At 39.6% G+C, this 57,671-nt stretch carries 53 protein-coding genes and 1 riboswitch (2 of these 54 running past the window's edge); of the genes, 41 read left to right on the top strand and 12 right to left on the bottom strand.

The features are described 5' to 3' along the window. The 13 genes from VEIS1202513_RS08090 to cysK all read left to right on the top strand — a co-directional run. Positions 1–193, top strand: partial view of an iron-containing alcohol dehydrogenase family protein gene (locus VEIS1202513_RS08090; RefSeq protein ID WP_213467254.1) — the 3' portion only. The gene continues 881 nt to the left of window position 1, outside the view; only the last 193 of its 1,074 coding nucleotides appear in the window; its start codon lies off the left edge, out of view; its stop codon occupies positions 191–193. Between the two features lie 44 nt (positions 194–237). Next, positions 238–474, top strand: a complete 237-nt coding sequence (locus tag VEIS1202513_RS08085) for a DUF1653 domain-containing protein (RefSeq protein WP_156719228.1) — start codon at positions 238–240, stop codon at positions 472–474. 8 nt (positions 475–482) lie between these two features. Further along, positions 483–1,259, top strand: coding sequence for an HAD family hydrolase (locus VEIS1202513_RS08080; protein ID WP_060924407.1), 777 nt, complete (start codon positions 483–485; stop codon positions 1,257–1,259). A gap of 126 nt (positions 1,260–1,385) precedes the next feature. After that, positions 1,386–2,291: a DUF3829 domain-containing protein gene (locus tag VEIS1202513_RS08075; RefSeq protein WP_213467253.1), complete on the top strand. Its 906-nt coding sequence runs from the start codon at positions 1,386–1,388 to the stop codon at positions 2,289–2,291. A gap of 175 nt (positions 2,292–2,466) precedes the next feature. After that, positions 2,467–3,108, top strand: a complete 642-nt coding sequence (locus VEIS1202513_RS08070) for a peptidylprolyl isomerase (protein WP_005385330.1) — start codon at positions 2,467–2,469, stop codon at positions 3,106–3,108. Beyond that, positions 3,098–3,379 (top strand): GIY-YIG nuclease family protein, encoded by a 282-nt coding sequence (locus tag VEIS1202513_RS08065; RefSeq protein ID WP_244856239.1) that lies wholly within the window; start codon positions 3,098–3,100, stop codon positions 3,377–3,379. Before VEIS1202513_RS08070 ends, VEIS1202513_RS08065 begins: the two co-directional genes overlap by 11 nt. Positions 3,380–3,431: 52 nt before the next feature. Beyond that, on the top strand, positions 3,432–3,890 hold the full coding sequence (locus tag VEIS1202513_RS08060; RefSeq protein WP_213467251.1) for a YwiB family protein: 459 nt from the start codon (positions 3,432–3,434) through the stop codon (positions 3,888–3,890). Beyond that, entirely contained in the window at positions 3,856–5,589 is a 1,734-nt protein-coding gene (gene argS / locus VEIS1202513_RS08055; RefSeq protein WP_213467250.1) for an arginine--tRNA ligase, read from the top strand. The genes VEIS1202513_RS08060 and argS overlap by 35 nt, the downstream gene beginning before the upstream one ends. 15 nt (positions 5,590–5,604) lie before the next feature. Continuing rightward, positions 5,605–7,221, top strand: coding sequence for a CTP synthase (gene pyrG / locus VEIS1202513_RS08050; RefSeq protein ID WP_213467249.1), 1,617 nt, complete (start codon positions 5,605–5,607; stop codon positions 7,219–7,221). A 2-nt stretch (positions 7,222–7,223) separates the two neighbouring features. Then, entirely contained in the window at positions 7,224–7,439 is a 216-nt protein-coding gene (locus tag VEIS1202513_RS08045) for a hypothetical protein (protein WP_213467248.1), read from the top strand. 186 nt (positions 7,440–7,625) lie between these two features. After that, complete coding sequence (gene ahpC / locus VEIS1202513_RS08040; RefSeq protein WP_105089763.1) at positions 7,626–8,189, top strand: alkyl hydroperoxide reductase subunit C; 564 nt, start codon at positions 7,626–7,628, stop codon at positions 8,187–8,189. A 487-nt stretch (positions 8,190–8,676) separates the two neighbouring features. After that, a complete protein-coding gene (locus VEIS1202513_RS08035) occupies positions 8,677–9,126 on the top strand; it encodes an RrF2 family transcriptional regulator (protein ID WP_213467247.1) in 450 nt (149 codons plus the stop codon). A 15-nt stretch (positions 9,127–9,141) separates the two neighbouring features. Further along, on the top strand, positions 9,142–10,077 hold the full coding sequence (cysK, locus tag VEIS1202513_RS08030; RefSeq protein WP_213467246.1) for a cysteine synthase A: 936 nt from the start codon (positions 9,142–9,144) through the stop codon (positions 10,075–10,077). Positions 10,078–10,255: 178 nt separating this feature from the next. On the opposite strand, the gene VEIS1202513_RS08025 is transcribed toward cysK, so the two are convergent. Continuing rightward, positions 10,256–13,753 (bottom strand): subtype B tannase, encoded by a 3,498-nt coding sequence (locus VEIS1202513_RS08025; RefSeq protein ID WP_213467245.1) that lies wholly within the window; start codon positions 13,751–13,753, stop codon positions 10,256–10,258. 290 nt (positions 13,754–14,043) lie between these two features. On the opposite strand from VEIS1202513_RS08025, the gene VEIS1202513_RS08020 reads away from it, so the two are divergent. Both VEIS1202513_RS08020 and VEIS1202513_RS08015 read left to right on the top strand, forming a co-directional pair. Continuing rightward, positions 14,044–14,625: a hypothetical protein gene (locus VEIS1202513_RS08020; protein WP_213467244.1), complete on the top strand. Its 582-nt coding sequence runs from the start codon at positions 14,044–14,046 to the stop codon at positions 14,623–14,625. 8 nt (positions 14,626–14,633) lie between these two features. After that, entirely contained in the window at positions 14,634–15,212 is a 579-nt protein-coding gene (locus VEIS1202513_RS08015) for a hypothetical protein (RefSeq protein WP_213467243.1), read from the top strand. A 94-nt stretch (positions 15,213–15,306) separates the two neighbouring features. Here the strand turns inward: VEIS1202513_RS08015 and VEIS1202513_RS08010 are convergent, their stop codons facing one another. The 4 genes from VEIS1202513_RS08010 to dapF form a co-directional block, all read right to left on the bottom strand. Beyond that, entirely contained in the window at positions 15,307–17,289 is a 1,983-nt protein-coding gene (locus VEIS1202513_RS08010) for a PTS fructose transporter subunit IIABC (RefSeq protein WP_213467242.1), read from the bottom strand. A gap of 33 nt (positions 17,290–17,322) precedes the next feature. Beyond that, a complete protein-coding gene (gene pfkB / locus VEIS1202513_RS08005; protein ID WP_213467241.1) occupies positions 17,323–18,237 on the bottom strand; it encodes a 1-phosphofructokinase in 915 nt (304 codons plus the stop codon). Positions 18,238–18,329: 92 nt separating this feature from the next. Then, positions 18,330–19,727 carry a Na+/H+ antiporter NhaC family protein gene (locus VEIS1202513_RS08000; RefSeq protein WP_213467240.1) on the bottom strand — a complete coding sequence of 466 codons (1,398 nt, stop codon included), beginning with the start codon at positions 19,725–19,727 and terminating at the stop codon, positions 18,330–18,332. 1 nt (position 19,728) lies between these two features. Beyond that, entirely contained in the window at positions 19,729–20,562 is an 834-nt protein-coding gene (gene dapF / locus VEIS1202513_RS07995; RefSeq protein WP_213467239.1) for a diaminopimelate epimerase, read from the bottom strand. Positions 20,563–20,874: 312 nt separating this feature from the next. On the opposite strand from dapF, the gene ptsP reads away from it, so the two are divergent. Next, positions 20,875–22,602, top strand: coding sequence for a phosphoenolpyruvate--protein phosphotransferase (gene ptsP, locus VEIS1202513_RS07990; protein ID WP_213467238.1), 1,728 nt, complete (start codon positions 20,875–20,877; stop codon positions 22,600–22,602). A gap of 149 nt (positions 22,603–22,751) precedes the next feature. Next, entirely contained in the window at positions 22,752–23,012 is a 261-nt protein-coding gene (locus tag VEIS1202513_RS07985; RefSeq protein ID WP_009352491.1) for an HPr family phosphocarrier protein, read from the top strand. 207 nt (positions 23,013–23,219) lie between these two features. Here the strand turns inward: VEIS1202513_RS07985 and VEIS1202513_RS07980 are convergent, their stop codons facing one another. After that, entirely contained in the window at positions 23,220–23,498 is a 279-nt protein-coding gene (locus VEIS1202513_RS07980; RefSeq protein WP_004695033.1) for a metal-sensing transcriptional repressor, read from the bottom strand. A gap of 330 nt (positions 23,499–23,828) precedes the next feature. Between VEIS1202513_RS07980 and VEIS1202513_RS07975 the strand changes: the two genes are divergently transcribed. From VEIS1202513_RS07975 to VEIS1202513_RS07925, 11 genes are all read left to right on the top strand, one after another. Continuing rightward, entirely contained in the window at positions 23,829–24,635 is an 807-nt protein-coding gene (locus VEIS1202513_RS07975) for a transglycosylase domain-containing protein (protein WP_156719561.1), read from the top strand. Between the two features lie 126 nt (positions 24,636–24,761). After that, a complete protein-coding gene (locus VEIS1202513_RS07970) occupies positions 24,762–25,463 on the top strand; it encodes a hypothetical protein (protein WP_213467237.1) in 702 nt (233 codons plus the stop codon). Between the two features lie 268 nt (positions 25,464–25,731). Continuing rightward, on the top strand, positions 25,732–26,943 hold the full coding sequence (locus VEIS1202513_RS07965) for an argininosuccinate synthase (RefSeq protein WP_005381291.1): 1,212 nt from the start codon (positions 25,732–25,734) through the stop codon (positions 26,941–26,943). Then, complete coding sequence (gene argH, locus VEIS1202513_RS07960; RefSeq protein WP_213467236.1) at positions 26,943–28,370, top strand: argininosuccinate lyase; 1,428 nt, start codon at positions 26,943–26,945, stop codon at positions 28,368–28,370. Before VEIS1202513_RS07965 ends, argH begins: the two co-directional genes overlap by 1 nt. Positions 28,371–28,986: 616 nt before the next feature. Next, positions 28,987–30,318 carry a putrescine-ornithine antiporter gene (gene potE / locus VEIS1202513_RS07955; protein ID WP_178885542.1) on the top strand — a complete coding sequence of 444 codons (1,332 nt, stop codon included), beginning with the start codon at positions 28,987–28,989 and terminating at the stop codon, positions 30,316–30,318. Positions 30,319–30,710: 392 nt separating this feature from the next. Continuing rightward, positions 30,711–30,895: riboswitch (cobalamin riboswitch) on the top strand. A gap of 147 nt (positions 30,896–31,042) precedes the next feature. Then, entirely contained in the window at positions 31,043–31,981 is a 939-nt protein-coding gene (nikB, locus tag VEIS1202513_RS07950) for a nickel ABC transporter permease (protein WP_024064676.1), read from the top strand. Beyond that, positions 31,981–32,802, top strand: a complete 822-nt coding sequence (gene nikC, locus VEIS1202513_RS07945) for a nickel transporter permease (RefSeq protein ID WP_005385374.1) — start codon at positions 31,981–31,983, stop codon at positions 32,800–32,802. Before nikB ends, nikC begins: the two co-directional genes overlap by 1 nt. 149 nt (positions 32,803–32,951) lie before the next feature. After that, complete coding sequence (locus tag VEIS1202513_RS07940) at positions 32,952–34,520, top strand: ABC transporter substrate-binding protein (protein ID WP_213467235.1); 1,569 nt, start codon at positions 32,952–32,954, stop codon at positions 34,518–34,520. Between the two features lie 12 nt (positions 34,521–34,532). After that, positions 34,533–35,330: an ABC transporter ATP-binding protein gene (locus VEIS1202513_RS07935; RefSeq protein ID WP_077707644.1), complete on the top strand. Its 798-nt coding sequence runs from the start codon at positions 34,533–34,535 to the stop codon at positions 35,328–35,330. Further along, positions 35,323–36,135 (top strand): ABC transporter ATP-binding protein, encoded by an 813-nt coding sequence (locus VEIS1202513_RS07930; protein WP_213467234.1) that lies wholly within the window; start codon positions 35,323–35,325, stop codon positions 36,133–36,135. The genes VEIS1202513_RS07935 and VEIS1202513_RS07930 overlap by 8 nt, the downstream gene beginning before the upstream one ends. A 248-nt stretch (positions 36,136–36,383) precedes the next feature. Then, positions 36,384–37,937, top strand: a complete 1,554-nt coding sequence (locus VEIS1202513_RS07925) for an ABC transporter substrate-binding protein (RefSeq protein ID WP_213467233.1) — start codon at positions 36,384–36,386, stop codon at positions 37,935–37,937. Between the two features lie 106 nt (positions 37,938–38,043). Here the strand turns inward: VEIS1202513_RS07925 and VEIS1202513_RS07920 are convergent, their stop codons facing one another. Continuing rightward, positions 38,044–38,979: a DUF3829 domain-containing protein gene (locus VEIS1202513_RS07920; RefSeq protein WP_119208969.1), complete on the bottom strand. Its 936-nt coding sequence runs from the start codon at positions 38,977–38,979 to the stop codon at positions 38,044–38,046. Positions 38,980–39,256: 277 nt separating this feature from the next. Here VEIS1202513_RS07920 and VEIS1202513_RS07915 point away from each other — a divergent pair, with 277 nt between their 5' ends. The 7 genes from VEIS1202513_RS07915 (at position 39,257) to VEIS1202513_RS07885 (ending at position 45,986) form a co-directional block, all read left to right on the top strand. Then, positions 39,257–40,639 carry a Sau3AI family type II restriction endonuclease gene (locus VEIS1202513_RS07915; RefSeq protein WP_213467232.1) on the top strand — a complete coding sequence of 461 codons (1,383 nt, stop codon included), beginning with the start codon at positions 39,257–39,259 and terminating at the stop codon, positions 40,637–40,639. Positions 40,640–40,723: 84 nt separating this feature from the next. Continuing rightward, the gene (gene dcm / locus VEIS1202513_RS07910; protein WP_213467231.1) at positions 40,724–42,016 is read left to right on the top strand and encodes a DNA (cytosine-5-)-methyltransferase; all 1,293 of its coding nucleotides are present in this window, start codon (positions 40,724–40,726) and stop codon (positions 42,014–42,016) included. 179 nt (positions 42,017–42,195) lie between these two features. Further along, positions 42,196–43,014, top strand: coding sequence for a sulfurtransferase (locus tag VEIS1202513_RS07905; protein ID WP_213467230.1), 819 nt, complete (start codon positions 42,196–42,198; stop codon positions 43,012–43,014). Between the two features lie 91 nt (positions 43,015–43,105). Further along, complete coding sequence (locus VEIS1202513_RS07900; protein ID WP_244856236.1) at positions 43,106–43,252, top strand: hypothetical protein; 147 nt, start codon at positions 43,106–43,108, stop codon at positions 43,250–43,252. A 149-nt stretch (positions 43,253–43,401) separates the two neighbouring features. After that, positions 43,402–44,157 (top strand): exodeoxyribonuclease III, encoded by a 756-nt coding sequence (locus VEIS1202513_RS07895; RefSeq protein ID WP_054748264.1) that lies wholly within the window; start codon positions 43,402–43,404, stop codon positions 44,155–44,157. Between the two features lie 68 nt (positions 44,158–44,225). Continuing rightward, positions 44,226–44,915, top strand: a complete 690-nt coding sequence (gene queC, locus VEIS1202513_RS07890) for a 7-cyano-7-deazaguanine synthase QueC (protein ID WP_213467228.1) — start codon at positions 44,226–44,228, stop codon at positions 44,913–44,915. Positions 44,916–45,494: 579 nt separating this feature from the next. Continuing rightward, the gene (locus VEIS1202513_RS07885; protein ID WP_213467227.1) at positions 45,495–45,986 is read left to right on the top strand and encodes a QueT transporter family protein; all 492 of its coding nucleotides are present in this window, start codon (positions 45,495–45,497) and stop codon (positions 45,984–45,986) included. A 160-nt stretch (positions 45,987–46,146) separates the two neighbouring features. Here VEIS1202513_RS07885 and tnpA read toward each other — a convergent pair whose 3' ends face one another. The 5 genes from tnpA to ispE all read right to left on the bottom strand — a co-directional run bounded on the left by tnpA (position 46,147) and on the right by ispE (position 51,547). Continuing rightward, a complete protein-coding gene (gene tnpA / locus VEIS1202513_RS07880) occupies positions 46,147–46,611 on the bottom strand; it encodes an IS200/IS605 family transposase (protein WP_038125930.1) in 465 nt (154 codons plus the stop codon). A 211-nt stretch (positions 46,612–46,822) separates the two neighbouring features. Next, entirely contained in the window at positions 46,823–48,079 is a 1,257-nt protein-coding gene (locus VEIS1202513_RS07875) for a Glu/Leu/Phe/Val family dehydrogenase (RefSeq protein WP_005385406.1), read from the bottom strand. Positions 48,080–48,355: 276 nt separating this feature from the next. After that, the gene (locus VEIS1202513_RS07870; RefSeq protein WP_213467226.1) at positions 48,356–49,816 is read right to left on the bottom strand and encodes an alanine/glycine:cation symporter family protein; all 1,461 of its coding nucleotides are present in this window, start codon (positions 49,814–49,816) and stop codon (positions 48,356–48,358) included. A gap of 145 nt (positions 49,817–49,961) precedes the next feature. Then, positions 49,962–50,654, bottom strand: a complete 693-nt coding sequence (locus VEIS1202513_RS07865; RefSeq protein ID WP_024065887.1) for a GntR family transcriptional regulator — start codon at positions 50,652–50,654, stop codon at positions 49,962–49,964. Beyond that, entirely contained in the window at positions 50,651–51,547 is an 897-nt protein-coding gene (gene ispE, locus VEIS1202513_RS07860; RefSeq protein WP_213467225.1) for a 4-(cytidine 5'-diphospho)-2-C-methyl-D-erythritol kinase, read from the bottom strand. The genes VEIS1202513_RS07865 and ispE overlap by 4 nt, the downstream gene beginning before the upstream one ends. A gap of 205 nt (positions 51,548–51,752) precedes the next feature. Here ispE and VEIS1202513_RS07855 point away from each other — a divergent pair, with 205 nt between their 5' ends. The 6 genes from VEIS1202513_RS07855 to wecB form a co-directional block, all read left to right on the top strand. Further along, positions 51,753–52,682, top strand: coding sequence for a YitT family protein (locus VEIS1202513_RS07855; RefSeq protein WP_213467224.1), 930 nt, complete (start codon positions 51,753–51,755; stop codon positions 52,680–52,682). A gap of 83 nt (positions 52,683–52,765) precedes the next feature. Continuing rightward, entirely contained in the window at positions 52,766–54,403 is a 1,638-nt protein-coding gene (locus tag VEIS1202513_RS07850; protein ID WP_213467223.1) for a phosphoglucomutase, read from the top strand. A gap of 134 nt (positions 54,404–54,537) precedes the next feature. Further along, complete coding sequence (locus VEIS1202513_RS07845; protein WP_024065891.1) at positions 54,538–54,813, top strand: ACT domain-containing protein; 276 nt, start codon at positions 54,538–54,540, stop codon at positions 54,811–54,813. An 8-nt stretch (positions 54,814–54,821) separates the two neighbouring features. Next, positions 54,822–56,180, top strand: coding sequence for a PFL family protein (locus VEIS1202513_RS07840; RefSeq protein WP_024065892.1), 1,359 nt, complete (start codon positions 54,822–54,824; stop codon positions 56,178–56,180). Between the two features lie 33 nt (positions 56,181–56,213). Beyond that, positions 56,214–57,365 carry a glycosyltransferase family 4 protein gene (locus VEIS1202513_RS07835; protein ID WP_119208977.1) on the top strand — a complete coding sequence of 384 codons (1,152 nt, stop codon included), beginning with the start codon at positions 56,214–56,216 and terminating at the stop codon, positions 57,363–57,365. A 57-nt stretch (positions 57,366–57,422) separates the two neighbouring features. Further along, positions 57,423–57,671 carry the beginning of a non-hydrolyzing UDP-N-acetylglucosamine 2-epimerase gene (gene wecB / locus VEIS1202513_RS07830; protein ID WP_213467222.1) on the top strand. It continues 894 nt past the right edge of the window, so only the first 249 of its 1,143 coding nucleotides appear in the window; the start codon lies at positions 57,423–57,425; its stop codon lies off the right edge, out of view.

The following is a 57,671-nucleotide window of genomic DNA, read 5'->3' as shown; positions in this document are numbered from 1 at the left end:
ATTACAACGGTGGTTGCCAATATACCGCGAATTAGGTTGGCCTACTAAACTTTCACAGTTAGGTCTTACTGCATCGCATATTCCTCAAATTGTTGAAAAGGCTACATCTGTTCATGATATTGATGTATCTCCGTACAAAATTACAGCAGATATGTTGACTAAGGCTATTCAATACATGGAATCTCTTGATTAATATAATTTGTAACCGTTTGTGTATGTTATGTGATGAGGTTATAAATGCGAAAAATTGTAAAGGGTGGCTTATATCGTCATTTTAAAGGCATGTACTATTATGTGTTAGATGTTGCAACTCATTCGGAAACGAGTGAACAGTTCGTAGTGTATCAAAAATTATATGATCAACGTGACTTATATGTACGACCACTAGATATGTTTTTGAGTGATGTGGATTGTGAAAAATATCCTGATGTAGAGCAGAAAGAGCGATTTAAGTTGATGAGCGGACGTGATTAGGAGGGCCTGTGGAACAGAAATTTTTCTTTTTCGATATAGACAATACCTTAGCTGTGTGGCCGGAAGGTAAAATTCCCGACAGTGCTCAATATAGCTTAGATGAACTGAAGCGCCGTGGCCATCGGGTAGCGCTTGCTACAGGTCGTATCCAAGTAGATGCTAAGCGTTTTGCTGAGCAAGCAGGTCTTACAGATTTTGTAGCAGACGGCGGACATAGTGTTACTGTTAATAATGAACTAGTGTCCATGATTGGCATGGATCGTGACGCATGCATTAACTATTTGGAATATTTAGAGTCCCACAATATTCCTTGGGCTGTAACAGATCGGAATAAATTAGGCCGAATTACGCCGTATAAGGAAATATTAGATTGGCATCCGAATTGGGATGTTTTTAAAACGACAGTAGATCCTAATTTTGACTTTCATAATGTAGAAGAGTTTTATAAGATTTATGTGTTCTTTAAAGAAGGGGAAGAAGAGGAAAAAGAAATTGAGCATATGACGCATAAGCTCATTCGTTATGGCGATGGCTGTGTTTTATATGAACCAATGGAAAAAGCTTTGGGTATTCGCAATATGCTTGATTATTTTGGTATGAAACCTAATCAAGCCGTAGTATTTGGTGATGGATATAATGATTTATCTATGTTTAGGCCGGAATGGCTTAATATTGCCATGGGGAATGCACGTGCTGAATTGAAAGAAAAAGCCGATTATATCACTACCGACTGTGATAAGGATGGTATTTATAATGCGTGTAAGCATTTCAAGTGGATTGATTAGTTTGAGTTAATTCCTGTAAGTTATGTGAATTATAATGTCTGGTAACCGTAGCTACAGATTTGTGGTAGATTAATTAGTATAATGCGCTTAGATTCATACTTGTGTATTTATAGGAGAAGAGAAGTCATGAATAACAAACGCAAATTTTTTACCACTTTACTATGTGTAGCAACTCTGACGACAGGTCTATTGATTTCTGGTTGTAGTGTTAATAAGGTAAGTAATCTTGGCTCTGCTGTATCCTCTGTAGTCGGTGATAATGATGAGAAGGCGGCTGCAAAGCTTAATACTCTCATCGATGCAACTAACCAGTTCAATAGCAATAATGCGGCATTTGCTCAATTCCAAGCAGACGGTTTGGCTCAATTAAAAGGTGGCTTCCAAGAAGGTGCTATTACTAACCAACCTCACTATGACAGATTGCAAGACGCTTTGGAAAAATCTAAAAAAGAAGGTTCTACATTCAAAGATCTTGATGCAGAACGCGACAATCTATTGAACGTTCTTAATGAATTAGTGCCAGTGTATAAAGAGTTGACTTCTTATAATGACTCTAAAGCCTATATGAACGATGGCGGTGCTAAAGGTAAAGACTTAGCTGCTAAATATGTAGCTTCTGTAGAAAAATTTGATACAGCGTATGCTAAATTTAGTGATGTTCTTACAAAAACTAACAATGAACAAACTCAAAAACAAGTTGAAAAATTGAAAAAAGAAGGCAAGAAAGGTTATGCGGCAGCAATGGAATCTACGCTTCGCTTGAGTAACCTTGTAGAAAACCTTGAAAAAGCTCCTCAAAAAGCTGATAAAGCAGCTGTAGAAAAAGAGCTTTCAGAAATCGAAGCATTGCTCAAGAGTGTGAATAATGATCGTGGCCAAGTTCTGGCTGATCGTTATAATTCCGTAGTCGGTTCCGTACGTCAAGTACTAGCTGATCCAAGCGATAATAACCTTGATGGCATGATTCAATCCTTCAATGGTTATATTGATACTTATAACAGTACAAATCCAGAACAATTCGACGCTAAATAATTACTGAGATATAACTGAAAGTATAAGGTTATATAAATTGGTAAATTTAATAATTATTTAAACCAAATTTTCTCTAAAACATGATATACTAAAAAAGAGCCGCTCACGGGTTGAGCGGCTTTTCTATGTGAATTTTACATACATGTTAGTATAAACAATATATTTTGGGGGAACTATGAACTGGAAACGCTTGGCTTTATGCGCAATGTTGGGGATTACAATGCTTGGTACAGCAGCTTGTGGTACAAAAAGTGGGGAACAACCACAAGGTAATACTGTAAAAGCAGAAACTGTAACTATGCCTAATTTCTCTAATGCGCCAATTGCTGATGAGTATGCTATTTTTGATACAAATTATGGTCAATTCAAAGTTCGTTTGCTAGGCTCTAAAGCGCCTATTACTGTAAAAAACTTTGATTACTTAGTAAAAAAAGGTTTCTATAATGGAGTTACATTCCACCGCGTTATTGAAGGTTTTATGATTCAAGGTGGGGATCCAGATGGTACAGGTGCTGGTGGTCCTGGTTATACAATTCCTGATGAGTTTTCCAATGATTTACACTTCAATAAAATGGGCGTTCTCGCTATGGCGAATCGTGGCCCTAATACAGGAGGCTCTCAATTCTTCATTACCTTGGGACCTACAGATTGGTTAGATAATAAACACACTATTTTTGGTACTGTTGTACAAGGTATGGACGTAGTTGAAAAAATCGGCAAAGTAAAAACAGGCCGTAATGATAAACCAGTAGAACCAGTAATCATCAATACCATTACATTGGAACCGATTACTGATGATGCAAAAAATGGCAAATAAGGCTACTAAGTCTAAAGAGCGACACTATGTATACTTAGTGCATTGTGCAGATGATTCTTTGTACTGTGGATGGACCACCGATCTTGAACGCCGTATGGAGGCTCATAATGGGCTTATTCCAGGCGGTGCTAAGTATACGAGAGGGCGACGTCCTGTTACATTGGTGTATTCTGAAAGCTTTCACAATAAACAAGATGCACAACGTAGAGAATATGCCATAAAACAGATGACAAAGACTAAGAAATTGCAACTCATTGAGGGTGCAAAATAGTCCTTGATTATGGTATAATATGATGATTAATTACTGCCATGGAGGTTACGAAATGAAGCGGGTTCTAGTGTCCGTAAAAAGTGTACAACGAGATATGGACGGCAAGGATACCGTAGTGGAGCTGATTTCCCCTGGTACGTCACATAAAAAAGGTAATACACAATATGTGCGTTACGAAGAATCGAGTGTGACGGGCATGGATGGGGTTAAGACGACCATTAAAATCCATGATGATTCAATTGTGCTGCTTCGTACAGGGGCGGTCAATATGCGTCATCAATACGTCCGTGGTGAAGAGCGCGAATCTGTGTATGAAACGCCGTATGGCGATTTACACATGGCCGTAAACACTCATGAATTAACAGTAGACTTTCACGAAGGCGTAGGTCATGTTCATTTAGGATATGATATTTCTGTCGAAGGTGAATGGCAATTTTATAATCAGTTAGATATAGACGTGCGGGAGGATACAGAGCATGGACATGAAGGAAATCCTGAAATCGGGGATTGAACAGGCATTACAAGATACGATTAACAGTGGTGGCTTACCAGCTGGTGAATATCCAGAAATCGTTCTCGAAGTGCCACCTCAAAAAGAGTTCGGTGATTTTTCTACAAACATTGCGATGCAATCCGCTCGTGTAGCTCGTCAAAATCCTCGTGCTATTGCTGAGGCTTTGATTAGCCATATGAATTTTGATTGGCTTGAACGCGCTGAGGTTGCTGGTGCAGGTTTCATCAACTTTTTCTTGAAATCTGACATGGTGTACGACACGTTGAAAGCCATTTTGAATGCTGGCGATCAATATGGTGTACAACCATTGCGTGCGCGCGATACGATTCAAGTTGAATATGTAAGTGCGAACCCAACAGGTCCTTTACATGTAGGTCATGGCCGTGGTGCTGCATACGGTAGTGCTCTTGTAAACTTGTTGCGTGCAGCAGGTTACAACGTACAATCTGAGTACTATATCAATGATGCGGGTAACCAAATCGATAACATGGCTATTTCCATTGAGTACCGTTTCCAAGAGTTGCAAGGTGCAACATTAGTGTTCCCACCTAAGCGCAACGAAGACGGTTCCATGCCTGAATTCGATATTCCAGAAGGGGCTCTCGTGTTCCCTGAAAATGGCTACCGTGGTCCAGATATTATTGAGACTGCTAAAGCTATTGCTGAACGTGAAGGCTTTGATAAATTAAATGCTATGAACGAAGCTGATCGTGTAGCATTGTTTAAAGAAGAGGGCTTAAAAGAAAAATTAGCTCGCTTAGAGGAAACATTAAGCAATTTCCGTGTTACTTTTGATAATTGGTTCTCTGAACGTACTGTTCATGAAACTGATGAAATTCATCACTCCGTAGAGGCTTTAAAGGCTCTTGGTAAAGTGTATGAAAAAGACGGTGCATTGTGGTTGAAATCTACTGACTATGGCGACGATAAAGACCGCGTAGTTATTCGTGATAATGGAGTTCCTACATATTTAGCGGCAGATATTGCATACCACCGCAATAAATATGATCGTGGCTTCAAAGAAATGATTGATATTTGGGGCGCTGACCATCATGGATATGTATGCCGTGTAAAAGCTGCTATGGCTGCTTTTGGGTATGACCCAGATAAACTAACAGTATTATTGTTACAAATGGTAGCATTGTTCCGCGATGGACAACTCGTTAAATTATCTAAACGTAGCGGCGATAGCGTTACATTAGATGAATTGATTGAAGAGGTTGGCGTAGATGCATCTCGTTACTTCTTCTTGATGCGTTCTCTAGATAGCCAACTTGATTTTGATATTAACTTGGCTAAATCTCGTAGCAATGATAACCCAGTGTATTATATCCAATATGCTCATGCTCGTATTCACAGCATTTACAACCAAGTGCGTGAAGCAGGCATCGCATTTGGTGATTATAGTGAAACTGATTTCACAACGCTTACAAGCGAAATGGAATTAGAATTGATTAAAAAATTAGCTGAATATCCAGAAGAGGTCGTTCAATCTGCCGAACATCGTGCACCACATCGTATTGCTCGTTACTTATTCGATTTGGCAAGCATGTTCCATTCCTTCTATCGTCAAGGTCGTATCATTGGCGTAGATCCAGCGTTGCAACAAGCTCGTCTAGGATTAATCACAGCGATTGCCCTCGTACTTCGTCAAGGCTTGGGTATTTTAGGTATTTCCGCTCCGGAAAAAATGTAATAGGTGGGAGGCATCATGGCAACTAAGTATATTTTCGTAACTGGCGGCGTTGTTTCTTCTCTTGGTAAAGGGATTACAGCAGCATCCTTGGGTCGCTTGCTCAAAAACCGCGGTTTCAATGTAACGATTCAAAAATTTGACCCATACATTAATATCGACCCTGGTACGATGAGCCCTTACCAACATGGTGAAGTATTCGTAACAGATGACGGCGCTGAAACTGACCTTGATTTGGGCCACTATGAACGCTTCATCGATATTAACCTTAGCAAACGTTCCAACATTACAGCTGGTAAAGTGTACTGGTCTGTAATCAATAAAGAACGTAAAGGTGATTACTTGGGCAGCACTGTACAAGTAATTCCACACATTACAAATGAAATTAAACAAAACGTATACCGCGTAGGTAAAGAAGATAATGCTGATGTAGTTATCACAGAAATCGGCGGTACTGTAGGTGATATTGAAAGCTTGCCATTTATGGAAGCTATCCGCCAAGTGAAAAAAGAAGTAGGCCGTAACGACGTACTTTATATTCACGTAACATTGGTGCCTTATATTAATGCTGCAGGCGAATTGAAAACTAAACCTACACAACATAGTGTAAAAGAATTACGCAGTATCGGTATTCAACCAGATATCTTGGTATGCCGTAGTGAAAAACACATTTCCGACGAAATGAAAGAAAAACTTGCTTTGTTCTGCGACGTAGAACCAGAAGCAGTTATTGAAAACCAAACTTGCAGCTCCATCTATGAAGTGCCATTGATGATGCAAGACCAAGGTCTTGATGACATTGTTATCAAAAAATTAGGTCTTGAAGAACGCCCTTGCGATATGACTGAATGGAAAGAAATGGTTCATAAAATCTTGAACCCAAGTAAAGACATTACAGTTGCCATCGTTGGTAAATATGTAGCATTGCACGATGCGTATTTATCCGTAGTGGAAGCATTAGATCATGCAGGTATCGCTACAGGTACTAAAGTTAACCTTCGCTGGATTGACTCTGAAGAACTTGATGATACATCTGTAGACCCTAAAGAAGTATATGAAGGTATTGATGGTATCGTTGTACCTGGTGGTTTCGGTTCTCGTGGTGTAGAAGGTAAAATCCGTACAATCCAATACGCTCGTGAAAACAATGTTCCATTCCTCGGTTTATGCCTTGGCATGCAATCTGCTGTAATGGAATTTGCTCGTAACGTATGCGGTATGGAAGGTGCTACATCTAGCGAATTCGACGAAAACGCTAAATATAAAGTAATCGACTTGATGAGTGATCAAGTTGATGTAGATAAAAAAGGTGGTACAATGCGTCTTGGTATCTATCCTTGCAAAGTAGAAGCAGGCACAAAAACTCATGAAGCCTATGGTGAAGATTTGATTTATGAACGTCATCGTCATCGCTATGAATTTAACAATGAATACCGTCAACAATTGACTGATGCGGGTCTAGTTATTTCCGGTACATCTCCAGATGGTCGCTTAGTTGAAAGTATTGAAGTAAAGAACCATCCGTTCTTCATCGGTACACAAGCGCATCCAGAGCTTAAATCCCGTCCGAATAATGCACATCCATTATTCCGCGGCTTCGTAGATGCGATTTTAGAACTAAAAAATAGAGAATAGAAATGGGATCCATTTTATCTATTATAGGTATCTTTATATTAGCTGCACTCAAACTAGAGCAGTTTGTATATGGTAAATCGGGAAAAGAACAATCTATAACTGGTCATATAGCACGGAGAGGGCTTGCTAATATAGCGGGTTTAATCGCCTTTGATCATGCTACTGTGAACAGTAAGTCTGTTGTAGTACGTAAAAAGAAGAAAGATGCTCAGAAATGAGCATCTTTCTTCTTTTTTATTTACATCGAAATATATTGGAAAAATATATCGATAAATTTAAAAATAACACTTGCAATCTTGAATGATATTTGTTATTATATAGACAAAGATAGATATAGATTTGGTGATAAGTACACCGATAATAATATAACTGTTACATTTGAACTCAAGTAAGGAGGACATAACATGTCTATTATTGGTAAAAAACTTCCTGAATTTACTCTAGATGCTTTCAAAAAACCTGAATTAGTAAAAGTTAGTACTGCAGATGTATTGGGCAAATGGTCCATCTTCGTATTCTATCCAGCAGACTTTACATTTGTTTGCCCTACAGAGTTAGAAGACGTACAAAACTCCTATGCAGAGTTGAAAGAACTAGGTTGCGAAGTTTACTCCGTATCTTGTGACTCTGAATTCGTTCACAAAGCATGGTCCGATGCTTCTCCAAGCATTAATAAAATCGAGTACTACATGTTAGCTGATAAAAAACATGAATTAGCTGACTTCTTCGATGTATTCCAAGAAGAATCCGCTATGGCTTACCGTGGTACATTCGTAGTAGATCCTGAAGGTTTCGTTCGTACAGCTGAAATCCATGACATGGGTATCGGCCGTTCTGCTGAAGAATTGGTTCGTAAAGTACAAGCGGCTCAATTCGTAGCAAAACATGGTGACCAAGTGTGCCCTGCACGTTGGAAACCAGGTAAAGACACATTGAAACCAGGTCTTGATCTTGTAGGTAAAATCTAATTTAGAAATTAACCTAAAACGCTAGAATAATCTAGACAACTCCTCAAATGACAACTCGGGCGCGTATCGTTTTCCTGACGATACGGTAAGTCCCAATACCAGATGAACCCTCTCCAATTCATCATGGTAAACCTCATATAACAAACTACAAACTATACGCAAAAGGACTGGCCTTCGGGCTGGTCCTTTTGTGTTATATGTCTATTTTATATACTTAATAGTATGTACTAATTGAAATCTCTTTAGTGGTAATAGAATAGAAAAAGACTAGCTAGAAATAAAATAAAATATCGTATAAAGCTTGTATTTTAAAGGTTTTTTAATATCCCTTTATGAAAGTAGGAAATAAGTTCTTGCATTTTTGAATTTAGTGGTCTATAATGAAATTAATTCCTAGTGATACACAAGGTTTTATAAATGAAGTAGGATAAGTGCTTTATAACATGGGGTGTGTTAGCACTAACTTTTACAAAGAGAGGCAAGATATATGAGGATTTCCACAAAAGGTCGCTATGCATTGATGGTTCTCATCGATTTAGCAGAGCAAGGTCAAGATAAACCGGTTTCCTTGCGATCCGTTGCAGAACGACAAGGTATATCTGAGAAATACCTTGAAGGCATTGTGGCTCGTTTGGGTGCCGCTAACCTAGTGGATAGTATTCGTGGTAAATACGGAGGCTATCGCTTATCTAAAAGCCCTAAAGAGTACACGATTATTGAAATTTTGCTTGCTACGGAAGAATCCATGGCTATCATCTCTACTCTTGATGAAGGGGTGAGTACTGATACAGTAATCAACGAACGTACTGTTGGTTTCTGGGCAGGATTACAAAACTATATTCATGATTATTTAGAAAACGTAACTCTTCAAGATATAATTGATGGAACTTACGCTAAGCTTGATACAAAATATGATAATTGGGATGGTTCTATTTAATAAGGAGTGACTATTATGTCTAATATTGCAAAATCTTTCGTTGAATTAATTGGTAAAACACCTTTATTGGCAGCTACACGTTTTGGTAAAAAATACGGTGCAGACGCTAATATCTTGGCTAAATTGGAATATTTCAATCCAGGTGGCTCTGTAAAAGACCGTATCGCTGCTGCTATCATTCAAGCGGCTGTTGAATCTGGTGAATTACAACCAGGTGGTACAATCGTAGAAGCAACATCTGGTAACACTGGTATCGGTTTGTCCGCTGTTGGTGCTGCTCTTGGTTATAAAGTAGTTATCGTAATGCCAGAAACAATGTCCATCGAACGTCGTAAATTGATGCTCGGTTATGGTGCTCAACTTGTATTGACTGATGGTTCTCTTGGTATGAAAGGTGCCATTGCAAAAGCTAAAGAAATCGTAACAGCTACAGCTGGTGCCATCGAGGCGGGTCAATTCGTAAATCAAGCAAACCCAGCAATTCACTATAAAACAACTGGTCCTGAAATCTGGCAAGATACAGATGGTACAGTAGATATCTACGTAGCTGGTGTTGGTACAGGCGGTACTTTGACTGGTGCAGGTCGTTATTTAAAAGAACAAAACCCTGACGTAAAAATTGTGGCTGTTGAACCAACTGATTCCCCAGTATTGTCCAATGGCAAACCTGGTCCTCACAAAATCCAAGGCTTAGGCGCTGGCTTCATTCCTGATACTTTAGATACTTCCATTTATGATGAAGTAATCCAAGTAACTAATGATGATGCATTTGCTACATCTCAAGCATTTGGACATACAGAAGGTATCTTAGTTGGTATTTCCTCTGGTGCTGCTCTTTGGGCTGCTCAAGAATTGGCTAAACGTCCTGAAAATAAAGGCAAAAACATCGTAGTAATTCTTCCTGATACAGGTGAACGCTACTTGTCTACAGCTTTATTCCCTGAAGTGTAATAGAATATGATTGGTGAAAGCTGTGAATATGCTTTCCTGATATAGCAAAGCCCCTCGTTTTGAGGGGCTTTTTCGTGCTTAGCATAGTGGAAGTTTATATTAGGGATATTTAATTTAACATAAAGAAAAGGAGCTACTAGGTAGCTCCTTTTTTGTTATGGTATGTATTTAGTTGTTATTATCTACCGTTTTTAACGATATTGTCCATCCAGTTGAATAATTCATCTAAATCGTAGTCGCCAGAATGGTCTACACCAAATGGTGTTGCCATATCTACGTTGTACCCAAGGTTTTGAGCACGTGTACCTACGATCAATGGGATAGCTACGGATGTATTGCTATCAGCTGTACCATAGCGGATACGATAGTAGCGTGCATTTGTCGCTGCTGGAGAACCGAGATAGTTCATTGGGTTCATCATAGTAACGATTTTAGCATTTTCTACGTATACATCTTGGTTAGGTGTTGTATCGTGTAATGCAGCAGTAATGGTAAAGTGATTATTATCTGTAGCACTTGTACCGAATAGGCTATTCTCGCCAGAGTCATTAGAACGGGAGTCGAATGCACCTGGTGCTTTAGAACGGCTCACAAATTGGTTGTAAGCTTCCCAGTTAATGTCTTTGATCGCGCCTGTTTTATTATCTCGTACAAAGTATGTATGTTTAGATAAATCAGTACCTTTAGCTTGTGCTTTATTAGCTGCATCGATGATGAATGCTTTCACATAATTTTTGAAAGTACCATTGCCATTCTTATCTAGTTTCAATACACGCCCCATAGAGTCATGCAATTGTAAATTGTTTACGTATTCTGGGAAGTGTTCACTTAGTAAGTTAGAGTATGCTACATCATCAGCATTCAAGTTTACACGTTGCGTTGTACGTTGCGGAGGAGCTGTATTGCCACCTACGTTGGCCTGAGGCAATTCACCTTGGCCCATCGTTACTTTATTGAAAGATGTAATACCTTTATAGCTCCATTCATAGGCCATATCAGCCGCATCAAGGTTTGTAATAGGTGCATAGGCAGAAACTGCATATACATTGGTTGCCGCTGTAGCAGCACCTAATGCTTGTAAATATGGTTGGAAGTCAGAGTTGTTACCAGTGGCACCTTGCAATAAGGATACAGCACCACCAGCACTTGTACCATTAGTGATGATACGATTTGCATTACCTGGCATTGTGGAGTCATTAGCATGTAAGTATGCTGTAGCAGCTTGTAAGTCAACAATAACTGCAGGAGCTTTACCGATGAAGTTGCCATCAGATGCTTTATTTGTACGACCGCGTGTAGCTGGGGAAGCTACTACATAACCACGGGATAATGCGTAAAGAACACTATTAGGTTTGCCATTTTCTACTTTTGGAGTCATAGCTTGGCTTGGCATATAACCACCTACCGCATTTGGCATGAAGATAGGGGCTGTTTGCGTATTGTAGCCATTTACAGTGCCATTGTTGAAGTATTCTTCTGGTACATAAATGTTCATGTACTGTTGATCGATATCGATTGGATTAGCCACGTAAGGGATATATTCGAAGGCGCGATATTTGATTTCTTTATTATCTACAGTAGTAGACATAGATTCGTAATTTTTCACGTCGAAAGCAAGGCTAATCTTCGCAGATGTATCGGCCTGCAATGGTGGTTCCATTGGTTGAGAAAGAATATTTTTATCTTCCGTTACACCAGCACCTTTTGTGGAAGCTTCATTACGAGCATCTACATAAGATTGAGGTAATTTATTTTCTTGAGCTTTAGCTTGTGCCTCAGCTTCGGCTTTAGCTTTAGCTTTTGCCTCTGCTTCAGCTTGAGCCTTAGCGGCAGCTTCAGCTTGTGCCTTAGCGGCAGCTTCAGCTTCGGCCTTAGCTTTTGCCCCTGCTTCAGCTTGAGCTTTAGCGGCGGCTTCCGCTTCAGCTTTAGCTTTTGCCTCTGCTTCAGTTTGAGCCTTAGCAGCAGCTTCAGCTTGTGCTTTAGCAGCAGCCTCTGCTTCTTCTTTTGCTAATTGCTCGGCAGCTAAACGTTCTTGCTCTTCTTTGATGGCAACTTGTCTTGCCATTTCTGCTTGTTGTGCAGCAATGCGATCTTGTTCTGCTTTGATTGCTGCTTCACGTTCAGCCTTTGCTTTTTCCGCAGCGATACGTTCTTGTTCCGCTTTCAGAGCAGCTTGGCGTTGAGATTCAGCTTGCTCTGCTGCGATACGCTCTTGTTCAGCTTTAATAGCCGCTTGACGTTCTGCTTCAGCTTTAGCAGCAGCTTCTGCACGTTGGCGAGCAGCTTGCTCAGCAGCAATACGTTGTTGTTCAGCTTGCAAAGCCGCTTGACGTTGAGCTTCAGCTTGTTGAGCTGCAATACGCTCTTGTTCAGCTTTTAAGGCTGCTTGGCGTTGAGCTTCAGCTTGCTCGGCAGCGATACGTTGTTGCTCTGCTTGTTGAGCTGCAATACGCTCTTGTTCAGCTTTTAAGGCCGCTTGGCGTTGAGCTTCAGCTTGCTCTGCAGCGATACGTTGTTGCTCTGCTTGTTGAGCTGCAATACGCTCTTGCTCAGCTCTTAGAGCTGCTTGGCGTTGCGCCTCAGCTTGCTCTGCTGCAATACGTTGTTGCTCAGCTTGCAAAGCCGCTTGACGTTGAGCTTCAGCTTGCTCTGCTGCAATACGCGCTTGTTCAGCTTGCAAAGCTGCTTGACGTTGAGCCTCAGCTTGTTGTTGTGCAATGCGACGTTGTTCTTCTTGGATACGAAGACGTTCTTGCTCTGCAGCTTGACGTTGTGCTTCAGCGATACGAGCTTGTTCAGCTTGCTGTGCAGCGATACGCTCTTGCTCGGCTCTTAGAGCTGCTTGACGTTGAGCTTCAGCTTGCTCGGTAGCTAAACGTTGTTGTTCAGCTTGCAAAGCAGCTTGGCGTTGAGCCTCAGCTTGTTGCTGTGCAATCCGTTGCTGTTCCGCTTGCATAGCCATTTGACGTTGTTGTTCTGCTAGAATTGCAGCTTGACGCTGAGCTTCAGCTTGTTTTTGAGCAACCATTTGCTGATCAACCTGGTTTGTACCTGCTTGTTGTGCGGCTTCTTCTGCTGCTAATTGAGCTAATCTTTCACGTTCTGCACGTTGAATATCTCGAATAGTTAATTTTTGTTTTGCTACAACGGCTTTAGTTTGAGTTGTATTAGCAATAACTAAAGGTGTTGTAGATTCTTGTTGAACCATTACAGGAGTACGTTGTACCTGTGTCGTTTGTACTTGCTGTTTGCCATCAACTTGTTTTTGTACTGTAACAGGTTCAGTTTTACGTTGTACGTTCATCAAGCTATGCATGGCCAATGTTGGTTCCATGACAGCATTAGTTTGTTTGTTAACAACATATTGTGGTTGTGAAACGGCCCGTTGTTGATCTGATAAAGCTTTTGCAATATCGTTTACAGGTACTGGACGGACACGCGGTATTAATGGTGTTACCTTTGGAACTGATTGTGTAGTTACAGGGGTAGGCTGAGTTGCCATAGGTCGTACGACTGGAGTAGCAATATTATTATTGCCTTGAGCCGTTGATTCAGTGGTAGTGTTCGAACCTACTAAATCATTCATGTTGAGGGTAGGGGCTGCGTGGGCAACACCACCCAACGCTGCAGCTGCAAAAAATGCAGCGGTAACCTTACGTTTCCTAGATGATTTCATGAATTACTCTCCGAACTAGATTTCAAATAATAATTTATAATTTTAAAATTTATTTATAATTATATAGTTTAACATAAATCGATATATTTGTACAATTTATGAAAATATAGATGAATACTGGATGAATATAAAGAAGATGAGATTTGGAAAATATAAATAAATTTAAAGTGTATAGTATGTTACTTATTGTCTTTAATGATTTGAAGTAGTTTTTATTATATGTACATTTTTCCACAAAATATGATATGCTTTTTGTAATTTAACTGGTTTTCTATTATAAAGGAGAGAGTATGTTTAGAAAATTCTTGATAGCCTGTACTGTACTAGCTACTTTCACTATACAGACACAAGCTATATCGATTAATGAGTTAAATAGTTCGCCTCAGTTTAAAAATGTATATGAGAAAACATATTCTTATGGTGATGGTTCAAGTAATAGGGATGTATTCTTTTTAAATACCTATTCTGTGGAGTCTCTAGAATATGCAGCACCACATTATAAATTGAAAGGTACTGTTTATTCTGTAAACGAACGTGCTCGTGATTGGGCTATTACGGAATATGAATTGACTGCTACCTATGATACGAATTATTCCTTGGCTAGCTTAATACAAGCCCAGAAGAGTGTAAAACCGTCGCCAGCTATGTATGCTGTTATTAAGGCTGCACAAGATGATTCTGGTATACAAATTGAGTTACAAGCGGTCAAACGATACACTTGGGATGGCACTGTGGTTAATAGCCCAGCTAGATTGCTACATCAATCACGACCGCTTGACCGTAGTCGTTCAGATCAAGATCTTTTTGCTATAGCAGATGCTATGTTTGTCGTTGCATATCAGCAGCATTTTGATGATATTGTCGTGAAATGAGGTGCCTTATGAAACGTTTCTTATTTATTATGGGCATCTTATGCGTATGGTGTGTGTCTTTTACTTCTGTGAAAGCCGTTTCTAATGTTGAATTACGAGATACAAGTCGTTTTGAACATATTATATCTAAAGGTGATACTGGTGGTGGAGATGGTAAATACATTGAGTTGAGTACAGTCAAAGATGTGTCCACAAGTACCAGTACCAAAAGTATCGAGGCTAAGATTTATGTTGTATTGCCTTCGTCTAATTTGATTCGAGAATACACAATTCATTATGACTATAACTTAAATTATTCCTTTGCTAATTTAGTCGCAAGAATGCCAGAGTTTAAACAACAATTTCCGGATTTTTATTTAGGTGAAATATGGAATATGAAAATGGATGATTCTGGAATTGTTGGTACTGTTAAGGCTCAACAGGATTACACGCTGCATGGTGAAAGGAAAACTACACAACCTGGTTATAAAGGGTATGAGCATGTTACATTTTTAACACCGACTGACTTTGATTTTGAAAGCTATCATGTAGCAAATCGAGTTTTCAAGAAAGTATTTGGCATATTTTATGATGATGTAAGTCGATAGTTTACATAAGAAAAGGACTAGAACATTTTGTTCTAGTCCTTTTGCTATATGTACTTATTTAGCATATGTACTAGTATTATACTAGCTTTTACAATTATTTTTTTAGGCTTGGTTTTACAAGTGCCAAGATGAAGCAAGCCACAACGGAACCGATTGCGATGGATGCAAGGTATAGGAGTGGGTTACCGATTGTTGGTACTACGAAGATACCGCCGTGAGGAGCGCGTAATGTACATTCGAAGAACATGGACAATGCGCCAGCTGTACCAGCACCGATGATGCAAGCTGGTAATACGCGAACTGGATCAGCCGCTGCAAATGGGATAGCCCCTTCTGTGATGAAGGAGAGGCCCATGATGTAGTTAGTGATACCAGATTTACGTTCTGCTTCTGTAAAGCGGCTAGGGAAGAATGTAGTACAAAGCGCAATTGCTAACGGAGGAACCATACCGCCTGCCATTACAGCCGCCATGATACCGTATTCACCAGTAGCAAGGGCGCCAGTACCGATAACGTAAGCAGCCTTGTTTACAGGACCACCCATATCAACAGACATCATGGCACCAAAGATAAGACCTAACAATACGCGGCTAGTAGTGCCCATGGATTGCAAGGAGTCCATTAACCAGTGGTTAAGTGCAGATACAGGAGGATTGATGATAAAGGTAATAGCGATACCGATGAACAATACGCCAAGTACAGGGTAGAAGAGAACCGGTTTTGTACCTTCTAATGCTTGAGGCAAACCAGATACTAATTTCTTAACTAATAATACTAAATAACCTGCTGCGAAACCGGCAATCAATGCGCCTAGGAAACCAGAGCCACCTTGGTTAGCTAATAAGCCACCAACGAAACCAGCTACAAGACCTGGACGGTCAGCAATACTCATAGCGATGTAACCCGCTAATACTGGTAACATGAAGCCGAAGGAAGCGCCACCGATTTGCATTAAGAAAGCTGCAAGAGGTGTACCGGAACCAAAGTTTTTAGGATTTGCTGGGTCGAATACATCGAATAAAAAGGCAAGGGCAATTAAGATACCGCCACCGATAACGAATGGCAACATGTGGGAGACACCATTCATCAAATGTTTGTAGATTTGACGACCAAAGTTATCTGCCGCATCGAATGCAGCCACTGCACCATTTTTGTCAGATGGGGAAGCATGGTATACAGGTGCTGTACCAGCCATAGCTTCACGCAATAACTCTTCCGCTTTATTGATGCCGTTCGCAACCTTAGTTTGAATCATAGGTTTGCCATCAAAGCGTGCCATCTCTACTTGACGGTCAGAAGCTACGATAATGCATTTAGCGTGCTCGATTTCTTCTGCTGTAAGAGCGTCTTTAACACCAGATGCACCATTCTTTTCTACTTTTAAAGAAACACCCATTTCTTTAGCTTTGCGTTCTAAAGATTCAGCCGCCATATAGGTATGTGCAATGCCTGTAGGGCAGCCAGTAACAGCAAGTACATCATAATGCGGGTTATCTACAGAAATCTTAGGTGCTACCTTTTCAATTGCTTCTGTAGCCTTTGCTTCGATAGCATCGGTAATGCTGGTTGCTTTTTGATCCTCTGCTGGTTTGATATATCCTTCTACGGATGGATCAAAGTTACCTTGCTCTTTAGCTGTTACGAGTTCCAAGAAACGTTCTACAGTAGGAGCAGCTATGAGGGCTTCTTTGAAATCAGGGTCGATAACCATCATAGCTAATTGGCTCAATACCTCTACATGAGTGTCAGCTGCGCCTTCTGGTGCAGCAATCATGAAGAATAAACGAGAAGGTTGACCGTCGAGTGCTTCGAAGTCTACGCCGTGAGGCACAACCATAGCTGCTAGGCCTGCTTCTTTTACGCCTGCAGATTTAGCATGTGGTGTAGCGATGCCGTCACCAAGGCCGGTAGAGCCAGATTCCTCACGAGCGAAAACGGCTGCTAAGTACTCACCTTTGTCGATGAGGTTACCGCCTTTTTCCATTAACTCGCCTAAGGTATAAATGGCGTCAGCCTTTGTAACAGGGTCTGCATTTAGCAGGACGGATTGAGGTTTTAATAAATCAGTGATTTGCATATGTGTACTCCTTGATGCAAATAAAATGTAAAACTAGTTAACTCGTACTTGTGAAAGTAATGCTTCTACTTCTGACAGTGTAGCGAGGTTTTCAGAGTAAGCGGAGGCAGAGCCACTGGAGATACCCCAGTAAAGAGCCTCTTGTAGGTCGCCTGTCTTTTCAAAGCCTGTAATAAAGCCTGCTACCATGGAATCGCCGGCGCCTACAGAATTTACGAGCGTCCCCTTAGGGGCAGGGCTCGTATATACAGTGCCATCAGCTGCGACCAAGATAGCCCCATCACCAGCCATAGAGATAAGCACATGCTGTGCGCCTTTCTCTTGCAATGCTTTGGCAGATTCTACAAGGTCATCCTTTGTAGAAAGGGGGCGACCGAAGATTTCGCTAAGCTCATGATTGTTAGGTTTAATCAAGAATGGTTTATATGGCAATACTCGTGTAAGTAAATCCTTTGTAGCATCTACGACGATACGAATGTTTTTATGTTGTAAACGCTCCATAATGAGCTCGTACATATCGCTAGGTAAGCTAGAAGGAATACTGCCTGCAAGGATTAGTGTATCCTTATCTGTCAATGCATCGAGCTGTTTATAGAGGGCTTCTAATTCGTCATCCGAGATAATTGGTCCACGGCCGTTGATCTCTGTTTCCTCATCAGAGGCTTTCACCTTAACATTGATGCGGGTTAATCCTTCGCGGAGTCGAATAAACTCTTCTTTTACGCCGAAGCTATTGAGCTGCGTAACGATTTCTTCACCTGTAAATCCTGCGATGAAACCGAGTGCCGTTGTATCCATGCCCAAGTTGTTGAGCACGATAGATACGTTAATACCCTTGCCGCCACCAAGAACGTATTCTTGGGTTGTACGATTAATGGTGCCTGTCTTGAGGTGGTCTAGGCGCACGATATAATCGAGGGCTGGGTTAAAGGTAATGGTGTAAATCATACAAATTCCCCTTTAAGATAAATTATTAGCTTATGATTGGTTAATCTTGTAATTAGCGTAAATTATTAGCGTAAATTTGATTGATTTTGTAATTAGCCTATGATTGATTGATCTTGATTCCGTAGTCGTAACCAGTAAAGGAGTGGTACGAGGTATAGGAAGAAGGCGAATGGCACATAGCCAGCTGTGCTAGTACCCATCATAACTACAGGTACGTAAGCAGCGATGTTCCATGGTTGTAAGGCGGCAATGACGATGCCACTATTTTCAAAGTCGAGCATCACATCTTCGTCCTGAATGCCTCGCTGTGCGTACGTAATACGCATAATAGAGTGGGTCATCACAACTGCTATAGCTTGGCTACAGCCTACAGAGCCGGTTAAGAGTGCGAGGCCTACATTGGCAGCAAATACATCGCTCCGTGTTTTAGCTCGCTCTAATAGTTGTCTAATATCATTCCAGAAGCCAACCCCTTCGAGCATGCCAGAAATGGCAGTGGCCATAAAGATGGATAGGGTAGGGATAAACATCGTTTGTAATCCACCGCCATGAATGATATTGGCCAGTGGATTATAATGTGGTAGCTCAAAGCCCGTTAAGGTATACCAGCCTAAATCGGAAAGGGTAGCCCCTTGATTAGTATAAGCCAGAATGGCTGCGGCTAATGCGCTGAGGCCGATAGGCCAACGGATAGATACTTTCAAAGGCAATAAAGCGATGACGATAATCACTGGAATCCACAATGTCCAATCAATATTGAAGATAAAATGGATTGTATCGGATAACAAACTATTTTCATAGTTTAGCGGGAACCACTGGGACAGCATTAGGTAGAGCACTGTAGAAATAACAAGTGCAGGTAGTCCCGCTTTAAACATAATTGGTATATTACTAGAAACCTTAGTATGTGTTAAGGCTGCTACCAGTGATGCGCTAGATGACAATGGGCCGTTACGATCACCAAAGTATGCACCGGCTATAATGGCACCTGCTACGATATCCTCTGGAATATTACCGGCTCTTGCCATCGTGATGAATACAATGCCTATGGTGCCTACAGTACCGAAAGCTGTACCTAATAGCATGCTAACAATCGCTGTTATTAAGAAGGCACAAGCAATAAAGAGGGACGGATCAATCAAGTCGATGCCGGTGGCGATAATCATAGGGATGATGCCTGCTGCTTGCCACATAGCAATGAGCCAACCGATAAGCAAGAATATTTGCATTACTACAATCGATGTTTTAGCACCTGTCCATGATAGGTTTAGCAGTTCTTTTGGTTGGTATCCTTGGCGATAGAATACATAGGCCATGATGCACCATACCACTATCAAGGCGTAACCAATAGCAATACCGTTAGCTACGGCGATGATAATGACGAGGATCGATATGAGTAAACCTATGAGCGACTCCATATTTTTCGGCATTAGAGAACGGCCTTGTTGATACTTTAGAAACGCATTTAATATGAGTTGTAACCACTTCATCTTAATCAATAGGAAGTTCTGTTTCGAAGACTTCCTCAGCAGGGCCAGTCATGAGCACCGTGCCATCCTCCAAGTATGAAATATGTAATGTTCCTAAATAAAGCTCTACATCTACTTCGCGACCAGTTAAGCCTTTTTCAAAGGACATAACAGCAGAAGCACAAGAGCCTGTACCACATGCTAAGGTAGCGCCGGCACCGCGTTCCCATGTGCGAACCTTGATGTGCTTATCATTTACTACCTCAATGTAGTTAACATTTGTATTGGATGGGAATGCATCGTGTTTTTCAATGATAGGACCTTGTGTCGTTACAGGCGCCTTTGTAATGTCATTGATATACACCTCTGTATGAGGCACGCCGAGTAATACGGAGCTTACTGTTACTGTTTCGCCGTTTACATCGAGGTCTACGTCGATAACCTTATCCATATTTACATCCATCGGAATGTCTTGGGCTGCAAAGAATGGTTTGCCCATGTCTACAGTAACTTGTGTGACTATACCATTTTCGATAGTTAAGGTAGGTTTCATTACACCGGCCAAGGTTTCGATGGTAAAAGTTTCTTTAGTAATTTCACCGTGTTCATAGGCATATTTGGCAAAGCATCGAATGGCGTTGCCGCACATTTCTGCTTCACTACCATCAGAGTTGATAATGCGCATGCGCACATCACAGGTTTTTGAAGGAACTAGAATGGCAAGACCATCAGCACCGATACCAGTACGACGATCGCAAAGGCGAATCGCCAAATCAGTATAGTCTTTGTTAGCACCTTGAGGGTCGGCAAAGAGGATGAAATCATTGCCAAGACCATGCATTTTAGTTAATTTCATAAAGTCTCCTATCAATAAGTAAGACTTTCACCATGAAGCCCGTGAAAGTCTCATATGTATATTATTATATATTCTATATTATTATATCATAAATGACCCTTAATTATGTGGTGGAACTTTATAAAATTATAGCGAAATAGACGAAAAATTAACCTTCTTTTAGTGCCGAGCTAAATTGATTGATGCGTCAAAAACAACCCATGTGGGATGCCGCTTAAGGCTGATAGATGTTGTCTAATTACTTTATTGTTTGTCAGAGAAATGATAGAATATATAGTAATGTAGTTTATCGTAATAGAAAGAGGAACACATATGCGAATTCAAGGGATTTCTGGATCTCGTGGCGTTGCAGTAGGCAATGTATATAGATATATTCAAGAGGAAATTGTCATTCCTGATTACACTGTAGCAGAGGATAAGGTAGAAGCGGAAATTGGTAAGTTCGCTTCTGCTATGGCAGCTACCTTAAAGCAATTAGATACAATTCGTCAAAAGGCGTTGAAAGACATGGGCCCTGAAGAGGCGGCGATTTTTGAAGCGCATATGCAAATCGCGCAAGACCCATCCTTGTCTGATGGTATTAAATCCCTTGTTGAGACTAGCCATACAAATGTGGTAGCGGCTACAGCTCAAACTATTGAAACCTTTGCGAATATCTTCCTCGGTATGGAAGATCCATATATGCGTGAACGCGGTGCAGATATCAAAGATATTGGTGATCGTTTGATGCGCAATATGTTAGGCATGAACCCTCGTGGTTTATCCCATATTTCTGGAGAGGTTATTTTGGTGGCTCATGATTTGGCACCATCTGATACAGCTTCTCTTGATAAAAATGTGGTAAAAGGCATTGTAACAGCTGCTGGTGGTCCTACATCTCATGCGGCTATCATGGCACGCACCTTGGAAGTCCCTGCCGTTATGGGCGTTGGTGATATTGAAGGCTTCGTAGATGGCGAGAAAGCAGTTGTACTTGGTACAGATGGTATTGTGGAAACAAATCCATCTGATGCGGATTGGACTGAATATACAAATCAAGCGGCTGCATACCAAGAGGAATTGAAACGGTTGCGCGAATCTGCCAATCTTGAAGCTAAGACTACTGATGGTCATCATGTAGAATTATTCGGTAACATCGGTAAGTCTAAAGATGCTAAACACGCTCTTACAATGGGCGCACAAGGCATCGGCTTATATCGTACAGAATTCTTGTACATGGAAAACGACGAGTTACCAACAGAAGATGTACAGTTTGAAGAATATAAAAAGGTTGCAGAAGATATGCAGGGCCAACCTGTTATTATCCGTACCATGGATATCGGTGGCGATAAAGAATTGAAATGTCTTGATTTGCCAAGTGAAATGAATCCATTCCTTGGTTATCGTGCGATTCGTATTTCCTTGAACCGTCCGGATATCTTCAAAGTACAATTGCGTGCGTTATTGCGTGCTAGTTCCTTTGGCGATATTCACATCATGTATCCAATGATTGCTTCCGTAGAAGAAGTGAAACAAGCGAATGCTATGCTCGAAGAATGTAAGGCAGAACTTACAGCAGAAGGCAAAGAATTCAACAAGGATATCAAGGTTGGTATTATGATCGAAGTGCCTGCGGCTGCTGTTATTTCTCCAATTTTGGCTAAATACGTAGACTTCTTCAGTATTGGTACAAATGATTTATGCCAATACACCTTGGCGGTAGACCGTATGAACGAGTCTATTGGTTCTTTATACCAACCATTGCATCCAGGTGTATTACGTCTTATCAAGCATGTTATCGATGCGAGCCATGAACAAGGTAAATTTACAGGCATGTGCGGTGAACTTGCTAGTGATCCTGTAGCCACAATGATTCTATTAGGCCTTGGCCTTGACGAATTCTCTATGACAGCGTCATCTATACCACTTATTAAGAAAATCTTGCGTTCCGTTTCTAAAGCAGAATGTGAAGAGGTGGCTAATAAAGCGCTTGCTATGGATACAGCTGAAGAAATTACAGAATATGCTAAATCTGTACTAGCCGAAAAAGGCTTATTATAATTCTGTATAGATTAAAGATAAATGTTAAGCGAATCAGTACATAGTAAATAACTTTTAATATACTTGAATTGAAATGCTTGAAATTGATACAATATATCTATTAGAACGTATGGGATAGGTACTACCTATCGAGATAGAAAGAGGTTATCATGAAAGAATTAACAGTAGAAATTACTAACGAATCTGGTTTACATGCTCGTCCTGCTACAGCTTTCACACAATTGGCTGCTAAATACGCTTCCAAAGTGACAATCGCTGCTAACGGTAAAACAGCTGATGCTAAATCTATTTTAACTGTATTGACTTTGGGCGCTACAAAAGGCACATCTGTTACATTGACAGCTGACGGTGCTGACGAAGATGACGCACTCGCTGCATTGAGCGAATTCTTAACAACTAACCACGACTAATACTTTGTGGTAATATAAAGGACTCTACGAATGTAGAGTCCTTTGTTGTTGATATATATTATATGTATATGTTTTATATATATGTTTTTGTATATGTTCTAAGTTTTGGTTGGTTTGATTAAATGGTACCTTTAATTTAATATGGCGAATTTACAAAACTATTAGCGTGTAGATTCAAAAAAAAGAAGAGGCGGTTTAGCCTCTTCTTTATTTTCCCATGTTTGCAAAGCGCTCTACAGCCTTTGTAAAGTCGCTAATGGTTTTTTCTACGTCACCGTGTTCGATACCATCTCGTACGCAGTGGTTGATATGCCCTTCAAGGACTACTTGACCTACTTTATGTAGTGCAGATTTTGCTGCATTAATTTGGCTCAACACATCTTCGCATGGAATGTCTTCTTCAATCATTCGATCAATAGCTTGCACTTGACCAAGGATTTTACGCAATCGACGATGTAGATTTTCTGAATCCATACATTGTTTCATAATACTCCTCCAATGGGCATGTTTTTATCATCTTTACTATTATACTCCATGTAAAGTTTATAATACAACTTAATAAGTATACCTAATATGAATAAAATCTGTATATGTAGATATACGCTTGGTTATAAATAGTAAGATTCTCTCTTTTATATTGTTAGAATTCTTTTCCTAACAGCTATAATAGCAAGGTCTATCCATATCTTCTTCTTGATTGATATGATACAATACATTTAATACACATTATAGTAGTATATGTATATAAGGCGTTGTAGATACTGTTAGTTCATAACTGTATGTATACTATGGTCCTTTATGAAATAGGTGAAAGCAATGAAAGTGTTTCGCTACCTTCGAAATCTAGTGGTGTTCGTGGTGGTCATCATATTGGCCATGTTTATATATGATGGATACCATAGCTTTCAAGGTACAAATCGTGAAAGTAAGGCTCACACAACTGTTGAAAAACGCATAGAACAAAGTGAAGACACCCTCAGTCGTACAGATCGTATCATACGAATATTTACATTTAAAGAAAAGGTAGAGGCGGCCCTTAATCAACGTGTTTCTAAAGAACACTGGGTGAAGGGTGATGTCATTCCAGAATATACAAAGAATGCACTTATCGCTATTGAGGATAAGCGGTACTATAAACATGGAGCTATTGATGTGCTCGGTATTATTCGCGCCTTTTATACCAATACTATAGCAGGCGAAACTGTAGAGGGGGGTAGTACTATTACACAACAAGTAGTAAAAAATCTCTTCCTTTCATCAAAACGCATCATGAGCCGTAAGGTGGAAGAAGCAATCCTTGCTAGTGAAATGGAACATTACTACTCAAAGGAAGAAATCCTTACCATGTATTTAAATACTGTATATTATGGTCATAATTACTACGGCATTTACGAAGCTGCGCATGGCTACTTTGGAACGAGCCCAAGCCGATTGACACTAGGGCAAAGTGCACTCCTTGCAGCACTACCTAATGCACCATCCTATTTAGATCCATATACAAACTATAAAGGAGCTAAGGCTAGACAAAAACTGGTGCTTGAACAAATGGTAGACCAAGGTATGATTACACAAGCGGAAGCGGACTATGCATACCAACAAGACTTGGAACTTGTGGATGAATAATTGAATATATTTTATAATCTCTGTTTGCTAATGAATAATTAATTGGCGAACAGAGATTTTTTTGCTACATTAGTAATAATAGATACATAAATTTAGAGAGAGTTTTGAGTATTAGGAGCATAATTATTGGATAATATTGAATTAAAGCAGTATGAGGAAGGCAATTTTTTATCTATTTATATTGGAGCAAAACCTATTATTAAGTTTGCTATGCTTCGATTAGAGAATTTTATATCCTATTATTTAAGAGGTCCTGGAGGATTAGATTATAAGTCTGACGCACTTGATATTGATTCCTATGCCCGTGAAATCTTTTATATTGAACAAACAGATGCTAATAAATTTGAAAACTGGATAGTTTACTACGATGATGAACATGATTGTATGACTGTAAGGCATTGTTTTTGGGATAAAGCGTTAGATAGAGAACAAATAATGACTGATGAGTCTTTGCGAGTTGCTGTTAGAGAGCAATACATTGTGGATTCAATCCCACATATTCAAAATGAGACCGTTATAGGCGTAAATGAAATAGATAAAAATAATATTTTAAATAGTATAAATGCTTTCGATACAGCGATATCTAAGATAAATATATTAAAGCTATTTAGCAATGTAGACTACAGTACAGGTGATTATAGAATTTCTAGGTCTTATGATTTAGATGTTCGTATTGAAGCGATTATTAATGAAGCTCAAAATGAGCTTTACTCGGTTATAGATGAAATTCAGTCTTTAATAGTTAATACTTTAAAAGCATCAATAAATACAACTACAGATTATAAGATAGCTTTAGATTACCAATTTTCACCTATTGATATTAAGTAAGCATAGATAGTACATCGTAAGAAATGAAGCTATATCTAGTATTAAATCACTGGATATAGCTTTTGTATTATATTAGTTCGGAATCGAAACATATTACTAAATTGGATAAAAATAATGCTTGCATTTATAATTATGCAGGTGTATACTATTTTCTGTCAGAAAGAGGGAATGACCGGTGAGCTAGATGCCACGGTGCTTTCACAATTATCTGATATAATATTGATTATATGAGTTTAAATACATAGTAAGTTTTTTATGAGGTGTTATCATGGGTAAAGCAAATAAAGTAGTACTCGCATATTCTGGTGGTTTAGACACATCCGTTATCATTCCTTGGTTAAAAGAAAATTATGGCGCTGAAGTTATCGCAGTGTGCGTAGACTTGGGCCAACCTGAGGATTATGATGCAGTTGAGAAAAAAGCAATCAAATCCGGTGCTTCTAAAGCGTACATCGTTGATGCTAAAGAAGAGTTCGTAAAAGATTATGTATGGCCAACAGTAAAAGCGGGTGCAGTTTATGAAGGTAAATATTTATTAGGTACATCCTTCGCTAGACCTTTAATCGGTAAAATCCTTGTAGATATTGCTAAAAAAGAAGGCGCTGATGCTATCGCTCACGGTGCGACTGGTAAAGGTAATGACCAAGTTCGTTTCGAACTTGCTATCAAAGCATTGGCTCCTAATATGAAAATCATCGCTCCTTGGAGAGAATGGGATTTGAAATCCAGAACAGACTGCATGGAATATGCAGCTAAACATGATATTCCAGTTGTAGCTACAAAATCTCATCCATATTCCATGGACCAAAACGTATGGCATTTGTCCCATGAAGGCGGCGATCTTGAAAATCCAGCAAATGCTCCTAAAGATGATGTGTACTTGGTAACACATACTCCTGAACAAGCTCCAGATGAAGCTGGTTATGTAACTGTATCCTTCAAAGATGGCGTACCTGTAGCAGTAGATGGCCAAGAAGGTACTCCTTTACAATTGTTAGAAAAACTCAATGAAATCGGTGCACACTATGGCGTAGGCGTTGTGGATATCGTTGAAAATAGACTAGTAGGCATGAAATCCCGTGGCGTTTATGAAAACCCGGGTGGATCCATCATCATGTATGCTCACAGAGAACTTGAATACCTTTGCCTCGACAGAGCTACATACCACTACAAAGAACTCATTGCTAACAAATACGCTGAACTTGTATACGATGGCATGTGGTTCGCACCATTGATGAACGCTTTGCAAGCATTCGTTGATGAAACTCAAAAAACTGTAACTGGTGAAGTAAAACTTAAATTGTACAAAGGCAACATTATCTCTGCTGGTGCAACTTCTCCATACTCCTTGTACAGCGAAGATTTCGTAACATTCGAAGAAGATGATGTATACAACCAAGCTGATGCGGCTGGTTTCATCAACTTGTTCGGTTTACCTCTTAAAATTAATGCATTAATGAAAGAAAAGGCAGGTAAATAATGGCTAAATTGTGGGGCGGGCGTTTCACAAAAGGCACTGATAAAGCGGTAGAGGATTTTACATCCTCTATCGCTTTTGATGCGCGGATGTACGCCGAAGATATTGCAGGCAGTAAAGCACATGCTACAATGCTGGCAAAACAAAATATTATCTCCGACGCAGATCGGGACGCTATTGTTGAGGGCTTAACAAAGATTAAAGGCCAAATCGATAAAGGAGAGTTCCCATTCTCCGTGGCTCTTGAAGATATTCATATGAATATTGAAAAACGCTTAACTGATGAGATTGGCGAAGCAGGTGGCCGCTTACATACCGGCCGTAGCCGTAATGACCAATGCGCAGTAGATTTGCACATGTACGTGCGTAAAGCCGTAGTAGAAATGGGCGAGCTTATTGTAGATATGCAAAAAGCTCTCATAGAAACGGCTGAAAAATACAGCGATGTTATCATGCCTGGCTATACGCATTTACAACGGGCTCAACCTGTATTGTTTGGTCATCATATGATGGCGTACTTCTCTATGCTAGAGCGCGACTTTGACCGTTTGTTGATGGTCTTCAAACACGCAGACATCATGCCACTTGGTGCAGGGGCCTTAGCTGGTTCTACGTACGGTATTGATCAAACCTATACGCAAAAGCTACTCGGCTTCTCTCGTATTTACGAAAATAGTATGGATGCCGTATCCGACCGTGACTATGTAGTTGAATTCTTGTCCTTTGCATCTCTTGTGATGATGCACTTGAGCCGTCTTAGCGAAGAATTGATTTTGTGGTCTACCAATGAGTTTAACTTCATTGAACTCGATGATGCTCATTGCACAGGCTCTAGCATTATGCCACAAAAGAAAAATCCTGACGTATGTGAACTTGTTCGTGGTAAAACAGGTCGTACCTATGGCCACTTGTTAGGTTTATTAACTACATTAAAAGGCTTGCCACTTACATATAATAAAGATATGCAAGAGGATAAAGAGGGTATTTTTGATGCTATCGATACAGTACACTTTGCATTGTCCATTAATGCGGCTATGGTCCGTGGTATGAAGGTCAATGGGGCGCATATGAAAGCTGTCCTCGATGATGACTTCTCTAATGCTACAGATATGGCCGATTACCTTGCGAAAAAAGGTGTTCCATTCCGTGAAGCTCATGAAATCGTAGGTAATGCTGTACATCATTGCATTGAAAAAGGTTGCGTATTGCTTGATTTATCCGTTGACGACTTCAAAGCTATCTCTGATCACTTCGATGCAGATATCCTTGATGCCATTTCCATCGAAGCTTGCATAGCTGGCCGTAATAACTATTCTGGTACTGCTCCAGAATGTGTGGAAAGACAACGGAACAATGGTAAAGCTGTTATCGCCGGAGAAGAAAAACAAATTGCTCAGTGGAAAGCAATTGTTGAATCTGTGCAAGCATAACTGCTTTAGTAAGCCTAATGTTTTGATTTAGGGCCACATACTGTACAAGAGTAACATTCAGAGTAATCGTTACATGTGACATTGAAAATTTAAGATCGATATACATATAAGTCTTATGTTAAAGTGCTTTATATTAACCTTTAAGCTTATGTGTATATCGATTTTTTTATTTGAATGATAGATAATTTCTAGAAAAGAGGTATTCTAATTGATAAATTACTATTAAAATGGTGTAAATTTGTGTACGTATACAGTGGACTGTGCAAAAACAATAGTCTTGTACTACGACACTATAACCATGATAGATAGTAAAAATCACATATATACACAGAATAAAATGGGGTAAAAACATACCCTGTCATTGTTAAAATGAGTTCTGTTCGTTTTAGATGATAAATTAACTATAATTTATTCAATTCGTGTAATAATGCTTGTCCGCCAATAAAGTACTTTCATTTTGGGTTCATAGGTGTTATTATTTAATTCGTAATAAGAATAACAACGGTAAATTCACATTCAAGCCCATCACAGCACGAACTGAATTTACTTAGCGGTATATTATATTTAAGTGAATTATGGACGAGAAAAAATTCACCTTTCGAAAGGGGATTGATACATGAAAACCACCGCTAAAAAAATGTCTGTATTCCAGCTAACCACAATGGTAGCAGCCAATATGCTAGGAGCTGGGATCATTATGTTACCAACTAATTTGGCTCAAGTTGGTACTATTTCAGTTTTATCTTGGCTCGTAACAGCTGTGGGTGCGCTTCTGTTAGCGTATATTTTTGCTCAAGCGGGTATGTTCTCTCAGATTAGAGGGGGCATGGGCGGTTATGCAGAACACCGCTTCGGTAAAACTGGACATTTTATGGCGAGCTATGCTTACAGCATATCTCTCATCATTGCTAATATCGCCATCGCGGTGTCTGCCGTAGGTTATGGCGCAGCTTTCTTTGGTGTTGACCTTAATGCAACACAAACAAGCCAAGTAACAATTGTACTTTTGTGGTTTGCAGCGATTTTGAACTTCCGTGGTAATCGCTTCACAGGTCGACTCAGCAACATGACTATTTGGGGCTCTATTGTGCCGGTTTTATTAATTGGTACAATCGGCTGGTATTGGTTTGACCCGTCTATTTATTGGGCGGCTTGGAACCCAAATGATCTTCCGTTTTACGATGCAGTAAAACAATCCATTTCCCTCACTTTGTGGGGCTTCCTAGGATTTGAGTCCGCAGCGGCTAATGCTGATGCTGTTGAGAATCCAAAGAAAAACGTACCTATCGCAACTGTGGCAGGTACATTAGCAGTGGCAGTGGTTTACATCTTGTCCACAAACGTTATGGCCGGTATCGTGCCTAACATCGACTTATTAAATTCTAACGCACCATTCGGTTTGACATTCGTATACATGTTCAATGATACAATTGCAAACATCGTGATGGCTGCAATGGTTATTTCTTGCTTTGGCGCTTTGCTTTGCTGGCAATTCACATTGTCTCGCGTATTTAAAAGCGCAGCGGAACATGGTTACTTCCCTAAAGTATTCGCTCGTGTAAATAGTAATGATGCTCCTGTTCGTGGCGTATTCATTCTACTCGCTGTTGAAACATTACTTACATTGTTCACTGCAAGTGATTCCTTGCGTGAGCAATTTGAAGTATTGGTCAACTTAGCGGTTGTAACTAACGTAGTACCATATGTATTGTGCATCTTAGCTGTACCTACAATGATGCGTATGGCTGGCGTAGCTGAAAGCCGTATTAAACGCTACAATTACGTATTTGGTGCAGGCGTTGTGTATTGCTTATATGCTATCTATGCATGTGGCTTTGATGCCATGGTAGGTAGTGCAGTGGCAGTAAGCATTGGTCTTGTAATCTATGTTTTGCGTAAAGCGTGGGCTACACGCAAAGCGCACCGCTTACAACAAAGTATCGATTAATTAAATAACTCTCGTCTTATAAGAGGTTGTTACTTAGTAACAGCCTCTTTTTGGTATATTAATCAAACTTATTAATTATGATTTTATTAATTATAAATAATTGATAGTTACTAAAGTGATTAAGAGTTTTTTCGGTATGTATAAAAAAAATTCATGAGAAAATTACCATTATAATAATAATTAATATATATACAGTTGGATACAGTTAATACGGAAAAAATCATATATATAAAGTGATTTGTATGGGTTTATACATAAATAGAGACTTGTTCAGTAATCGATAATTTTTATTAGTATAAAAATTATATTGATTTTACTAAATATAATGATACCCCTAAGGGGTATATGTATTGTAAACATAATATTAATATAGTATATTTATAATCGATAAAAATGAATAAACTAATGAGTGTCGGTATTACCGAGCGTAAAAGAGGAAAATGGGTGGAAATCCCATACTATGCAAATAGCTGTAATGAGGAGCAAGGTTTCATTATAGGGTCACTGGGAAACTGGGAAGGCCGAAATGTTGCGATGAATCATGAGTCAGAAAGCCTGCTCTAGTTAGCATGGTATGTATATACCGTGTTTAATTTAGGTTAGTCAGGTGGATTAACCTTTTTTGTCGTTTTCCTATATGCACCTCTGCTATATCGGGAGGATAAGTATATTAGTTGTTCATTTAGATTATTGTAGTATTTAGAGAGTATAGGAGGAGGCGCCTATGGGCAAACGCTTTGCTAAACAGCTAGGTCAATTCATTGTTACACTGTTTGGCATTACTTTTTTAACATTTTGTCTCACTTATTTAGCACCAGGCGATCCAGTAACGATGTTACTAGAAACGGCAGATACAATTGTATCTCAAGAGCTAATTGATGAAACGCGTGCGCAACTCGGCTTAGATAAACCGTTCTTAGTACAATATGCTAATTGGGTTGTAAATGCTGCACAAGGTGATTTGGGCATGAGTTACTCTGCTAAAAAGCCTGTTGTAGATCGTATGTTGGAGGCTTTGCCAGGGACAGTTATGCTAGCAGGTACAGCATTAGTATTTACATTGCTCTATGCATTGCCGGCAGGGATTATAAGCGCCTTAAATCGAAACAAATGGATCGACTATCTGTTGCGCGTTGCTTCCTTTGTAGGCGTGTCTATGCCATCATTCTGGTTAGGCCTTGTACTGATTTATATCTTTGGCCTTAAATTAGGACTTGTTCCTATTGCATCTTCTCGTGTAACTCCTATCGGTGTAATTCTACCAGCCGTTACATTAGCTGTTGTAGTCGGGTCCAAGTACATGCGCCAAGTTCGTCTCGTTATTCTTGAAGAAATGCAAAAGGATTATGTTATCGGCGCACGTGCTCGTGGTGTGAGTGAGATGAAAATTTTATTCGGTCATATTTTGCCTAATGCAGTATTACCACTTATCACTATACTGGGCGTTGTTATCGGTTGGTTATTAGGCGGTGTTGCAGTTATTGAAATGGTATTCTCTTGGCCTGGCTTAGGGAACATGGCAGTTTACGCTATTACCATGCGCGACTATCCATTGATCGAAGGTTTTGTGTTGTGGGTTGCCTTAGCATATATGTGTATTAATGCATTAGTTGATGCGTCATATATCTTGTTAGACCCTAGATTAAAAAGGGAGAGAGCATAATGGCAGAATTTATTCAAAAACATAAACTGTTCTCTTTCTACAGTACATTGATGATTATTGTTGTACTCATTGCTATTTTTGCACCATGGCTTGCTCCGGGTGATGCTTTTAGCTCAAATCTGAGTCAAGCATTACAAGCGCCAAGTAGTCAACATTGGTTTGGTACAGATAAGCTTGGTCGTGATGTATTGTCTCGCATCATTTATGGTACACAGTTATCCTTGTTTATGGGTGTCAGTATCGTTGTTATCATGGTAAGCATTGGTACTATTATCGGTGCCGTAGCTGGTTATTTCGGTGGTAAAATCGAAATGGTCCTCATGCGTCTTGCAGATATTATGTTATCCTTCCCAGGCGTTGTGTTAGCCATTGCCATTGCTGGTATTTTGGGTGGTAGCATTGTGAATACGATTATAGCGCTATCTGTAGTTGGTTGGGCAAAATATGCTCGTCTTGTACGGTCTATGACGTTGAAAGTTCGCGGTGAAGAGTATGTAACGGCTGCTGTCATGATGGGGGCCTCTACAACGACTATTCTAAGACGTCATATCATTCCCAATATCCTTCCTCTTGTTGTTACAACAGGTGCACTAGATATTGGGGCTATTATGATTGAGGTTGCTGGTCTTTCCTTCCTTGGATTTGGTGCTCAACCACCAACACCAGAATGGGGTCTTATGCTTAACGAAGGTCGCCAATATTTGCAAACGAGCCCTTGGCTCATGGCATTCCCTGGTATGTCCATCCTTATCGTAGTTGCTATCTTTAACCTTTGGTCTGATTCCTTACGGGACGTAGTGGATCCTAAGAACCAAGGTTAGTTACGTGTGATGCTTATTTATAGGTTGTGTTGTGAAAGTTGTTATATAAATAGGCGGTAATAAGGTTTTTCCATTATGACTATTGTAGATTGTAGTGGTCATGATGTGTATGTTTTATGTTTATATGTAATGGTACAAGGAGATTTTACATGAAAAAATCTTGGAAAAAAGCCCTCTTAGCAGGTCTTAGCGTTGTAATGATGGGTTCCTTCATTGCTGGTTGCGGCTCTGATAATAATGGTGCTGCTAATAAGGATGTTTTAAAAGTTGGTGTAACTAACTTCGCATCCACATTAGAACCTACAGAAAACTTCTTCGCATGGGTTGTTATGCGCTATGGTGTAGGCGAAACATTGGCTAAGTTTGACGAACAAATGAAACCTCAACCATGGATTGCATCTAAATGGGAAGTATCCCCAGACCATAAAACGTGGACTTTCACAATCAATGATAAGGTGAAATTCTCTAATGGTAAAAAAGTTGATGCTGCAGCAGTTAAAGCATCTATCGAACGGGCTTTTGAAAAATCCAATCGTGCAAAAACATTCTTCGAATATGACTCTATGGAAGCTAATGGTCAACAATTGGTAATTCATACAACAAAAGAATATCCTAATATGCCTGGCCTTTTAGCGGATCCGTTGTTCCTAATCGTTGATGTACAATCTGAAAAAGATGGCCGTAACTTTGCTAAAGAAGGTCCTATTGGTACAGGTCCATACGTAGTTAAATCTTTCACAAAAGAACGTGCTGAGATGGCTGCTAACGAAAACTATTGGGATGGTACAGTACCATTTAAAACTGTAGAAATTCCTTCCATCGATGATCCTAATACGCGCGCTATGAGCTTACAGTCTGGTGACGTAGATATGGCGGTTAACATCGGTGCTGGTGAAATGGGCTTATTCCAAAATAACGATAAGTTCAAGGTTGATGAAATCGCATCTCTTCGCGTAGTATTGGCTCGTATTAACCAAAAAGGTATTCTTGGTGATGACAAAGTTCGTGCAGCTGTTATTTCCGCAACAGATCGTAAAAACTATGCCGATGTATTGCTAAAAGGCACATTCATTCCTGGTTCCGCACCAATTCCACCATCCATGGACTATGGCTTCAAAGATTTGAAAGATCCTAATGCGTATAACCCTGAACGTTCTAAACAATTATTAGCAGAAGATGGTTGGAAAGATACTGATGGGGACGGCATCCTTGATAAAGATGGCAAACCATTAACATTTGACTTCGTAGTATATAACTCTCGTGCAGAATTACCACTTTATGCAGAAGCTGTTCAAGCAGACCTTAAAAAAGTGGGTATCGACATGAAAATCAAAACAGTTGACTATAACTTGATTGATAAAATGGGTCAAGATGGCGACTATGATATGCTTATTTCCAATATCGTAACTGCTAATACAGGCGATCCAATCTGGTTCTTAGCTAACTACTGGCATACTAATGACAATGGTTCCAACCCTCAAAACGGTTCTGGTTACTCCAATCCACAAGTTGACCAATTGTTAGATGCTGCTGAAACTGAATTCGATCCTGCAAAACGTCGTGACTATGCAATTCAAATTCAACAATTATTGATGAATGATGGTGCTGCATTGTTCTTAGGCTACCCTAAAACTAATATCATTACTGGTTCTTACTTGAAAGGTGCTGTCATGTACCCAAGTGACTACTACTGGATTACTAACAAAATTACAAAATAATAAGGAGCTATAATGGCAGAAAACATACTAACTGTAGAGAACCTTAGCATCGCGTACCAAGGTGTGCCTGCTGTTATGGATGTAAACTTTACCTTGGAACGCGGTAAGGTATTGACTATTGTAGGGGAATCCGGATCCGGTAAAACTACCGTGATCCGGGCCCTCATGGGTTTATTGCCTGTAGGTGGTGAGGTCACAGATGGTACAATGCTCTTTAATGGTCAAGACCTTCGCACCCTATCTAAGTCAGAGTGGAGAGCTATACGTGGTAAAGATATGGCCATGATTTTCCAAGATAGTGGTAGTGCTTTAGACCCAATAGTTCGCATTGGTAAACAGTTTAGAGAATTATTCAAATCTCATATAGAAATTACCAATGATGAATGTGATCGACGAGCAATTGAGTTATTAGAATCTGTTTCTCTTCCTAATGGAGCAGATATATTGCGCCGTTATCCTCATGAGTTATCCGGTGGTCAACGCCAACGTGTGGGTATTGCTATGGCATTAGCAATGGATCCTGCGTTATTAATTGGTGATGAACCTACATCTGCTTTAGATGTAACAACACAATCACAAGTTGTTATGCAAATGCTAGAACTTGCTAAAGAGCATAATTCGGCTATCGTAATGGTTACGCATAACCTTGGTGTAGCGGCCTATATGTCCGACTATATCATTGTTATGAAAAAGGGTCGTGTTGTTGATGCTGGCACACCGCAAGATATTTTGGAAAACCCATCTAATGAATATACGAAGCAATTAAAAGATGCTGTACCAACATTGGAAGGAGGTCGTTACATTGACTAATTACGCTGTAGAATTAAAAAATGTATGTAAACGATTCCCACTTCCTACTGGTGGTGAGCTCGAAGCGTGTAAGAGTATTAATATCACCTTAGAAAAAGGTGAGTCCCTTGGGATTGTAGGGGAATCTGGCTCTGGTAAAACGACTTTGGTTCGTATGATTATGAAGATGCTGCCTATCACAGAAGGCGAGATTTATATAGATGGTGTAGAGATTCAACATATGAACTCTGAGCAAACGAAAGAATACCGCAAGAAAATTCAGATGGTATTCCAAGATCCATCTGCAGCTTTCAATCCGCGTATGAAGGTAAAGGATATTATCCTTGAACCGTTATACAATTTTGGGCTTCTTGAAAAAGGAAAAGAAGAACAAATCGCAGGTGACTATCTTGAAATGGTAGACCTACCTCGCGAGTTCATGCATCGTTATCCTCATGAAATGTCTGGTGGTCAACGTCAACGTGTAGCTATTGCTCGTGCCATTGTACTAGAACCAGAAATTCTTGTTCTAGATGAGGCAACAAGTGCTCTAGACGTGTCTGTACAAGACTCCATCGCCTATTTACTAGCGCGTTTACAAAAGAAGAAAAATTTAACATATCTATTTATCGCTCATGATATTGCGTTCATTCGTACTATGTGCCACAAGGTGGTCGTCATGTATAAAGGTGCTATCGTTGAAGAGCTAGACGCATTCCATTTAGCCGATGCTAAACATCCTTATACAAAGGTTCTATTGAGCTCTATCTTTGAAATTGGTAAAGATCATAAGCCGCTTACCTTAGAAGAAGCTGGGAAAGCGTAAAGTTAGATTATATAAAATAGCAGTTAGCCATTTGGTTAACTGCTATTTTTATATTATCTATTATTCATTATGCGGATAATTTTTGCTTCTACATAAATATATCGAAAATTTTCTCAAAAATGATTGTGTTAACATTAAATATATAGTATAGTTGACTAAGCAATATACCCCTATGGGTATAATTAAAATATGCTCATATGAAATGATATACATATACATATACTTATAGAGAAAGGTTAGGTGTGTGAATGAAAGGATTACGTAAGGCATTACTGATTGGTATGATGCTGGGTGTTACGGTCCTTGGTACTGTAGGCTGTATGAATCAATTATCCAATTCATCTAATGATGTATTAAAGGTAGGGGCTATTAGCTTTGCAGGTACATTAGAACCAACAGAAAACTATTTTAGCTGGGCCGTTGTACGATATGGTGTAGGGGAAACTCTAATAAAATTTGATGATCACATGAATGCTAAACCCTGGTTAGCATCCTCTTGGAAACAAAGTGATGATAAGCTGACTTGGACTTTCACCATCAACGATAAGGTTAAGTTCTCTAACGGTAATGCTCTTACTGCTGAGGCCGTAAAGGCGTCTTTGGAACGAACCTTTGCGAAGAGTAAACGGGCAAAAACATTCTTTAATTACACTGAAATGACGGCTAATGGTCAAGAGCTCACAATTAAGACCGATAAGCCTTATTATAATTTGCCAAACTTGTTGGGGGATCCATTGTTCCTTGTTATGGATGTAACTGCTGAGGCAAATGGTCGTGATATTGCGAAGGAAGGTCCTATTGGTACTGGTCCTTATGTAGTGACATCATTTACAAAAGAGCGTGCTGAGCTAGCACGGAATGATAACTACTGGGATGGCAAGCCAGGCTTTGCTAAGGTTGAAATTCCATCTATTAACGATGCCAATACACGAGCTATGGCATTGCAAGCGGGTGATGTAGATATGGCCGTTAGCATTGGACCTGGCGAATATGGTATCTTCCAAAACGATAAGAAATTTACTATTTATGAAGAATCATCCTTACGTGATGTATTCGTTCGGATGAGCCAAAAAGGCAAGCTTAAGAATGCTAATCTTCGAGCGGCCCTCATTGCCGGAGCGAATCGTGAGTCCTATGCAAAGAACCTTATGAAGGATACCTTTATTGCCGGCAAGGCTCCATTGCCACCGTCCATTGATTATGGATTCAATCAATTGCGGGATCCTAATAAATATAATGTTGAACGTGCTAAAGAATTACTTAAACGTGAAGGTTATATTGATACAAATGGTGATGGGATTGTAGATAAAGAAGGTGAAAACCTAGTGCTTGATTTCTATGCCTATACATCTCGTCCTGAATTGCCATTATATGCAGAGGCATTACAAGCGGACTACAAAAAAATCGGTGTAGATTTACAAATTAAAATCATAGACTATGCTGTGATTGATACATTGGCGCAATCTGGGGATTACGATATGCTCATCTCTAGTGTAGTTACTGCTAATACTGGCCAACCTGTATGGTTCTTGAAACAATACTGGGGGACCGGTGCTGAGGCAAATGGTTCTGGATTCTCCAATCCACGTTTCGATGAATTGTTAGCTCTTGGTGAAAGTGCCAACGATCCATTAGTGCGTCGTAATGCGTTGATCAATGCACAACAATTGATGCTAGATGATTCGATAGCACTCTTCCTTGGATATCCTAAGATTAATATTGTAGGGAATAACAATATCGATGGTATTAAGATATCTCCATCTGAATACTATATCATTACAAAAGACTTAAAACGGAAATAATTTTATTATATAAACCTATAGTAATGAAACTTGTTAATATAATTTAAAGTAGTTGTAGACATATCAAAAGAGGACTAGCCACGGCTAGTCCTCTTTTTGTAGTTAGTTATTTTTTCTTTTGATCTGTTGCATCAAGCTCTGCCATATTTACAACATTTGCTTTACCAACCATTTTGTTATATTTTATGAATAGTTGTGTATATGCTTCGCCATAGGAAGAATTGATGATGATATAGTTGCGAGCCTCTGCAACAAATTCTTTTACAGAATCTTGATACTCGCGAACTGCATTTTGTGTTTCTGATGTTGTACCAGGTTGTAATTTGTTGATGCGTTGCGTGATTTGTTGCAAGTTTGCTTCAACCTTTTGGGTATCCGTATTTCCATCTGGATCGATAAGATCGATTGTTTGGGCAGTCATGAGATTTAACTCGATGAAGTTAACTGCATTTTCACGTTTTTCACCTTGATATTCAGTCATGCGTTCTGTATAGAGCTCATTATTACGATTATCTAAGGCTAAATCTAAAGCGTTGTATGTAGCGTAGAATTGTTCAGCTAGAGGTACATACTGTGCCGCTAACTCATCGCTACCTTTGAAATTATCTTTTTCAAAACGACGTTCTACATAGTAGGCTTGCAATTGATCCGCAACAGGAATCAATTGATCTAGCACTGCTAATACATCATTAGTTGATTGGTTTACATCTTCGTATGGAGTAGGGCTATCTTGCTTTGCAGCCTCTAATGCTGTTTTAAGATCTTTGTATTTAGGTAATGTAATCGTCGTGTTATGGGACCCATTACGTAACTCTTCAAGAGTTGGTTGTAATTGATTTGCATAGGCTACACTGTACGCGTTATATGAGTCTAATGCGACGATATAAGGTCGGATAGCGTTGATCTTGTCGTCAACGGTTGATCGATATAAAATTGTCGTTGTATTGGATGACAAGAGTGTATACACCCCGTAGATCCCACCACCGATAATAGCGACGCCAAGTATAACGGCTGCTATTAACTTGATGTACCCCTTTTTCAACTGCGCACGCTCCTTGAAAATACACTAACTCTTTTTGGATCCGTTTGGGCGGACTACGCCCCTAAGAGTAATTAGTTATATTATATCATAAACTTACGTCCCAAAAAAGACGTATAGAACGGAGAATCATAAGGAATAGATGAAATTATTCGATATGAACATATATTAATATTTATAATTCGCTATTTATAGATGAATATACTCTGTGAAAGTTAAATTAGTATATTTCTTAATACCTTTGATATAATTTACATATATATGATTGGAGGGGATTCTAATGAGCACGGATAAGGTTTATAACTCCATTGAAGAAGTATTAGATATAGCTGAATCTGCAGAGGGTAAAACGGTTGGTGAGTTTGATATAAATAATCGCCTGGATAGTAGGGGAAACAAGGGCGGTATTGGTCAGGTTTTAGAAGAAGGCTTATTTAAAATGGCTGTTAATAGCAGAGCAGAAGCAGACTTTGTTGATTTAGGTTTGGAGCTAAAAGTTACTGCTATAAAAGAAAATAAAAAGAATGACTTCTCTGCAAAAGAACGGTTAGTTTTAAATATTATTAACTATGAAGAGGATTATAAAGACTCTTTTGAAGAATCATCATTTTGGCAAAAAAATAAGAAGTTACTAATTATTTTCTACTTATATAAAGATGAAATAGATAAAAAGGATTTTCCTATCATAAAGTCGGTTTTACATAATTTTGATCCTGTGGATTTAGAAATTATAAAACAGGATTGGCAAACTATTATAGATAAGATTAAAGCTGGTGAGGCCCATAATATTTCGGAGGGAGATACGATGTATTTGGCTGCCTGTACTAAAGGGGCTAATGCTAAGTCCATAAGAAAACAACCATTTTCTAATATACCAGCTAAACAACGTGCCTTTTCTCTTAAAAGTTCTTACATGTCTGCCTTTGCTCGCCGTGTTATTGATAGACAATTAATACCATCACTCTTTAATGTTGATGAACTTAAAAGTAAGACTACATTACAATTATTACAAGAACGATTCGCTCCATATATTGGTAAACGAGTATCTGAAATTGCAAAACTCGTAGATATTCCAGTAACAAAAAATAAGGCTTTTAATGCCAATCTTATTAGTGCGGTTTTGGGTGTAAAAGGGACCAAGTTAGAATCACTTAGAGAGTTTAGTAAAGCAAATATTAAGTTTAAAACCATACGGCTTGAGCCTACTGGAATTCCAAAGGAACACATGTCCTTTGAACAAATAGACTTTCATCGTTGGGTTAACGATGCATGGGAAGACTCTCAGCTTTATGAAAAATTTGAGTATACAAAATATCTATTTGTAGTATTTCAATATGATGAGACTGAGAAGGAAAATAAAAATAGAGAACCTTACTTAAAAGGAATTATGCTGTGGAATATGCCAGAGGTTGTAATTGAGCATGAGCTCAAAGAACTTTGGAAAACAACAAAAGCTATTTTGGAAGAAGGGGTTCAACTTACTCCTGTACGTAATGGTGTGTCAAATAATTTACCAGGTGCTAGCTTTAATGGGATTTGTCATATTCGACCTAAGGCTAGAGATGGAAAGGATCAAGTAGAATTACCAGATGGACAATATATAACAAAACAATGCTACTGGTTAAATAGAGAATACATAGCAGAGATTGTGAAAGATATATAGTAGAAGATCAATTTGATCTTGATCTTTTATGGAAATTCTGCTATAATAGTGATCTATAAAGGTGATTGATTAAGGGGTAAAGTAATGAAAATATTCTCCATGTTTGATGGTGTTGGAGGGTTTATAGTAGGCTTAGAAAATTCATCTAAAGAAGTTTTTCAAACGCTATATTCAAACCAATATGAGCCATCTCGTAAGACACAAGATGCCTATGAAGTAGGTTTATATAGATTTCCTGATATGGAACATATCCCAACAGATGTAGCCTTAATTCCTAATGAAAAGTTTGAGGAAATGAAAGCCAATGGTGTAGATATGATTGTTGGGGGATTTCCATGCCAAGATTATTCTGTTGCAAGAAGCAAAAAGAATGAGTTAGGTATTGAAGGTAAAAAAGGGGTTCTTTTCTGGGAAATTATTCGTGCTACAGAGGTCATTAAACCTAAGTATTTAGTGTTAGAAAATGTTGACCGCTTGTTGAAAGCGCCGTCTAACCAACGTGGTCGTGATTTTGCAATTATGTTAGCCGCTTTTAACCAATTGGGCTATTCTGTTGAGTGGCGTGTTATTAATGCTGCTGACTATGGTCGTGCTCAACGGAGACGTCGTGTGTTCTTCTTTGTATTTAGAAATGACACAAAGTGGGGAAAAAGATTACATACTAGATATGAAGCTACATTATCTGTTGATGCTGACATAAAAGCTCGTCTAGATTGTTATGCACCTTATATCTTCAATGATGGGCTCTTTGGTCGTCAATTCCCAGTTAAGAATGAAGCTGTAAAAAAACGTATTAATGCTAATAAGCTTGATGAAGATATTGCTGAAGTTTCTGCAAACTTTTCAGATGGTAAAATGTGGAACTCTGGCCTCATGACAAACGGATATTATTATACGATTGAAACTGAACCCAAAGGTGATGAAGCACCAATACCAATGAAAGAGATTGTGGTTTCACCTAATCAAGTGCCGAAAGAGTATTATATTGACGGTGAAAAATTAGAGAAGTTTAAATATCTTCGTGGGCCTAAGAAAATTACACGGACTGCAGCAAACGGACATACTTATACCTTCTCTGAAGGTGGTATGAGTGAATATGACTCTCTTGAACTACCAGGTCGGACAATGCTTACATCTGAAGGCAGTGTTAATCGATCTACACATCTTTTGAAAATTGATGGTAAATATCGACTTATTACCCCAATCGAAGCTGAACGGTTACAAGATTTTCCTGATGACTGGACACGTTATAAACGTAATACAAAAGGTGAAGTTGTAGAAGTTTCTGATCGCATGCGTATGTTCTTCATGGGTAATGCACTTGTGACCGGTATTGTAAAACGTATTGGTGATGAACTACAAAAAATTGATAAGTGAAAACTTATAAGTATATATAACAAAAACGGCTCTTTAGGGCCGTTTTTTGTTGACCTAATTTCTTTGCTCTTAGAAATAACTTTCACTATACCAAAATAAATTGTATATCCTGTTGTACTCGTATATAATAATATTATCAGATTTGTATTTTTCGATATAATTAAAAGAAAGGAGTACATATGTCAAATTTCATCACTCCTAAAGAGTTATTAGCTTGTCTCGACGAGGTTATCATCTTAGATGCTCGTGGTTATCAAGATTATCAAAAAGGTCATATTAAAGGCTCTTATGCGGTGGATTTAAATAAGGATTTAACAGGTCCTTTGGGCGAGCATGGCGGTCGTCATCCATTGCCGGATATGGAGCGGTTGGCTCATACTTTTGAGTCTTACGGGATCACTCGTGATTCCAAGGTTGTTGTATATGACTCTTGGCTTTTCTTGGCGGGACGTTTATGGTGGACGTTGCGCTACCTGGGTTTAACGGATGTACGCGTATTGTCTGGCGGTGTTGAACGTTGGATTAAGGAAGGTCATGTTCTAACTAAAGAACCAACTCCATTACCTGCAGAACCGTCTGTTTTCAACTATGAATTACAAACGCATATGGTTATGAGTCGTGATGAGGTTCTCAAGGCTAGTGAAACGGGTGACCATGTTATCATCGATGCTCGTGCGCCGTTCCGCTACGATGGGTCTCAAGTAGATACGATGGATGGCATGACTGGTCACATTCCTGGTGCTGTTAATCATTTTTATGAAAGTGGTTATACCGTAGATGGTCCTAAGTCTGTAAAAGATTTAGAAGCCGAGTACTATAATGAAATCTACCAAAATAGACCTGTTGTGACTTACTGTGGCTCAGGAGTAACCGCTTGTAATGCGATGTTAACTATGAGCGAAGTAGGGCTTGAATCGGCTTTATATGTTGGTAGCTCTAGTGATTGGGTAACCTATGACGGTTTCCCACTTAAGACTGGTGTAGAAACATTACGATAATACAGGAGGGCAAATGAAAATTTTAAAACATCTACTAACCCTTGTTGCGTTTGGTTATTTGTGTTATCACATCTATACCTTCGGGCCCGGCATGTTTAATGTTACGGTGTTGGTAATTCTTGTTTTATCTTCCATAGCTAATTATTTCCGTGAAAAACGTGAAAGTGATCTTAAAGCAAACGAAAACGCTCGAAAGACTCGTGCGGAAGCAAGACATGCAAAGAAACATAAACAATAGTAATGTACAATTTTCTGGCTAAACTGTATAACATACTATAATTGCTAGCATAAATAAGAATCTTTTTGAAATATAAGGAAATTGTTGAAATAGAGGCTTTCACAAACTATATTAGTATGTAAAAGCACTATTAGAATAAGGAGTAAGCATTGAAATTAATTTCTTGGAATGTAAACGGCCTTCGTGCGGCTGTAACAAAAGGATTTATGGAATCCTTTAACGAACTGGATGCAGATATTTTCTGTTTACAAGAAACAAAATTGCAACCTGATCAAATTTCTTTGGAATTGCCAGGTTATGAGCAATATTGGAATAGTGCTGTGAAAAAAGGCTATAGTGGTACGGCTGTATTCACGCGCATTAAACCGTTGTCCGTAACTAATGGTATCGGCATTGAAGAACACGATCAAGAGGGCCGTGTTATTACTGCTGAATATGACAATTTCTATTTAGTATGCTGCTATACGCCAAATAGCCAACGTGAATTGGCTCGTCTTGAGTACCGCATGACTTGGGAAGATGCATTCCGCAACTATTTGCTTGAATTAGATAAGAAAAAACCAGTTATTCTTTGTGGTGACCTTAACGTGGCTCACCAAGAAATCGACCTTAAAAATCCTAAGACAAATCGTAAAAATGCAGGCTTCTCCGACGAAGAACGTGCAAAAATGACCGAACTGTTAGGTGCTGGTTTTACAGATACATTCCGTCACCTGTATCCAGATGCAATCGAGGAATATAGCTGGTGGTCTTATATGGGCAAGGCTCGTGAACGAAACACGGGATGGAGAATTGACTATTTCATCACCTCTAAACGTCTTGACGACAAAATTCAAGAAGCTAAAATTCACCAACAAATCTTTGGCTCTGATCACTGCCCAGTAGAATTAGATATCGATTTATAATATATTGAAAGTATAATCTACAGCCTCATCTTAGGATGGGGCTGTTGTAATAGGTGAAAGGAGACCTTATGGCTCAAAAACAAAAGGCTGTTGTCCTATTCAGCGGTGGTGTAGATAGTACTACATGTTTAGCGCTAGCTATTGAAAGATTTGGCAAAGACAATGTAGTGCCGTTATCCATTCAATATGGTCAAAAACATAGTAAAGAACTAGAGGCTGCTGCATCTATTCTCGCTTATTATGGAGTTGAAGGTAAAACGATGGATGTCACTAAATTGTTTGCTTTCAGCAATTGCTCTTTATTGACCCAATCCACAGAGGAAATACCTCAAGGTTCATACAAGGAACAACAAGAAGCAGAAGGGGAAGGTACGGTTAGCACCTATGTGCCATTTAGAAATGGTCTATTCCTATCTGCAGCGGCTTCCTTAGCCTTATCTCTAGACTGTGGATATATCTACTATGGTGCTCATAGCGATGATGCGGCTGGTAACGCATACCCAGACTGTACAGAACACTTCTATAAATCCATGGGTGATGCTATCTTCGAAGGATCCGGCAAAGAATGCTCCTTAGAAGCACCATTCATAAACCATAACAAAGCAGACGTCGTAAAAGAAGGCCTACGACTCGGCGTACCATACCACCTAACATGGTCCTGCTACGAAGGCGGCGACAAACCATGCGGCCACTGCGGTACCTGCATCGACAGAGCCGAAGCATTCCGCGCCAACGGCGTTGAAGACCCAGCACAATAATAGAATTTCTCTATACCCACCAAAACTGGATTATATTAGTAGCCGCCTTTTAGGCGCTACTTTACTAGATATTCTTATAGATAAGATAGTATATTGAAGATTAGGTGGACTTATATGTCACTAGCTCGCCTCAACTGACTTAGACTAGTTGAGGTGCTTTGATGAGTAATATACTTCGTATTATTTATCATTTGGAGGATGCTGAGTTAAAGCGGCCTTTAGAATTACTGATATCCGTAACGTTGAATTGCTAAATTCGCAGTGGTGGTAGATACCTTTTCAAAGAGCGACTTTGGCAGGTCGAGGCCCTAGGCCGATGACCGTATAGCCAGTGGAGCGATGAGGAAAGGTATCTGCCACCACCCCATCCTTGCCAATATTACATAGATAGTAGTTACTGTACAGGCCGCTTTAAACTTCTCTCGACTTGTAAATATCGAAAATATATGATATTATAAGCGTACAACTAAATAAGACAGTTTGAAACCATCCTGTCTCTAAACAAAACTACGGAAATTCATAAGCATTTATAGCATGGTAGTTTTGCCATGTTTTTTTTTATTTGAGGAGGTGAGTGTTATGATTACTACACGTAAATTGACTATTTCTGCCATGGTTGTGGCATTGTACATCGTCGTACTATATTTAACGCAAAGCGTTTCTTTCGGAGCGTATCAAATTCGTATAGCAACATCATTATATGCACTTGCTTATGCCTTTCCGTTTTTGGTAATTCCAATGGGGATTGGTAACCTCATTTCTAACTTCCTATTCGGTGGTCTTGGTATCCTCGATATGATGGGAGGTTTTGGCGTTGGTATTTTAACAACAGGTATAATCGTAGGTATGCGTAAGCTTGGCCTTAGCGCTTGGTGGGCGATTCTACCAATTATCTTTGTTCCAGCATTATGTGTACCATTGTGGCTCAGCCCATTACTTGGCCTTCCATACTGGCCATTGGTACTGAACCTCATCGTAGGTCAAACAATTCCAGCAGTGCTTGGCTCTATTTTAGTAAAAGCATTGATCAGTCGTCCTAGCATGGCTGCTTTATTAGGTGCTTTCAAATAAAAAGTACATAGGTAAAATCATAACCACCCGTAGAACGGGTGGTTTGCTCTGACCCTATAAGGGTCTTTCTCTAGTGGTGGCCCTCTAAAGAGGGCATTGAATGATCTGACAACCACTCTATTACCACTGGCTGCCCCCTACTCGGGGGCTTTTATTTTGCCTATTTTACTGGCTCACCCGTAAACGGGTCGGTATATTCTTTAAAGTTTAATGTATCTTGCGCTATATCCTCTTGTAGTTGATTGCGAATATACTCTTTTATCGCTCCTTCATATCGTCCTACCGTATCCACATAATATCCTCTACACCAGAAATGTCTATTTCCATACTTATATTTTAAATTTGCGTGTTTATCGAATATCATGAGGCTACTTTTACTTTTTAAATATCCCATAAAACTCGATACGCTTAAATGTGGTGGTATCGTTACTAACATATGAATATGATCCGGACAGCATTCCGCTTCAATAATCTCTACATTTTTTCTCTTACATAAATCTCGTAAGATTTTACCTACATCAGCTTTTATCCGACCATAAATTATTTGTCTTCTATACTTTGGAGCAAAAACAATATGATATTTACATCTCCATTTACTATGTGATAAGCTTTTTACGTCATTCATTGACATTGAACCTCCTATATTGAAATGTTGTGGTTGCCAGACCAACTTCATTCTATCACTAGGAGGTTCTTTCCTTTTCTCTAAGAATTTTTTACCGACCCCCAGTTTAACTGGGGGTTTAGTCATGCCTATTCGGCGTACAATAAAAAGGCGTAAGCTCGATGTGAGCTTACGCCTTTTTTATGGCTAAATGTTATGGAGGTTGAAAGAATTAGCAGTTGTAGCCGCGCCATTTAGTTTCTACTACGAGGCGTTCAAGGGCAACCATGTACGCTGCTTGGCGAGGTGGTACATTGTATTTATGTTGCATTTCCCAAACTGCTTCAAAGCTATTTTGCATATTTTTAGTTAAGCGTTCGTTAACTTCTTCTTCAGTCCAGTAGAAGCTAGCTTTGTTTTGTACCCATTCATAGTAGGATACAACTACGCCGCCGCCGTTTGCAAGAACGTCAGGAATGATGTCGATACCTTTTTCATAGAAGTATTTATCTGCATCATTAGTAGTAGGGCCATTAGCACCTTCCAAGATGATTTTAGCTTGTATATTTTCCATGTTGTCTTTGTTCAATTGGTTTTCAAGAGCTGCCATGTACAATACATCAACTGGTTGAGCCAATAATTCTTGGGCACCAATTGTAGTCATACCTGGTTCGCTGTAACCTTCAAGGGAACGACCATGGGAGTTAGCATATTCGTATGCTTTTTCCACATCAATACCGTTAGGATTGTAGATGTTAACGCTTACGTCGCCGATAGCAACAACTTTAGCGCCTGCTTGCGCAATGAGACGAGCACCTACGGAACCTACGTTACCGAAGCCTTGAACTGCTACAGTAAGGTTTTTAATGTCTAAGTTTTTCTTAGCTAAGTAACTTTGTAATGCGATGAGACAGCCGCGACCAGTTGCTTCATTACGACCTAAGGATCCGCCTACTTCAATAGGTTTACCAGTAACGATACCAGGGCTCCATTCGCCTTTTAATGTGCTGTATTCATCAGCAATCCAGCTCATGATTTGGGCGTTTGTATTTACGTCTGGTGCAGGCACGTCAGTATTTACGCCAATGATAGGAGCAATACGACGTACAAAGTTACGAGTCAAGCGTTCTAATTCGCGAGGGTTCAATGTTTTAGGATCAACCTTGATACCGCCTTTACCACCGCCATAAGGAATATTAGCGATAGCATTTTTAATAGTCATCCAAGCTGCCAATGCACGAACTTCGTTTTCGTCGGAGTCAGGATGGAAGCGAAGACCACCTTTAGCGCTACCACGTAATGTGGAGTGTTGGCAACGGTAACCTTCATATACGCGAACTTCACCATTGTCTAGTTGAAGAGGTACAGCTACTTTTAGTTCTCGTTCAGGATGACGTAATACTTCGTACTCACTACGAGAATAACCGAGCTTTTCTGCTGCTACATCTAACGTATTTAGCATGTTTTCATAAGGATTATAACCACTCATAATAACCTCCTGTATATAAGAGTAAATTAAGTTTTGCTAATTTTAGACATACTGTAGTATTCGACGTTGTATACATAATACCCTTTATAATTTTATAACTATATTCTATAGTTTTTAATGCTTGAAAAGTGTATAGAATATAGATATTTACTGTGATTATAGTCACTCCTGGAGTTAGATATAAATCGTAGTTTTTACAGTATAAATGGATACTTTTACAAAAATAAAAAGAGACCGATGAAATATACTTTCACCGGTCTCATAAGAGAATATATTTTATTTTTCCATTGTAGCTTCCACTGGAGTAGGAGGTACAGAAGAGTCTGTAGTTTGACCGTCACCCCACCATACGATACCATATGTATGATTAAGAACAGAACGGTTAAATACAGGTGTTTCGATGCCTGCCTTGCGTTGTTTGATATAGTCATCAAGAGCAAGACCTGCAGTACGTCCCATACGTACGATGGAACTAATATTAGTTAATACTAAGAAGGCCATGAATAAATCGGCTAAATTCCATACTAAATCAAGGGAGGCAATAGAGCCTACGAATGTCATGATTATTACACCGATACGGAACAAATGAAGATAGAATTTCTTCTCTGTTAAGTGGCTAATATTAATTTCGCCGTAGTAATAGTTACCAATTAAGGAACTGAAGGAGAACATTACGATAAAGATTGCTACCGCTGTTGGTGCCCAAGAACCGAGTTGTTGTTCAAGGTTATGTTGTACTAGAGCAACACCAGTTAAACCTGTTGTGCTATAGTCACCAACGATGAGGACGATGAAAGCAGAAGCGGTACAAATGATAAATGTATCAAGGAATACACCGAATGCTTGTACAAGACCTTGTTCAACAGGATGGTTAACAGCTGCAGTAGCCGCTGCATTAGGCACAGAACCTTCACCGGCTTCGTTGGAGAATAGACCACGTTTAATACCATTCATTACAGTAGCACCTAATAAGCCACCACCTGCTGCTACTGGTTCAAAAGCAGAGGAGATAATAGTATAGATTACATGTGGGAATTGAGTGATATTCATAATAACTACGAATAATGCAGTAGCGATATATAAAACCGCCATGATAGGAACGATGATTTCAGATGCTTTAGCAACGCGGCTGATACCACCGAAAATGATAATACCAAGAAGTATTGCTACTACAGCGCCTGTATAGGATACATCAAAGTTGAATACTTGAAGAGATGCAGCTAATGTATTAGCTTGTACAGAGTTGTAAATCCAACCGTATGTAATACTGATCAAAATTGCAAATAAAACAGATAATGCTTTGTTGTTTAAGCCATAGCGAATGTAGTATGCTGGGCCGCCGTAAAAGCCGCCTTTAGCAACAGGTTCTTTGTAGATTTGTGCCAATGTAGATTCGATGAAACCTGTAGCAGCACCAATAAGAGCGATAACCCACATCCAGAAAATAGCACCAGGACCACCGAGTACAACAGCAATCGCAATACCTGCGATGTTACCAACACCTACACGAGATGCGGTACTAACACAGAATGCTTGGAATGAGGATACATGATTTTTTTCGGTAGAACTACCTGCACCATTGATTACGAGGCGAATCATTTCTTTGATCATGCGAATTTGTACAAAATTCGTTGTCATCGTAAAGAAGAGACCTGCGCCGATGAGGATAAAGATGATGAAATAACTCCATAAATAGCCATTAATGGTAGAAATAGCATCATTGAGCATTGCTTCCATAAAAACGCTCCTTTCTCATAAAAAGAATTCTTATAATTATTAATAATATTGTATCAATTTCTATAGACTATGTAAAACAAAATCCCTCACAAGAGTGAAGGATTTTATTAATAGTTTATTATTGTATAGCAACTAAGATGTTTCTTTAAGCTTTAGTGAATTCCGGTGATTCCTCCATGCCTTGTAATAAGGTTTGTTCGGAATGTTCCATGTGAATTCTTGCCAACTTACGAGCTTGAGTAGCATTATGTGAAGCAATGGCCTCTACCAATTGACGGTGTTCTTCCCATGTCTTTCTTAGTCGGCCCGGTTGATTCATGGAGAAGCTACGGAATCGATAGGTTTGCTCCCGCAAGTTGTGTACGATATCTGCTAAACGTTCGTTACGAGATGCACGATATAGTACTTCATGGAATTCTACGTCTGCTGTTACGACGGACTCCATATCTTTATTCTCCATATGGTCGCCGATCGCTACAAGCATTCGTTCTAGTGTTTCGATTTCCTCTTCGGTTATGCGTTCGGCAGCAAGGCCTGCTGCGAGCTCTTCAAGGGCTGATCGAATTTCAAATACTTGGGTAATATCCTTTAAGGATATATTGGCTACGTATGTACCACGGCGAGGCACCATGACAACAAAGCCTTCTAGCTCAAGTTTACGAATGGCTTCGCGAATTGGTGTACGGCTCACACCGAGTTCTTCAGCTAGAGGGATTTCCATAAGGCGTTCGCCCGGTTTTAACACGCCGTCTTGAATGGCTTGACGTAATGTTTCACTTACGACTTCGCGTAGAGGTTTATACGCATCTAAGCGTATTGGTTGTAACCGTTTTGTCATGGTAAGTCCTCCTGTGTACATGTTTTTGTAATGAGCGATAGCCAATCATGGCCTGCTGCTTTGATCTCTTCTTGCAGTTGTAATGCTTCCATTGGTTTATCCAGCAATACCACCATTGTAGGACCACTACCAGTCATAATCGTTGGATATCCACGACTAGTGAAGAATTCTTTACAAATGACAAGTTCTTCATGGTCAGGGAAGAGTAGTTCTTCAAATGTATTAGCACTAGTAAGGAATGCTGATTTTAAGTCATTGTTTTCTAGGTGTTGTTGGACTGTATCGATGGTTTGTTTTGTTGCTACGGACTTATTCGTGAAGCGACCATAAGCAGCTGCAGTTGATACAGATACCTTTGGCTTTACTAGCAATAACCAATGTGGATCTGGAGATTTTTTGTAGGTTAATATTTCACCACGCCCTGTGCCACGTGCTGTACCACCTTGTAATAGGAATGGCACATCGGATCCAAGAGTAGCACCGATTTGTAAAAGTTCCTCTTGGGTGAGTCGTAAGTCCCAGAATCGATTGAGACCTACTAACATAGCAGCCGCATCAGCACTACCACCGCCAAGACCGGCTTGAATAGGTACCCGTTTTAATAGGTGAATGGCAGCTCCCGCTTTGCAACCGGTATAAGCTTGTATTGCCCGTAATGCTTTGAGAGCAAGATTTTCTTCACCGTAAGTAACTAATTTTTGCATATACTCAGGTAATTCTGGAGCGCCACCGGAGAAAACTACGGAATGATGCTTCGCAAAATAAATGGAGTCGCTTAGGCGAATGGATTGGAAGATAGAGTCGATATCGTGATATCCGTCTTCACGCTTGCCCGTAATGGCAAGTCCAATATTGATTTTACTGCAACCGAGTTGCTCAAAACTTTTACTCATGATAGCCTCGTTTGTAACATACAGAATATATGCAATTTATATGTTTATTTTATACTCTTATAAAGTGATTGAAAATAACCATTAAGTGGTTTATGATGAATTTGTATACGCATATTGTTTTATTACTAAATGTATTGTAAATAGCGTATGTTTTAGTTAGTTCATTATAGAATATTTATAGTGAAATGGCAATTTGGAGGAAGCTATGTTCGCTAAGTATAAAAGTGTTATCTATGAAAGCCTTATGGTCATTCTTGGATGTGCCATATTTGGTGCCGGCCTTGATGCCTTTGTATTGCCACACAAATTGGTGAGTACTGGTATTAGTGGGGTAGGCTTGATTTTGTATTATGTAACGGGCTTATCCGTTGGTTCTTGGAATATGATTTTAAATATTCCTATATTCTGGGCTGCTTGGAAGTGGCTGGGTACCCGTGTTGTTATCAAAACCTTGTATGGCACATTGATGCTGTCTTGGATGGTTGATTTATTTAACTTCTTGCAATATGACATGATTATTAAGGACCCTTTGTTGAGTTCCATGATGGCTGGTATTACTACTGGTGTAGGTCTTGGCATTGTGTACCGCGTAGGCGGTAACACAGGTGGGCTTGATCCTATTGCACTCATTGTACGCAAATATTATGGACTTCAAATGGGGTCCATTAATAGTGCCATAAACTGTGCTATTCTTGTTGCCGCAATTGGTGTTGTTGGCCTTGAAGCTGTAGCGGTCACACTTATTAGTGTCTATGTGTATACCATCATTACGAATAAGGTGGTTATCGGGTTTAATCAACGAAAGGTAGCTTTCATCATTACCTATCGTACCGATGATGTCTGCGAATGCATCATCAAAAAGGTTGGCCGTGGAGCCACTATTATTAATGGTGTGGGTGCCTATACACGGACGCCAAAGCAAATCGTTATGGTAGCCGTTAATCTCTTGCAAGTAAATAAATTAAAAGAGGTTATTCAAGAGGCCGATCCAAATGTATTTATCTTGATAACCGATGCGCAAGAGGTTATTGGTCAAGGCTTTACGCAGCCTATTATACCGACTGAAGTATGTGAACAGTTGAAAGATAAGAGTACTACACAAGAGGACAATACAGAGATTGTACACAATCAATAAGTAAGTATTTGTCATCTCATCTTAATCATGTGTAAATATAATATTTTATGAATGATATATACAGTTGAGATTAGGAGGTTCCTATGGCTCATAAATTAGCAGGTATGCCTGTACAAGAACAAGATATTATTGATGTGCAAACATTGGTGGATGCATATTTTGATAATGCACCGGATGTAACGGATCCGACACAACTCGTATCCTTTGGTACATCTGGTCATCGTGGTACCTCGTTGAATGGTACCTTTACAGATTTACATGTAGCAGCTATTACGCAGGCTATCTGTGATGGTCGTGGACAATTTGGTGCGACAGGTCCTATTTTTGTGGGCCAAGATACACATGCTTTATCTCAGCCTGCATTAGTAACAGTGCTTGAGGTCCTTGCCGGTAATGGCGTGGTTGCCATGGTTGATGCGGATATGGACTTTGTGCCTACACCGTCAGTGTCTCGTGCTATCATTCGGTATAATGAAAGTCATTTTGATAAGGCGGATGGTATTGTTATTACACCATCTCATAACCCGCCAGATAATGGGGGTATTAAGTATAATGCTACCAATGGTGGCCCTGCGGATACGTTGATAACGAAATGGATTGAAACCCGCGCCAATGAGTACGTTCGTGCTTATTGTGAATTAGAAGGGTTCAAACGTATTAGTGTTGATAATATTGAACCAGATCAACAAGTTCCGTATGATTACAAGGGTTTATATGTGGAAGAGTTATCTTCTATCATCAATATGGAAGCTCTTCAAAGTGCTAAGCCTAAGGTTCTTGTCAATGCATTAGGTGGCAGTGGTCTCGGTTATTGGCGGGCCATTAAAGAACGATATAATCTTAATATGGATATCATCAATGATGAGTACGATCCAACCTTTAGCTTTATGACTTATGACCATGATGGTAAGGTGCGTATGGATTGTTCCTCTGAATATGCGATGGCGGATGTAATTAAACAAATTGGCAATTATGATCTCGCTGTTGGCAATGATCCTGATTATGATCGCTATGGTATCGTTACTGCAGAGGGCCTTGCTTCTCCAAATGCGTTCCTTACGGTTGCTGCAGATTATTTGTTTACGACCCGTGGTTGGACTGATAAAGCGGTAGGGAAAACAGTTGTTTGTACTACGATGATTGATAAATGGGCAGCCCTTAAAGAGATACCTGTTTATGAGGTTCCAGTAGGTTTTAAATATTTTAGCTCCTTATTATTTGATGGTGAGATTGGTATCGGTGGGGAAGAATCTGCTGGTGCATCGTTCCTCAAAAAGGATGGCACCGTATGGACTACTGATAAAGACGGCATGGTAATGGCTTTATTGGCGATGGAAATATATGCCGTAATGGGAGCTACTGTTGATAAACTGTATAAAAATATTGTTGAAGGTTGTGGAGATCCTCGCTTTGGTCGTATTGATGCGGCGTGCACAAAGGCGGCAAAGGCTAAGTTGAAGCAGTTGAATGCAAGCTCCATTACCGCTACTGAGGTAGACGGAGATCCTATTACTAATATACGTACTACTTCCTTGTATAAGGATATGCCAATCGATGGTGTTCGTGTAGAAACTGAAACAGGTTGGTTTGTAGCACGTCCGTCTGGCACAGAAGATTTGTATAAAATTTATGGTGAAAGCTATAAAGGGGATAAAGGTTTAGTTGCGTTATTGACAGCAGGAGAGGCTATTGTAACGGCTGCATTATCCGACGAAGTATAAAATACCGTTTTCGGGTGAAAACTCATGAAGATTTCACCGTAGAAAAGTAATAAATGTGATATAATATATTAATATAGTTTATTGAATGCCCCATATGGGTTAAATAGTTTGTAGTGCTCAGAAAAGGTGATGTTATGAAATTAGTTGTTACCGTTGTCGGCGTTGACCGCGTTGGTATCATTGCTGGGGTTAGTACAGTACTTGCTAATCACGGTGTAAATATTATGTCTATTAATCAAACCATTCTTGATGGCGTTTTCAATATGATTATGATGTGTGAAACAAAGTCTGAAGATATAAAAGATTTGACCTCCATTCAAGAGGCTTTAACTACACTTGGTAAAGAACTTGGTGTTGAAATCCGTGCACAACATGCTGATATTTTCTTAAGCATGCACCGTGTAGGATAGGAGGCACTATGTTATCTATCGACAATATTTTAGAAACGAATCAGATGATTCATGACAACAAGCTTGATGTTCGTACTATTACGATGGGCATTAGCTTGCTAGAATGCGCATCTAGTTCTGGTAAAGAACTATGTGATCGCATTTATGATCGCATTACAAAAGAAGCTGAACATCTTGTGTCCACTGGTGAGGATATTGAGCGCGAGTTTGGTATTCCTATCATTAATAAACGCATCTCTGTAACTCCTATCTCTCTTGTTGCAGGTGGTAGTGATTTAACATCCTATGTACCAATTGCAGAAGCGATGGATCGTGCTGCTAAAACAGTAGGTGTTAACTTTATCGGTGGTTACTCCGCTCTTGTAACAAAAGGTGCTACACGAGCTGATCGCATCTTGATTGATTCTATCCCAGAAGCATTGGCAACTACAGATATCGTATGTAGCTCTGTAGGTGTTGGTTCTACTAAAACTGGTATCAACATGGACGCAGTTCGCGACATGGGGATTATCGTTAAGAAAACGGCAGAACTTACAAAGGATAATGATGCTCTTGGATGTGCTAAGCTCGTTATTTTCTGTAATCCTGTAGAGGATAATCCATTCATGGCAGGCGCTTTCTTTGGCGTCACTGAAGGTGACAGTGCTATTTCTGTAGGCGTATCTGGCCCAGGCGTTGTAAAACACGCACTTGAGTCTGTGCGTGGTCAGTCCTTTGACGTTGTAGCAGAAACGATTAAACGTACTGCTTTCAAAATTACTCGTGTAGGCCAATTAGTAGCACAAGAGGCATCTCGTCGTCTTGGTAAACCATTCGGCATTATTGATTTGTCCTTGGCGCCAACACCAGCGGTAGGCGATTCTGTTGCTCACGTTCTTGAAGAAATGGGCTTATCATCTTGTGGTTGTCATGGTACGACTGCGGCACTTGCATTACTTAATGATGCGGTGAAAAAAGGTGGTCTTATGGCATCCTCTCACGTAGGCGGCCTCAGTGGTGCATTTATTCCAGTGTCTGAAGATGCTGGTATGATTGATGCCGTATCTTGTGGCAGTTTATCCCTCGATAAATTAGAGGCTATGACATGCGTATGTTCTGTTGGCCTTGACATGATTGCTATTCCTGGAGACACAACAGCGGATACAATTTCTGCAATTATTGCTGATGAATCTGCTATTGGTATGATTAATAATAAGACAACTGCGGTTCGTGTAATTCCTGTACCTGGCAAAACCGTAGGTGAGGTTGTTGAATTTGGTGGCCTTTTAGGTTACGCTCCAATTATTGAAGTGAGTCCATATAGTGCAGCTGAGTTCATCGCCCGTGGTGGTCGTATTCCAGCACCTATTCGTAGCTTAACTAATTAATTGTGTTTATAACCCAGTTGTTGGAGGTGTCTTATGAGTGATTATGTGCTCGATTATGTGTGGGCCTTTGCTCTGGCGCTCATCATAACCTTTGCACTAACCCCTTTGGTAAAACGCTTTGCCGTTGCCGTAGGGGCAATAGATAAACCTGATGCCCGAAAGGTGCATCATGGTGCTATTCCACGACTTGGTGGGTTAGCAATCTTTCTTGGTTATATAGGATCGGTCCTTTTTAATGGCTCTATCCCACATGACCATAAACTATTTGGCTTTGTACTTGGTACAGTTATTCTTGTGCTCGTTGGCATTTGGGATGATATTAAACAGATTGAGCCAAAGACTAAGTTAATGGGCCAAATCATAGCAGCTGCAATTTTGGTGGCTTATGATATTCGGGTGGACTTTATCAACCTTCCTTGGGGTGGTGTAGTGTACCTTAAATATTGGGCTGCTCCATTGACTATTTTCTGGATCGTAGGATTTACGAATATCGTAAATCTTATCGATGGCCTTGATGGCTTGGCAGCAGGGATTTCCTTCATTGCTTGTATTGCTGTTTGCGCTATGACATTACAACTTGGCCAAACTGACTTAGCATGTATATCTCTTGCACTGGCAGGTGCAACAGTAGGGTTCTTGCGGTATAACTTTAACCCAGCGAAAATTTTCATGGGTGATACGGGTTCCATGCTCCTCGGTTATACTTTAGCAGCTATTTCTGTAATGGGTGCTGTTAAAACAGCAGCTACTATTGCATTAGTAGTTCCTGCAATCGTACTTGGCTTACCAATTCTGGATACATTATTTGCTATCGTACGCCGTAAAATTAGCGGTCGTCCAATTTTTAAGCCCGATAAAGGCCATGTGCATCATCGTTTGTTAGCTCAAGGTTTATCTCAAAAACAAGCGGTGCTAATGATGTATGCCGTAACAGCTCTGTTTGGTGGCGTGTCCGTCATCGTAGCAGAGGTCAATGCTTGGATTGGTATTGCATTGGTACTCGTTATCTTCTTAGGCAGTATTTTTGTGGCTCGTCGCCTTGGTGTTATTACCCATAGTGATGCGGCTGGACATCCATTACCACGTCCTACAATTGAACGCAGCGATTCAGATGAAACTATTTCCTTTGATCGTGAAGAATTGGCAAAAGCTTTAGAGGAATCTGACGATTCCCATAAGAAATAACCATATGTGGGGCGCTTGGCGCCCCATTTTTTCTATCCTACTATGTTGGAGGCAACTATGTTAAAAGTTATGACAATCTTTGGTACAAGACCTGAAGCTATCAAGATGGCTCCTCTTGTAAAAGCACTAGAAGCAGCACCAGATATGGAGCCGATTGTAACCGTTACGGCACAACATCGCGATATGCTCGATCAAGTACTAAACTTGTTTAATATTACCCCTGATTACGACTTAAATATTATGAGCCAAGGTCAAACATTGTACGATGTAACAAACCGTGCATTGATGGGCCTTAAAGATGTGTTA

The sequence above is a fragment of the Veillonella orientalis genome, from assembly GCF_018406505.1.
Lineage (GTDB): Bacteria > Bacillota > Negativicutes > Veillonellales > Veillonellaceae > Veillonella > Veillonella nakazawae.
This window is presented reverse-complemented; position numbering and strand designations above follow the sequence as displayed.

Excerpts from the sequence above, each read along its gene's own strand:
- VEIS1202513_RS08085 (WP_156719228.1), top strand. The coding sequence starts at position 238 with ATGCGAAAAATTGTAAAGGGTGGCTTATATCGTCATTTTAAAGGCATG.
- VEIS1202513_RS08075 (WP_213467253.1), top strand. The coding sequence starts at position 1,386 with ATGAATAACAAACGCAAATTTTTTACCACTTTACTATGTGTAGCAACT.
- VEIS1202513_RS08070 (WP_005385330.1), top strand. The coding sequence starts at position 2,467 with ATGAACTGGAAACGCTTGGCTTTATGCGCAATGTTGGGGATTACAATG.
- VEIS1202513_RS08065 (WP_244856239.1), top strand. The coding sequence starts at position 3,098 with ATGGCAAATAAGGCTACTAAGTCTAAAGAGCGACACTATGTATACTTA.
- VEIS1202513_RS08060 (WP_213467251.1), top strand. The coding sequence starts at position 3,432 with ATGAAGCGGGTTCTAGTGTCCGTAAAAAGTGTACAACGAGATATGGAC.
- argS (WP_213467250.1), top strand. The coding sequence starts at position 3,856 with ATGGACATGAAGGAAATCCTGAAATCGGGGATTGAACAGGCATTACAA.
- pyrG (WP_213467249.1), top strand. The coding sequence starts at position 5,605 with ATGGCAACTAAGTATATTTTCGTAACTGGCGGCGTTGTTTCTTCTCTT.
- VEIS1202513_RS08045 (WP_213467248.1), top strand. The coding sequence starts at position 7,224 with ATGGGATCCATTTTATCTATTATAGGTATCTTTATATTAGCTGCACTC.
- ahpC (WP_105089763.1), top strand. The coding sequence starts at position 7,626 with ATGTCTATTATTGGTAAAAAACTTCCTGAATTTACTCTAGATGCTTTC.
- VEIS1202513_RS08035 (WP_213467247.1), top strand. The coding sequence starts at position 8,677 with ATGAGGATTTCCACAAAAGGTCGCTATGCATTGATGGTTCTCATCGAT.
- cysK (WP_213467246.1), top strand. The coding sequence starts at position 9,142 with ATGTCTAATATTGCAAAATCTTTCGTTGAATTAATTGGTAAAACACCT.
- VEIS1202513_RS08025 (WP_213467245.1), bottom strand. The coding sequence starts at position 13,753 with ATGAAATCATCTAGGAAACGTAAGGTTACCGCTGCATTTTTTGCAGCT.
- VEIS1202513_RS08020 (WP_213467244.1), top strand. The coding sequence starts at position 14,044 with ATGTTTAGAAAATTCTTGATAGCCTGTACTGTACTAGCTACTTTCACT.
- VEIS1202513_RS08015 (WP_213467243.1), top strand. The coding sequence starts at position 14,634 with ATGAAACGTTTCTTATTTATTATGGGCATCTTATGCGTATGGTGTGTG.
- VEIS1202513_RS08010 (WP_213467242.1), bottom strand. The coding sequence starts at position 17,289 with ATGCAAATCACTGATTTATTAAAACCTCAATCCGTCCTGCTAAATGCA.
- pfkB (WP_213467241.1), bottom strand. The coding sequence starts at position 18,237 with ATGATTTACACCATTACCTTTAACCCAGCCCTCGATTATATCGTGCGC.
- VEIS1202513_RS08000 (WP_213467240.1), bottom strand. The coding sequence starts at position 19,727 with ATGAAGTGGTTACAACTCATATTAAATGCGTTTCTAAAGTATCAACAA.
- dapF (WP_213467239.1), bottom strand. The coding sequence starts at position 20,562 with ATGAAATTAACTAAAATGCATGGTCTTGGCAATGATTTCATCCTCTTT.
- ptsP (WP_213467238.1), top strand. The coding sequence starts at position 20,875 with ATGCGAATTCAAGGGATTTCTGGATCTCGTGGCGTTGCAGTAGGCAAT.
- VEIS1202513_RS07985 (WP_009352491.1), top strand. The coding sequence starts at position 22,752 with ATGAAAGAATTAACAGTAGAAATTACTAACGAATCTGGTTTACATGCT.
- VEIS1202513_RS07980 (WP_004695033.1), bottom strand. The coding sequence starts at position 23,498 with ATGAAACAATGTATGGATTCAGAAAATCTACATCGTCGATTGCGTAAA.
- VEIS1202513_RS07975 (WP_156719561.1), top strand. The coding sequence starts at position 23,829 with ATGAAAGTGTTTCGCTACCTTCGAAATCTAGTGGTGTTCGTGGTGGTC.
- VEIS1202513_RS07965 (WP_005381291.1), top strand. The coding sequence starts at position 25,732 with ATGGGTAAAGCAAATAAAGTAGTACTCGCATATTCTGGTGGTTTAGAC.
- argH (WP_213467236.1), top strand. The coding sequence starts at position 26,943 with ATGGCTAAATTGTGGGGCGGGCGTTTCACAAAAGGCACTGATAAAGCG.
- potE (WP_178885542.1), top strand. The coding sequence starts at position 28,987 with ATGAAAACCACCGCTAAAAAAATGTCTGTATTCCAGCTAACCACAATG.
- nikB (WP_024064676.1), top strand. The coding sequence starts at position 31,043 with ATGGGCAAACGCTTTGCTAAACAGCTAGGTCAATTCATTGTTACACTG.
- nikC (WP_005385374.1), top strand. The coding sequence starts at position 31,981 with ATGGCAGAATTTATTCAAAAACATAAACTGTTCTCTTTCTACAGTACA.
- VEIS1202513_RS07940 (WP_213467235.1), top strand. The coding sequence starts at position 32,952 with ATGAAAAAATCTTGGAAAAAAGCCCTCTTAGCAGGTCTTAGCGTTGTA.
- VEIS1202513_RS07935 (WP_077707644.1), top strand. The coding sequence starts at position 34,533 with ATGGCAGAAAACATACTAACTGTAGAGAACCTTAGCATCGCGTACCAA.
- VEIS1202513_RS07925 (WP_213467233.1), top strand. The coding sequence starts at position 36,384 with ATGAAAGGATTACGTAAGGCATTACTGATTGGTATGATGCTGGGTGTT.
- VEIS1202513_RS07915 (WP_213467232.1), top strand. The coding sequence starts at position 39,257 with ATGAGCACGGATAAGGTTTATAACTCCATTGAAGAAGTATTAGATATA.
- dcm (WP_213467231.1), top strand. The coding sequence starts at position 40,724 with ATGAAAATATTCTCCATGTTTGATGGTGTTGGAGGGTTTATAGTAGGC.
- VEIS1202513_RS07905 (WP_213467230.1), top strand. The coding sequence starts at position 42,196 with ATGTCAAATTTCATCACTCCTAAAGAGTTATTAGCTTGTCTCGACGAG.
- VEIS1202513_RS07900 (WP_244856236.1), top strand. The coding sequence starts at position 43,106 with ATGTTTAATGTTACGGTGTTGGTAATTCTTGTTTTATCTTCCATAGCT.
- queC (WP_213467228.1), top strand. The coding sequence starts at position 44,226 with ATGGCTCAAAAACAAAAGGCTGTTGTCCTATTCAGCGGTGGTGTAGAT.
- VEIS1202513_RS07885 (WP_213467227.1), top strand. The coding sequence starts at position 45,495 with ATGATTACTACACGTAAATTGACTATTTCTGCCATGGTTGTGGCATTG.
- tnpA (WP_038125930.1), bottom strand. The coding sequence starts at position 46,611 with ATGAATGACGTAAAAAGCTTATCACATAGTAAATGGAGATGTAAATAT.
- VEIS1202513_RS07875 (WP_005385406.1), bottom strand. The coding sequence starts at position 48,079 with ATGAGTGGTTATAATCCTTATGAAAACATGCTAAATACGTTAGATGTA.
- VEIS1202513_RS07870 (WP_213467226.1), bottom strand. The coding sequence starts at position 49,816 with ATGGAAGCAATGCTCAATGATGCTATTTCTACCATTAATGGCTATTTA.
- VEIS1202513_RS07865 (WP_024065887.1), bottom strand. The coding sequence starts at position 50,654 with ATGACAAAACGGTTACAACCAATACGCTTAGATGCGTATAAACCTCTA.
- ispE (WP_213467225.1), bottom strand. The coding sequence starts at position 51,547 with ATGAGTAAAAGTTTTGAGCAACTCGGTTGCAGTAAAATCAATATTGGA.
- VEIS1202513_RS07855 (WP_213467224.1), top strand. The coding sequence starts at position 51,753 with ATGTTCGCTAAGTATAAAAGTGTTATCTATGAAAGCCTTATGGTCATT.
- VEIS1202513_RS07850 (WP_213467223.1), top strand. The coding sequence starts at position 52,766 with ATGGCTCATAAATTAGCAGGTATGCCTGTACAAGAACAAGATATTATT.
- VEIS1202513_RS07845 (WP_024065891.1), top strand. The coding sequence starts at position 54,538 with ATGAAATTAGTTGTTACCGTTGTCGGCGTTGACCGCGTTGGTATCATT.
- VEIS1202513_RS07840 (WP_024065892.1), top strand. The coding sequence starts at position 54,822 with ATGTTATCTATCGACAATATTTTAGAAACGAATCAGATGATTCATGAC.
- VEIS1202513_RS07835 (WP_119208977.1), top strand. The coding sequence starts at position 56,214 with ATGAGTGATTATGTGCTCGATTATGTGTGGGCCTTTGCTCTGGCGCTC.